Consider the following 45,172-nt stretch of genomic DNA (forward strand, 5'->3'; position numbering starts at 1 on the left):
GGCCGGTTGGGGGCAAGACCACCGCCGATCTCATCGCCCTGGCCGCACGCCTGGGCTGGATGCCGTCCTACCCCACGTTCGATCGCAACCCCCTCGACCTCACCGACGAAGCCGCCGCCGCGGGCACCCCGGTCGCCGAGCATGTCGTGGCCGAGCTGAAAGCCGGGCGACTGCGCTTCGCGTGCGAGGACCCGGATTCTCCGGACAACTTTCCCAGGGTGCTCAGTGTGTGGCGGGCCAACCTGCTCGGCTCCTCGGCCAAGGGCAACGAGTACTTCCTGAAACATCTGCTCGGCACCGATTCCTCGTTGCGCGCCGAGGAGGCGCCGCCGCATGCTCGGCCCGAGGATGTCGTGTGGCACGAGCAGGCGCCGGTCGGGAAGCTGGATCTGCTGCTGTCACTGGACTTCCGGATGACCAGCACGACGATGTTCTCCGATGTCGTGCTGCCTGCCGCGACGTGGTACGAGAAGCACGATCTCAGCACCACCGACATGCACCCGTTCATCCACTCCTTCAACCCGGCGATCGCCCCACCCTGGCAGACCCGCACCGACTGGGCCGCCTTCCAGACCATCGCCGAAGCGTTCAGCGCGCTGGCCGCGGACCATCTCGGCGTGCGCCAGGACGTGGTCGCCACACCGCTGCTGCACGACACTCCGGACGAACTGGCGACCCCGCATGGGCGGGTGCGGGATTGGAAGGCCGGTGAGTGCGAACCGGTCCCGGGTGCCACCATGCCCCGGCTGACCGTGGTGGAGCGCGACTACACCGCGATCGCGGCGAAACTGGCGGCGTTGGGTCCTCTGGCCGAGAAGTTGGGCGCCACCACGAAAGGCATCACCTATCGCCTCGACCGCGAAGTGGAGTATCTGCGCCACAAAAACGGCGCCGTACGCGGTGGTCCCGCAGACGGTCGCCCCTCGCTGGCCAAGGATCTGCATGCCTGCGAGGCGATTCTCGCGTTGTCCGGCACCACCAACGGGCATCTGGCCACCCAGGGGTTCCGCACCCTCGAGCAGCGCACGGGCACGGCACTGGCGGACTTGGCCGCCGAACACGAAGGCAAGCAGATCACCTTCGCCGACACCCAGGCCGCGCCGGTGCCGGTCATCACGTCCCCGGAGTGGTCCGGCAGCGAGACCGGCGGCCGCCGATACTCCCCGTTCACGATCAACGTCGAGCGCCTGAAACCCTGGCATACCCTCACCGGCCGCCAGCACTTCTTCCTCGACCACGACTGGATGATCGAACTCGGCGAGCAGTTGCCGGTCTTCCGGCCGCCGCTGAACATGACCGCCCTTTTCGATGAGCCGCATATCGGGGACCGCGGTGAACTCGGCATCACCGTGCGCTATCTGACGCCGCACAGCAAGTGGTCGATCCATTCGGAATACCAGGACAACCTCTTCATGCTCAGCTTGTCCCGCGGTGGTCCGACGATCTGGATGTCGGACCGGGACGCGGCGAAAATCGGTGTGGCCGACAACGATTGGATCGAGGCGGTCAACCGCAACGGCGTTCGTGGTGGCGCCCGCCTGTTCACCGCGGGAGATCCCCGGCCGGTCGAGGCGGTGCTGCGGCGGCTGGCCGCGATGCGCAGCTACATGCGCGATATCAACCTCGGCCGCGAACCCCGGGAAGCGATCGCGGCGAAGGCCGGGATGACCGGAGAACAGATCTATGACATGTACCGGCTGCTGGCGCTGGCGAAATACGACGAGCGCTACGTGATCCCACCCGCCCACGCCGAACAAGCCCACGGGCTCGAGGAGTTGGCCACCGAATGCAGCCTCGACTACGAGGGCGGTCCCGGCATGGGCGGTTCCGGCCCGTTCGGGGAGAGCTCCGGTGGCCCCTCCCCCGTCGCGGTGGAGAACTTCCGTATGCTGCGCGACCGGCAGACCACCGACACCATCGCCGCACCAGTCGACAAGGGCAACCGCGTGAACCTGCTCAACTGGGACGGAAAAGGCCATCCGCCCGGTCTTTTCGGGCCACCGACCACACCGGAGCGCACCCCTCGTGGCCAGGAACCGGAGTCGAAACCATGACGATCACCGATACCCACCGAGTCCTCGCCTGGCAGGCCCAGTCACTGCTGATGAGTTATCCCGACCAGCAGCTCACCGGTCGGCTGCCGCTGCTGCGCGAAGTCAGCGCCACCTTGCCGAGTGCGCTCGGCACTCCGATCCGAGCCTTCCTCGACCACGCCGAAACCACCGATCCGGTCGACCTGGCCGCCGACTACGTCGCCACTTTCGACCACCACAAAAGGTTCAGCCCGTATCTGACCTACTTCAGCCACGGCGACACACGCAAACGCGGCGTGGCGCTGCTGCGGTTCAAACACATTTACCGTGCCGCCGGACTGGTCATGCGCGACGACGAACTGCCCGACCATCTGGCGGTGGTCCTGGAATTCGCGGCGACCGCCGACGCCGAGGCAGGCGCGCGACTGCTCATCGAGCACCGCGCGGGAGTGGAACTGCTGCGCCTCGGTCTGCGGGAAGCCGGATCGGCGTGGGCGCCGGTGCTGGACTCGGTGTCGGCGACGCTCCCGGCGCTCGGACGGAACGAACGTGACGCGGTCGCGCAGTTGGCCGCGCAAGGCCCGCCGGAGGAAGAAGTGGGCCTCGCGCCCTTCGCCCCCTCCGACTACATGCCGCAGGGAGCAGCACGATGACCGACCAGCCCGCCGGCGCCCTCGATATCCTCCTGTGGGCCGCGATTCCCTACGCCTCGATCGCCTGCTTCGTCGTCGGCCACGTGTGGCGTTACCGCTACGACAAATTCGGCTGGACCACCCGCTCCAGCCAGCTCTATGAGAACCGGCTGCTCCGCTTGGGCAGCCCCCTGTTCCATTACGGCATCCTGCTGGTCATCCTCGGCCACGTCGGCGGACTGCTGATCCCGAAATCCTGGACCGAGGCCGTCGGGATCGGCCAGCACGCCTACCACCTCGTCGCGGTCGGCCTCGGCGCTATCGCCGGCGCCGCCACCCTCATCGGCGCGGCCATCCTGATCTACCGGCGCCGCACCGTCGGACCGGTCTTCTCCGCGACCACCCGTAACGACAAGATCATGTACGTGCTGCTGCTCGGCACCATCCTGCTCGGACTGGGCACCACGGTGCTGGGCAACCTCACCGACCACCCACACGACTACCGCGACACCGTTTCCCCATGGTTCCGTTCGATCTTCGCGCTGCGACCCGAACCGGAACTCATGGCCGTCGCTCCACTCGGCTTCCAACTGCACGCGCTCGCCGCGTGGGCGCTGTTCGCGTTCTGGCCCTTCAGTCGGCTCGTCCACGTCTTCTCGATGCCGCTGGGCTACCTCACCCGGCCCTACATCGTCTACCGCAGCCGTGATCCCCGCCTCGGTTCCCGGGCACCGCGACGCGGCTGGGAACAAGTCCGATAACTCTCCTGCCACCGCCGCGCCCGAGTTCGGGCTCCAGCAGGCGGCGGTGACATCCACCGATACTCGCCCTGCTCCCTCCTGTGCGGAGGGGCAGGGCGAGCCCGCGTCGTCGGTGATGGTCGAAAGTCCTCGCCGAACCGAGTCCTCGGATCGCCCGGGCGCGCGCGAGGTCCCCGCCACGGCGGCGTCGGAAGTCCGCTCATCAGGGGTCCTCATGCTCTGCCCAGCCACCCGGCGGCCGAGGGATCGTGGAGGGAACCACTCGACCACGAAGGGCAACGAAATCCATGGACCGCGCACTGCCGGACGACAGCATCGTCGAAACCGCGTTGGCTCTGGCCCTCCGCGCGCCCTCCAGACACAACGTTCAGCCGTGGCGCTGGCAGATCGACCGGGGCAGTGTGCACCTCTATCTGGATCGGACGCGAGCGCTGCCCGTGACCGAGGTCCATCAGCGGGATCTGCTGCTCAGCTGTGGGGCTGCGTTGCACCATCTGTCGGTGGCCTTCGCCGCACTGGGGTGGGCGACGATCGTACGCCGGATGCCTGATCCGGATGACCCGGACCATCTGGCCGCGGTGACGACAGTCGCACATCGCCCCACCGAGCAGGACCTCGCCATGAGCGCCGCGATCACGCAGCGGCGCAGCGATCGCAGAAACTATCGCAGCTGGACCATCCCGCCCGGCTACCTCGGGCTGCTCAGCGAGCGCGCCGCGGCCATGGGCGCGCTGCTTCGCCCGGTTCGCGAACTCGCCGATGACCGGCTGTCCGTCGCGACGCAGTCCGCAGTCCGCGCGGGCGATCCGGCAACCGGCATCCGGCGCTACAGCGGCATCGAGGACGCGACAGCATGCCACATCAGGGCGGCCTGGATCGGTGACGACATTCCCGAGGCCACGATGGCCACCGCGATCCTCGCCGACGCGGCAACGGAACCCGACCACTCCGATCTCCTTCTCCTGGCCACCATCACCGATGACCGGCTCGCGCGGCTTCGCGCGGGAGAGGCGATGAGCGCGGTCCTGCTGACCGCGACCAATGTCGGACTGGCCACCTGTCCGCTGTCCGGCCCGCTCGAGAACACCGAACTGCGCGCCCGGGTGCGACACGACGTCCTCGACGACACCGCCCACCCCCAGGTCATCCTGAGGGTCGGTCAGCCCCCCAGCAGCGCGGACCCGCCGCCGATGACGCCCCGCCGCTCACTCGCCGAAGTGCTCGCCTCGGTCGAGACCTGAGGTCATCCCCGCGCGCGGAATCCACCCGGATCCGCACCAACGGTGATTGCGCTGGACTCAGCGGATCGGTACTCGCGGCGGTGACGGGCCCGTCGTAGGCGGGGCAAGTGGCTGGTCCAGCCACAGCGACGCGGGAGCTGTGGCGCGGTCGAGGGCTTCCGATCAGTGCTCTCGAGAGGAGAACGAATCGGTGCGGATGGTCAGGATTTCGCCGACCGGGCGCCGTGGCGTCGGCGGGCTCGGCTCCGGCTCGGCCGGTGCGACACCGACCCGGATGATGACCTGCGGCACACCGGCGCGGGTGAGCACGCTGTCGATCGCCTTGCGGGCGGTGGGCAGCTCGGTGATGTGGGTCAGCGCGCAGGTCGCCAACCCTTCGGCGGTGCATTCCAGCAGTAGCGCCGAGAGCGCTTCACCGGTGTGCAGCCAGTCCGCGACAGTGTTGCCGGTGGAACTGAGCACCAGCAGCCGCGCCTGGTCCTCGAGCTCGCCGCGCCGCTGCGAGTGCGGGGCGGAAGGGAAGCTGCGGGCGATCGGTACCCGGGCCGCCTCGGCGTCCGATACCAGCGCGGTGCGGGGCACTCCTTCTGTGGTGAAGGAATGTCCTGTCCACCAATGCAATTCGGTTTGATAGTCCATGTCGTAGTGGCGAGCGGCGGCGGCCCGCTCGGAGGCAGCGGCGAGTAGGGGGCGGGCGCTGTCGTCGAGGACGTCGACCTCGACATCGTGCGGACTGGTCAACATCCGTACGGTGTGCACGAGCTCGCCGAACCGGTGTGGCGGGTTCATCGGGAGCCGATCGGTGCGGCGGCGTTCGATGGCCGCCGCACGGGTCAGCACACCTGGAGGGGGGTCGGGCCACGCCCGGAACCTGACGCCGGCCAGCAGCCCGGGGCGTCCGGCCGAGCCGGGGAGCCGCTGGGTGTCGGTGTGCCAGCCGCGGGCGGCCAGCACGGTGCGCAGGTGATGCAGCACCGCTCCGCAGCTGATGACCAGTTGCCTGCCTTGCGGGTCAGCGGAGACCAGCAGCCGGTCGTCGTCGCGGTACAGGCGAAGCTCGGCGCCGTCGAACTCCCAGCGCCATGGCTGGCTGTTGTGCACCGAAGGGGCGCGGCAGGCCGATTCGATCGCCGCCACCACAGTGGACTGATCCGGCGCGGTCGGCGCGGAATTCGCGTTGCTGTCGGTCATGATTCCAGTGTCATGCCGCCGATCACCTGCCGAGGATGGGCATTGTGTCGCATCTCGAGGGCCGATCGTCACCTGTGCACTGGCCCCGCGGGTTTATGCTCAGGGTCTGTCGCCGCCCGGACGCGCCGTGCTCATACCTGCCGTCCTTCTTCCCGACCGTCATCGAGCAGCCGCTGACGCGCCAACCGCTCGCTCAACTCCGGCAAGCCGCCCACCGGGCTTCCGGCCAGGTCGCGCACACATCGCCGCACCACCCTACCGACCCATGGCCGGGAGACCTGGTGGCCGAACTCGAGGCAGAGCCGGTCGACGGTCACCTCGATCCACCGGTGATCGGCGGCGTCTCGGTGGGCTGGGATGGTGGCTACGTCGGTCACCGGCTCAGCATGCGCGACCGTCGCGACGCGGTACCAGGGTCCAAGGACCCCGCTTCTCGGTTTCTCCCGGGAGCGGGGTCGAGTTTCGGCCCTCCAAGCCGTCGCCCGATGGTCGACCGGGCGTCAGCCGCCTGCGGCGCGCCGCCCCGGCCGGGGCCGATCTGCATCAGCCACGGCCAGATCTGTTCGCGCGCGGCGGCAATGGTGATCGCGCGGGTCGCCACGATATCGGGTGCGGGCAGCAATTCGTCACCGGGCATGCCACGATGGACCTCCGCGGCGTCGGCGCGGCCAGGCAGCCCCTTTCGCCCGTCGAACTTGTTGCCATTACTCCCCCCGCCGAGGGCCGATCGACTCTCCTGTGCGATTCGGCCTACGCCGGACACTGGAGCGGCTCGGACTACGACAATCACCCGGACCGTCCCAGGAGGAAGCACAATGAAGATCGATGAGGTTCTCGCGTCGGCGAAGGATGCCATGACGGTGCACCGTGTGTACGCCGAACCGGTCGAACGAGATGGTGCCGTGCTGATCGCGGCCGCCGCCGTTTCGGGCGGCGGAGGCGGCGGTGGGGGCACCGACGAGGGCGGACAGGAAGGATCGGGCGTCGGCTTCGGCGTCGGCGCCAAGCCGGTGGGCGTCTACGTGCTGCGGGACGGCCGTGTGAGCTGGCGACCGGCGATCGACGTCAATCGCCTGATCACCGTCGTCGGCGTCGTCGCCGTAACCGCGCTGCTCGTCGGTGCGCGAATCGCCGTGCGGACCGCGGGATGAGCACTCCGCCGCCGTCCCTCGGTCGCCTCCGATCCGGCCCGATGACTCCCTAGGTGTTGTCGACAACTCGGTTTCCGAATCGCTCACCGCACCGCTGGTTGCACCTTCCGAAAGACCCTCGCGCTCAGCGCACTCGGGTCTGCGGTGGGTCGCCTGCTCGCCGAAAGCGGCCATCTTAGGCTGCAAGTGGTTGTCGACCTGAGATGGAAGGTGCAGGCCGGGTCACACACCCGAGTAGGGCGTTGGCATCGATGCGCCCGTGAACATATTCGCCGATTGCCGGGCTACCGTAGACAGGTGGCGGCGCCCCCCGCGCTCGCAGCCCGGGATCACCGCCACCCGATACCCCGACACGGCCTATACCGCTTTCGGCCCGCCCATCGCATTCGGCTATGGCACCGAGAACACGCCGAATCCCGGGGACACGGTGACCGGCGCCAGCGGTCCACCTGCGGTCACGACCGCGACAACCTGGCCTGGCCCCGTCACCGCCGGCACGGGTGCGGGCGCGCAATCACACGGCTGCCGTGCGGTATACCGATCCGGGACCTCCACACTGCCGGAAGCACCCGTCGCCAGGTTGAACCACTGCACTCGCGTACGCGACGCGAGACTGTCGCTTCCGCCGAATTCCACCGGCTGGGCCACCGAGAACACCGTTGTGCCCGGCGCGTCGCCGACCGTCGCGGTCACCGCGACGCTCACGGTGCTCGGCACGCCCCAGGATTGGGTCAGTACCCGGGCGGGAACCTGGAAAACCGTGGTGGTCCCGGCCGAGGCAGTGGCCTGCTGGCCCAGCGTCGCGGTCAGAACGACACCGCCCACGACGACTACTCGCACACCGCCGCGGCTCGCACGGCGCAACATATTCTGCATTCGCGAAAATCCTTCCGTATTCGATCAGAACAACCAAGGACAGCTCGGGAGCACGGCGTCGTGCGGCCGCTCAGCCGACACGAGCCAGGAATGTGGCGGCATCGGCCGCGATGCGTTCGGGAAACTCGCCGTTCACCGCGTGGGACGCGTCCTCGTAGACCAGCACGGTGCCGTCGCGAAGCATCCGCCTGGCGCGCTCGGCGGCCCGCGCGCTGTCGTGCATGACCGACCGTCCCGCCATGATCACCAGGAAAGGCACTGCGGTACTTCGCAATTCGGTTTCGCCGAAGAGGGCGGGGGCAGGTGAGGCCGAAGCGTAGTGCCGCATTCCGGCCTCGATCATGTCGGCTACCGGCACTTGTTCGACCGGTGCGCCGCCAGCGGTCCAACTGTTGAAGTCGTCGCGCCAGCGCTTCGGGAACCAGCGCACCGAGGCGGGGATCGAGCGGAGCACCGCCCGCATCGACATCGAGGTGAAGGTCATTACCGGATCGAGCGCGATCACTCCGGCGATCTTCCTCGGTTCCCGGATGGCGAGGTTGGTCGCTGTCCAGCCGCCGATCGACGCTCCGACCACGACCACACGCGGCTCGGGCAGCCGATCGATCGTCTGGTGCAGCCATCGGGCTTGGTCGGCGTGGCAGGCGATCGGCTTGCTCTGCACGCTCGCTCCTGGCTCACCCAGCAGATCCACCAGGTACACCGTCCGCAATCGCAGCAGCGAAGGCAGATTGTCCGCCCACATCGGCGCCGCGGCGGAGCGGCCCGGCAGCAGAAGCAGTGGCGCGGCGTGCGGGTTCGCTCCGTCGAAACGGTATACCCGGACCACGCCGTAGTCGGTGCGCACGTCCGAAGTCGCGCTGGGCGGCGGAAGTTCGGCGAGCGCGCGCTGATACGCGGCGAAGTACTCGTCGTATCCGCGACCGGAGGTGAAGTGACCGACCGGGGAGGTGTTCCGCAGCGCGAGCCAGACGGTGCCCGCGGCTACCAGGAGCGCGACGAGCACAACCGCCGCAACGCGACGCCGTCTGCCCCGTTGTCCCGCCGTGGCGGTTCCGGCGGCCGCCGGACCGGCTGTGGGCATCGAGGTGCGAAGGCCGCGGCGCGATCGGCCACTGGATGCTGTTTCGCTCATGCTCTCCCCTCCCTATGGAACATGTTGTATCGAAAATGATACATCACTGTCCCATTTCGGGGTGCCGTAATTTTTTGTGCGCGAGTGTTACCGTCCGGACATGGCAAGGCAGGATCGTGCGCTCGACATCAAGGCAAGCTCGAGCGGTGTCCGCGCCAGGACCCGGGCCGCGATCCTGGAGGCGGCGCTGACGGTATGGGCCCGCGAGTTCTCCGCGCCGCTGGCCGATATCGCCGAGCGCGCCGAGGTCAGCCGCAGCACCCTCCACCGCTACTTCCCGGAACGCCGAGACCTGCTCGACGCGGTCCTCGTCGAGTCGCTCGAAGTCCTCGACGCCGTCGTCGCCAAGGCGGCGAGCAGCGCGCCGAGAGCTTTCGACCAGCTGCTCCTGATGCTGCGCTCCTTCGTCGAGGTCGGCGACCGCCTGATCTTCCTGTACGCCGACCCGGATCGGTTCACCGGGAATCCGCACTGGCGACCGGTCGGCGACCGATCCTTACGCACACTCATCGCCGCGGCCCAAGCCGAAGGCGACCTGGACCCGGCGCTACCCGCCGCGTGGATCGAGGGAGTGTTCAACGCGCACATCTACGTGGCCGCCGAAGCCGCGCAAGCCGGCGGCGAGTCGACGCACGTCATCGCCGATCGCGCGGTCCGCACTCTGCTCGGCGGTGTCGGCGTACCGTGAGCCCGAGCCGCCCGGCTGATTCCGGGCCGCTCCGGTCCCGGCGGGTCTGCGGCGACGAGGGCACTCGACCAGTCGCGCGGCGGTGCGGGTCGAACTCAGCCTTCGCGAATCCTTCGAACGCGGCTGGTCGTTCCCATACGGAGCTACCGGTGACGCGGAACGGCCGTAGCGGTCTCAGGGCTGCGTGGAGCGCGCCGTCGCGGCCTCGGCGAGACGTTCACCCCAGGTTCGAGCCCGGCCCACCTCGCCTTCCAGCAGGGGCCCGGGAGTTCCGTGGACGAGAAAGTCCGTGGGGTCATCGATCAGCTGGTAACCCAACGCGCGCAGTCGTTTGCCGATTCCGCGCGCCGCGGAGCCGGGCAGCCACGGCGGAGTGCCCACCTTGGTCCCGAATGCCGCGGCCCGGGCCCTGCCGGGAACTGCCGAAGCGGCCTCGAGCCACTCACGGATGCCGCGCTCGGTCTCGACCGGTTCATCGGCCTGTCGGGCCGCGTCGAGGCGGGTGCGCGGACGACTGAGCCCGAACGCGTGGGTGGGCCCGCCGACGACCAGGACATCGACCGGGGAGCCGGGCAGTTCGGCCGCGGCCGCCACGTTCAGCACCTCGAGCTCGGCCCGGTCGCCGAACCCCTGGGCAATGGCCGCCGCCACCCGCGCGGTGTTGCCGAACATCGATTCGTAGACGATCCGCACACGCATTCACGCACTCCTTGTCGGTCACCGGGCCGGTGCCTCCAGAGTGCGCCGGGTCCACGGCGCGCGCAAAGTCCCAGGCGCGTGAGGTCGGTGAGGGAACCCGGCCGCGACCGCTCGGGTCCGGTCGAAGGACCGTCGGGACGGGGGCTTTGGGACCTGTACACCCGACCGCGCGTGGGCGGATGATCGAAGACATGACGCACAGCACCGATGCTGGGGATCGAACGGCCCGCCAGGACCATCACCCCTCGCCTGGAGACACGGCGGCGGGCGACCTCGTGCCGGGTGTGTCGAGGGACTGGCAGTGGCGCAGGTGGTTCGGCTTGGTGACCGTCGGCGAACTACTCGGCTTCTCGGTGCCCGCCGTGGTGGGCGCGCTCGTCGCCGATCGCGCCGGAGTACCCGCGGCGGGCGCGCTGCTCGTGGCGGGCGCGGTGGAGGGCGCGACGCTGGGGTGGTTCCAGGCGTGCGCGATGCGACCGGTGCTGCCGGGACTGCCGAGCCGTCACTGGATCGCCGCGACGGCCCTCGGCGCGGTCGTCGCATGGTCGGTGGGCGCGTTGTTCGTCGTCACCGAAGGGCTGTCGGGATGGCCACGACCGGCGCAGGTGGCCACGTTCGTGGCAGGGGGTTCGGTGATTCTGCTGTCCATCGGCGTCGCGCAGTGGGTTGTCCTGCGCGCGCACGTGCGGGGCGCGGCGCGCTGGATCGCGGCGACCGCCGCCGCCTGGCTGGCCGGGTTGACCGTCTTCACCGCGTTCACCAGTCCACTCTGGCAGCCGGGGCAGTCGGCCACGCTGATTGCGCTGATCGGCTTGGTCGGCGGATTGCTCATGGCGGCCGCGATGGCCGCGGTTTCCGGTCTCTTCCTGGTCCGGCTACTGGAGAAGGGCCTGCGATGAGCGAACTCGGCCGCCTCGACGCGGGGTTCCTGGAACTCGAGGACACCGACCAGCACGTGAGCGCCGGCATCGGCGCGGTGGCGATCCTCGCGGGCGAACCGGGCGATCGCGCGGAATTGGTGCGCCGGCTCGCGGACCGCATCGAGTCGAAGACCCGGATGCGGCAGAAGGTGCGGCGCGGCCCCTGGGATGTCACCGCGCCGACCTGGGTGATCGATGACGATTTCGATTTGGGGCACCACCTCGTGTGGGCGGCGCTGCCCCGACCGCGGGACGAAGCGGCCTTGTGGGAGCTGGTGGGCGCGACGCTGGAACGTCGGCTGGACCGCGATCACCCGCTGTGGCACCTCACCATCGTCGAGCAGCTCCAGGGCGACCGATGGGCGGTGATCCTGTCCGCCCACCACAGCATGGTCGACGGCGTCTCCGGGATCTCCCTGCTGCGCCGCCTCTGCGACCCAACCACCGAGGACGCCGACGCCACGCCCGGCGAGCGGGGCGCCGGCGACGTGCTCTCCAGCGAAGGCGAAGGCGAAGGCGCGGCGGCGGACTGGCAGCGTCTGCTGCGCGGCGGACTGGAGTTGCCGTTGCGGGCCCCCGCGCTGCTGGTGCGGGCTCCCCGCGCGCTGGTCCGCACGGCGCGCGGCATGGCGCCGTTGATCTGGAACGTGCTCGACCCGCGCCGAGGCTCCTCGCTGAACGGCCCGATCGGCCGGCAACGCCGCTACGCGGTCGCCCGCGTCCGGCTCGACGAGATCAACCGTGTACGCGAGGTGTTCGGCGGCACCATCAACGATGTCGCGCTCGCGGCGGTCACCACGGCGTTACGCGCCGTCCTCCTGACGCGCGGCGAGCAACCCGGGCCGGACACGGTGCGGGTGCTCACTCCTGTCTCCACGCGGTCGGCGCGGGCCTCCGGACGGTTGGACAACCGCGTCTCGCTGATGTTGCCGGTCCTGCCGGTCGATCTCGATGATCCGGTGGACCAGTTGAACGTGGTGCGCGAGCAGATGGGCAAGCTCAAGCACGGTGGAGAGTCCGGCGCGGGCCAGACGCTCGTCACCCTCGCCGGGCTCGTGCCGTTCGCGCCGGTGGCGTGGGCAGTGCGAACGGCACTGCGCTACCCGCAGCACGGTATCGCCGCACTGGTCACCAATGTGCCGGGACCGACACGGACGCAACGCATGTTCGGCGCCGATGTGCTCGAGGTGTTCCCGTTCGCCCCGATCGCGATGCGCCTGCGCATCGGCATCGCCATGCTCAGCTATCACGGCACACTGAGTTTCGGCATCACCGGCGATTACGACGGCGCGCCCGACATCGCCCTCCTCGCCCAGACGATCCCGACCGCTGTGCGGCGGATGCTCGAGCGCGCCGAGGGGTAACCGCCGGTCCTCCTGATCCCCCGACAACTGTCGCGCCTGCGCTCATTCCCGGCGATGGGCGAGGTATCTGCGTGCGGTGGTGACGATTCCGGCGGCACAGACGAGCATCACCGCGATGGCGCTGATCCCGATGCCGATCTCGAGAGCCCTGCCCAGATCACCGTCGTTGCCTTCCTCCAGGCCGGAGACGAACTCCGTCGTGAAGTAGGGCCGATGGACCAGGACCGCGGCGGCCGTGGCGACGGCGAGCAGATCGGCGGCGATCGACAGCGCGGCGACCGGCACCGTCCAGGCACGCGCGAGAAGTTGTGCGATGGCGACGATCACCCACAGCACAGCGACGACGACCACCATGGGCAACAGCCGCTCGGCCACGCCGGGATCCAGACCGGCGGTGGTCTCGGCGAGGAAGGACGGCGCCAGCGCCGGGAAGAAGCACAGCGATCCGACCAGCACGGCCACCGCGAACACCAGATCGGCGATCGCGTCGCCGAGCGGGATCTCGTGCGCCCGGGGGATCGGCGGAAGGTCCTCGGGACGCCATTCGTGCAGCACCGCGCCCGGCGCGGTGCGCTCGATGACAGCGAAGACCACCGTCACCCAGACCGCGGCGTAGACCGCGCCGGTGAAGGCCGAGGTGAGACCCTCCTCGATGACTCCGCCGATCGTGGGCGGCGCGTCGTCGTCGAGGGCGGCCAGCAGGCTCACACCACCTACCACGATCGCCACCACGCGAACCGCGGGCCACAGCACCCGCAGATAGGTGTCGTACAGCCGCGGTCCGATGAGCTGACGCGGCGCTCCCCGGAAGCGACGCGCCTGATCCTCGGGCGGGCCGAACTCGGTGAGAACCTCGCGGATGGAACGCCCGGCCGACTCGTCCGCGACCCTGGCTCGCAAACGCGCTTCCGCCGCGCCGCGACGGGATCGGGGCAGGTGCACGAGCACACTGTGCACGTAGCGGTTGATCAGCTCATCGTCGGACAATGTCTCGGCCATCATCACTCCCATCCTGTCGAGCGGTTCGCTCGTTCCCGCGCTTGCCCGTGCCCGTGTCACCGAGAGGGCGATGGCCGTGCGCGCCGCCAGGCTATCGCGAATCAACGACCGTCACCGGGCCGCTCGCGTGCCGCACCAGGTCGTCGCCGACCGAGCCGACAGTCCATCGCCTCGGCCGTCACCACACCGGACATCCAGTGCCACTCCTTGATCGGAATTACACCGTTGTATTGCAGTCCCTCGCGTCGGCACTCGCTCGTGGCCGCCGGATTCACTGATCGTGTCGATGTCTCCAGTTCATGCGCGCGTGGGCATGCGGCGCACCGTGGCGTCCTCCGGTATCGGCGGGGCGACGCCGAGCGTACGGGTGTCACGGGTCGACCAAGCCGAAGCGCACTCGCTCCCTTCACTTCCCAGTCGCCGTTGTGCCGGGACGCGCGCTGTGCGGCGTCCGGCACCGGCGGTGGCCTTGGTCACCGCGTGAGGGTGAATCCGTCGTAGTCGTCAGCGGCGACCTGATCGCACTTTTCGCGATATGCTCCGACGCCGCCGATATACGCGTACATCACTCTCGGCTTGCCCGGGACATTCGAACCTACGTACCAGGAGTCCGCTTTCGGATAGAGCGTCATATCGCCGACTTCGTCGACGTGCCGAGTCCATTCCTGCTCCGCGTCGATCGCGGCCTCCATGGTCGTGACGCCCTTGGACCGCATCCTGTCGATCGCGTCCGCCACCCAGTCGACGTGCTGCTCGATGGACACCAGCATGTTCGACAGGACCGCTGGGCTGCCGGGGCCCGTGATCGTGAAGAGGTTCGGAAAGCCCGCTACGGCGAGACCGAGGTAGGTGACGGGCCGGCCGGCCCACTTCTCTCGCAGCGACACACCACCCCGGCCGCGGATATCGATCGCGTCCAGCGCACCGGTCATCGCGTCGTATCCGGTGGCGTAGATGATGTCGTCGAACTCGAAACTCTCCTGTGTCGTCGCCAGTCCGGACTCGGTGACCTCGGTGAGCGGTGTCGCGCGCAGATCCACGAGCCGGACATTGGGACGATTGAAGGTCTCGTAATAGTCGGTCCCCAGACACGGGCGCTTGACGCCGAAGGGGTAACCGGTCGGCTGAAGTATCCGGGCGACAGCCGGGTCCGTGACGATCTCCGCGATCCGGTCGCGGACGAACTGGGCCGCGGTCTCATTGGCGGCTTCGTCGGCGAGAATGTCGGTGAAGCCGACCAACATGCTGACCAGTTCGCTGTCCTTGTCCTCCCACACCCTGCGATAGAAAGCATTCCGCTCTTCTTCGCTCACCTCGAGCGCCCCCTTGGTGGCTTCGGGTTGCGCGATGCCGAACGACGATTCCCGGTTGGCCTTGCGCACATCGCGGTAGCGAGACTTGATCGCGCGCTGGAATTCGGGATCGATCGTGTGATTGTGCGCGGGGAGAACATAGTTCGCGGTCCGCTGGAACACGATGAGCGACTCGGCAACTTCGGCGACGAGCGGAACAACCTGCACCCCAGAGGCGCCGGTGCCGATCACCGCGACCCGTCGACCGGTGAAGTCCACATCCCGCTCGGGCCAGCTGCCGGTGTGGAAGCTGCGGCCCCGGAAAGTCTCGATGCCTGGAGATTCGACCATCTTCGCCACCGACAGACAGCCGGTCGCCATGATCGCGAACCGCGCCGTCACGACCTCGCCCCGGTCGGTCGTTATCCGCCACCGCGCGGCCGACTCGTCGTAGACCGCAGCGGTGACCCGGGTCCGCAACCGCACGTCCTTACGCAGATCGAAACGATCCGCGACGTGATTGATGTAGCGGAGCAACTCCGGCTGCGGAGGATACTTCTCCGTCCACTCCCACTCCTGTTCGAGCTCCGGGTCGAAGGAGTAGTTGTAGTACATACTCTTCACGTCGACGCGTGCACCCGGATAGCGGTTCCAGTACCACGTGCCGCCGAGCCCGCCACCCGCTTCGTACACCCGCGCCGAGAACCCGAGTTCGCGCAACTTGTACAGCATGTGAAGGCCGGCGAATCCGGCTCCGACGACGACCGCGTCGATCTCGCGAGCTTCCTGCCGGTTCGAGGATATGGACTGTTCCGAAGTCATTGTCATCGTGGGACCTGCCTTTCGATGAGTCGCCGTGAGACGCCCGGACAGCGGATCGACTGCATGCCGAGCCGGTAGAAACTCAGTCGGGGAAGAGCTGGGCGTGATGTCGGCGACCGGACGTTGTAGCCGATGTCACCGCCGAGCATCTGCCCCCTCTCTCATGTTGCTGCAACTCGGTTGATGTCACCGAGCTCGATCAGTGCGCGGATGATCTCGCCGAGCCTCGGTTTCTTCCCAACCGGCACGAGCTGCAGATTAGCGGAAACCCCTCGCGCGCAGTCGGTTTCGCGCAACGTCATGGATCTGCCTGCCGCAGATCTGTCGACACGAGCGAGTCGGTTGCAAGTCGTCGCGGGGCAGGGCCTGCCGACGCCGTCACCACGACTGCCTTCGCGCGACAGGCGGATCCGCCAACCGCACCTGAAGCCGCATCCACCTTGGACCGAATCCAACTTTTCTGGTCGGACTCTCGCAGCCCAATACGTCCTGGCACCGAAGCGGCTGTAGCCTCGCCCCTCAGGCGAAACGCATCGGGGGGCACGCCGGAAATCGAACCGGTAGCGTCGCCAATGCGCGATGGAACTGCCCGGGCCTCCAATCCAGTTGCTGCGCAGAAGTTTGCGGACGGATATCCGGCAGGGCATCGAGCAGCAGGTCGATGCCCTGCGAGGCGATCGTCAGGGCAAGGGACTGAGCCGGACAAGCGTGCGGACCGGCCCCCCACGCCAGGTGCGACCGGTTGCCTCTGCGGTCACCGCCCACGACGGGATCGTTATTGCACGCTGCCAAGCTGATGACCACCGGTTGATCAGCCGGCAGCCACACATCGCCGACGAGTTGCGGCTGTATGGGGTAACTCACGCACCAGTTCGCCAACGGCGGGTCCTCGAACAGCACGGCATCGATAGCGTCGCGGGTAGCCATGGCGCCGCTGAGAACCTCGCCGCCGTAGTGCTCGTCGGTCATCAACAGCAGCAACGCGTTGAGAATGAGGTTGCAGGTCGGCTCCGTGCCCATCGAGAACAGCAGCGCCGCCTGATTGACCATCTCCATGAGATCGAGCCGGTCCGGATGCCTCAGCAGCTCCGAGGTCAGATCGTCGCCTGGCTCGGCCTGCTTCTGCTGGACGACTCCGATCAGAGCTTGGACGAAACGCTGCTGCCCTTCCTCGGCGCCTACCCCCTCCAGCATCGCGGCCATCCCCTGGTAAGCCGCGGCCGCGGCGTTCTCGGGGAAGCCCATCAGTTCACTCAGGACCCGGAAGGTCAGCGGAAACGCGTAGTCCATACGCAGGTCGGCGGTGCCACGGTCGCAGAAGCTGTTGATCAGCGCTTCGGCGGCCCGCGCGACCGCGTCGTGCACCTGGTGCAGGTCGACGGTTTCCAACGCCGCGATGATGGTGCGCCGGTACCGCTCGTGTTCCGCACCTGCGGTTCGCAGCGCATTCTTGCGATAGCCCAGCATCGGCAGCAGCGGACAACCCGGCGAGGCGTTCTTCTCCCACCGGCGGGAATCGGCGGGAAAGTGCGCCTCGTCGTTGAGGATTTGCACGGCCACCTGGTAGCCGATCACGAGCGTCGCCGGCACACCCGCAGAAAGCTCGATCGGTACCAACGGTCCGTGACGTCGCATATCCCCGTAGACGCGGTGCGGATCGGCCGCGAACGAGGGGTCATCCAGCCGAACATGCGACTCGGCGGATACCGGGGACCCGAACGCGATCGGGGATTCGCCACGCAGACCCGGCTCTGTACTGCTCAACGCGCGACCCTCGCGCGCGGTGCCGCGTCGTGTCCTTTTCCGCCTGCTGCGGGACGGCTCGGCGTCAGTTGTGTGCGCACGCGAGGAAACCCTACCGAAAGCGTTGCAGTCCAGCATCTTCAACGAACACAGCGCGGTAGCCTTCTTCTTGTACAGAGCTGTCGACAGGTTGACGGAGGACCTCCGGAACTGCCTCCGTCAGCGCTGAGCCCCCTGACCCACGCGTCCAAAGGGTCGGTATTGCAGCTGCGGTGGAGTTCGCGGAGGTTGTTCGCTTCGACCCAGTCGCGGTGGCTGAGCACCATGGCGCGCAGCCGCGCCGCATCGAGACTCCCGTCGTCCGCGCTGAGCGCCGCGGCGCGGGTCTGCCGCTGTTCGCTCACGTCGACGGAATCGCCCGGGCGACGTTCGACCGCATCATCCGCCGACGAGTCACAGACGGTTCGGCACGCGCGACCGAACGGCGCGCGGCCTGTTCGGAACACTGGCGCTTCCCGGCGGATCGGACTACCTTGCGGCCGTGGAACCGACTGTGCGAAGCGTGGAGCTGTTCGAAACGGCGGCGGCTCATGCCACCCGTGACGTGCCGATCGCCCATCCCGGGGAAACGGCCGACGATGTCCTGGCCCGTATGCGCGGCGGCCGATTCGCCAGCGCGGCGGTGATAGCGGTGTGTGACGGCACTCGGCTGGCCGGTCTGATCACGATCGAGAATCTGCTCGCGGCACCCGCCGGGACGGCCGTCGGTGCCGTGATGGACCCCGATCCGCCGACGATCGCCGGGCACAAGGACCAGGAGGCGGCGGTGTGGGAGGCGTTGCGGCATGAGGAACCGGGGCTCGCGGTCGTCGACGCCGATGGCCGATGGCTCGGGCTCATTCCACCGCAGCGGCTGTTGACGGTGCTGCTGCAGGAACACGACGAGGATGTCGCCCGGCTCTCCGGATATCTGAAATCCGCGACCGGCGCCCGGACAGCGACCGTCGAACCGATCGCCCGCCGACTGTGGCACCGCTTACCGTGGCTGCTGGTGGGACTCGTCGGCGCGATGCTTGCCGCGGGTGTGATGGATATCTTCCACGCCGAACTGGAGCGCGAGCTCCTTGTCGCATTCTTCATCCCCGGCGTGGTCTACCTGGCCGACGCGGTCGGCACCCAGACCGAGGCGCTGGTGATCCGCGGCCTTGCGGTCGGTGTCGGCATCCGTCGCATCGTCCACCGTGAATCCGTCACCGGCCTGCTCATCGGGCTGCTGATCGCCGTCGTCTCCTACCCGCTCACGTTGACGTTCTGGGGCGCACCGGACGTGTCGCTGGCGGTCGCGATCTCCCTACTGGCCGCATGCTCGGTCGCCGCGGTCGTGGCGATGGGTCTGCCGTGGACGATGTCGAAACTGAAGATCGATCCGGCCTTCGGCTCCGGACCATTGGCAACCGTGGTCCAAGACCTCCTTTCGATCCTCATATACCTGGGAGTGACCGCACTCGTCGTGACCTGATGGCGGACGTCACCCGGAGGCGCTTGCAGGAGGAGGATGCTCTTCGTCGCGGTGGCGCGCTACCGCGGGCGCGAACAGCAGTGTGCCGACAGCGCCCGCCGTAGCAGCGGTGCCGGCGATGAGCAGGCCGACGGGGCCTACCGGTCGGCATCCGAACAACTGACTCGGTCCTGGCGTCTCGACGATGCCGAGCAGCGCTGCCGCTGATACGACGGCCGCGCCGACGACGACCGGGTCGGTCGGCCGCAGCACCGCGGTCTCGCCCAACTGGGCGCCGACGATGCTCAGCAGGGTGACCGTGCGAGCTCGCTCGGCGGTACCGGTGAGGCGGGCAGCCAGGTAGCCGCCCGCGCCTGCCAGACCGGTCGCGACACCGTTCACGGTGATCCGTTCGGTGAGCAGTGGGCCGATCGAGCGGTCCGGGCCCTCCGCGAGCAGATGCTCCGGATCGAGGTGGGGCACCGGGCGCATGGCGATGGCCAGCGCCGGGATCGTGTCGGTGAACAAGTTGCACAGCAGCAGCTGGCGGGCGGTGAGCGGGGTCCTGCCGGTCAGCAGACTCACGCCGCCGATCACCGCGATCTCGCCGTAGTTGTGACCGAGCAGGTTGGCGACCGCGTCGCGGACCGCCACCCACAGGGCACGGCCCTCGATGAGCGCGTCGACGATGCTGCCGATGTGGTCCTCGACGAGCACCACGTCGGCGGCGTGGCGGGCCGCTTCGGTACTGCGGCCGCTGCCGAGGGCGATACCGACGTCGGCGAGCCGGATCGCGGCCGCGTCGTTCACACCATCACCGGTCATGGCGACACAGTGCCCAGCCCTGCGGTAGGCAGCCACCAGCCGGACTTTGTGGGCCGGCGTGACCCGGGCACAGACGGACACCCCGGGCAGCAGTGCGTCGAGCGCGTCGTCATCGAGGCGGTCGAGCTCTGGGCCGGTGACGACATCGGTGCTGCCGTCGGACGCGGACGGCAGCCCGACCTCGGTGGCCAGCCAGCGGGCCGTCGCAGGATGGTCGCCGCTGATCAGCACAGGCCGCACACCCGCGCGGGTGATTCGATCCAGGGCGTCCGCGGCGTGGCCGCGTGGCGGGTCGGAGAGGACCAAGAACCCGGCCAGGGTGAGTCCCATGACGTCGTCTTCGGTCAGCTCGGCCACCGATGGCGCGCCGAGCCGGCGGGTGGCGACGGCGAGCACTCGGCCGCCGTCTCCCGCCAGTTCCTCGACCAGTTCGTAGAGCTGGCTGCGGCGATCACTGTCCACCTCGACGTGGCCCGCGGTGGGGTGTTCGTGGTGGGCGCAGCGGCTCAGGATCGTCTCGGGAGCCCCGACGACGCTCAGTCGTACACCGTCCTCGTCCGGGACGACGACCGCGTGGTAAGCCCGGCCCGACTCGTAGGTCAGCTCGGCCAGTGCGGCCGCGGGCTCTGTGAGCCCCGCGGCCGTCGCGGCGGTGACGATGGCGTCGTCGGTGCTGCCCGGGCGACGTCGTCGCGGCAGGGTGGTCGCTGCCACAGCATGGGCGGTGGCGAGGATCCGCCGGTGCCTGCCGGGGAGCTGATCGGCAGCGGCACCTAGCTGTCCGTCGTGCACGGCGGTGACGCGCAGGATTCCATGGGTGAGGGTGCCGGTCTTGTCCACGCACAGCACATCGACCCGGCCGAGCGCCTCCACCGCTCGCTTGTGGCGGACCAGCACACCCCGTTCGGCAAGGCGTCTTGCCCCGGCCAGCTGGGCGGCGGTGGCGAGGATCGGCAGGCCCTCGGGGACGGCCGCCACCGTGAGGCTCACCCCGGCGGCCAGCGTCTCGGCCAGTGGGGCGCCCCGGGCGAGGTTGGCGAGCATGGTGACGACCCCCGCCCCGAGTGCGACCGGTGTGGCGCGCGCCGCCAACGCCTCGAGGCGGATCTCCACCCCGGTGCGCGGTGAGGTGACGCCGCGGGCAGCCCGTCCGGCGGCGGTGTCGGCCCCGACCGCTACCACTACGGCACTGGCTCGCCCGGTCGCGACGGCGGTGCCGGCGAACAACATGCAGGTCTGGTCGGCCAGTGCCTCCGCTTCGATCGCCGCGGGAACCTTGGCCACCGGCAGTGACTCGCCGGTCAGCGCGGATTCATCGATCTCCAGGCCCTCGGCCTCGAGCAGGCGGCAGTCGGCGGGCACCCCTTCGCCAGGACCGAGCCGAATGATGTCGCCGACGACCAGTTCGTCAGCGAAGACGCCACGTTCGGTCCCGTCGCGGCGGACCCGGACCCGCTGGGCGGCTACCCGGTCGAGCGCGGCAAGGGCCCGGTCGGCCCCGAGCTGTTGCAGAGCGCCGATTCCGGCGTCGGCGAAGACGACGGCGCCCACCATGGCCGCGTCGAGCATGGACCCGACCGCCACCGAAAGTGCGGCGCCCGCCGCGAGCACCGGTGTGAGCGGGTTGCGCAACTCGTTGGCGATATGAACCAGCAACTGCCGAGGCGCGCTCGGTACGGCAACCGGCGGCGGGCGGCGGGCACCCGCCTCGGCGGCGGTCAACCCTTCCGGGCTACTCCCCAAACGAGCGAGCACCTCGGCGGGCGGGACGCGATGCCAGTCGTCCTCCGCCTGCGCCTTCGGGGCCGGGGGGACCAGCCGCAACGCGCTCAGGCGCCCGTGTGCCAGAGCGACCAGGGCCGCCGCGTCGACACCCAGCGAGACGGGCCATGCCCGCCGATGCCGCCACGGCACCGGGACGCCGAGCAGGACGAGCGCGCTCGCCGCCGACCCGGCCAGCGCCAGCAGCACGCTGTGCCGGCTGATGTCCCGGGCGAGCCGGCAGGCGTCGAGCACGGCCGCGACGCCGACCGGCCCGTCGACGGCGATGAGGTCGGCATGCCACGGCACCGGATGCTCCGGATAGGGCGCGACCGCGACGCCGCAGTCCGCGGCGGCGAGCGCGGCCTCGTCGGCGCCCGCGACAACCGCGACGACGTGGCCTTCGCGTTGCAGCCGCGCGACGACTTCGGTGAGATCCGTCGGATCTTCCTCGGGTCCGGATTTGGGCTCGTACCGGACGATCTCGATGTCGTGGCCGGTCACCGGCTCCGGCGGTGGCGTGTCACCGAGCAGGTCCATGTCGATCACCAGACGGTCGACATGGTCGAGTATTCGCAGCGGTTCCGGCCGCACCACGAGCACGTCGCAGCGACCCAGGTACTCCGTCACTCCGGCGGCGAATGCCTCGCGCCCGAGCCTGGCGGCCTTGGCAACCCCCGCGCTGACCACGTCGACGGCACCCTGCGCCTGATGAGAAAGCGGGATGGTGGTCAATGCGGCGGCTATGGTCGCCATCAAGTCGCCCTCGTCATAGCGTTCGATCGGGCCCGGGGGCAGCGGGATCGGCCGCGGCGCGCGGTGCTCCGGTAGCGGCTGGGCCGGCGGGGCGGTCGCGTACAGCACCGGCTCCAGCTGCGCGAAGGTCTGCGCGCGGGAACGCTCCTGCCGCAACAGCAGCACCCGGTGGACGAGGTCGACGACCGGACTGAGCAGCTGTCGCTCCAGGGCACCGGCGGTGGCGGCCGCGATGCCCAGGGCCAGCTCCACTTCGGTCACCCCGAATCGCCGCTGCAGCGGGGCGCGCAGCCGCTCCTGGTTCTGCACGAACGCGATGACGGGTGCGAGTTCGATCGGCGTCGAGCGCCCGGGCAGGCGCAGCAGTGTGCCCAGGGCGGCGACGCCGACCGCGGCCACGTCGGCGACCGCCGCGATGGCGTACCAGGCCGCTGCGGTCCGATCGGTGGGATGTGTGGCCACCGCTGCGGTGAAGGGCCCCTCGACGTCGGCGGCGGTCTCCGCTTCCTCCACAGCGGCGACGATGACGGCCGAGTCGAACGCCTCTGAGGACCTCCTGGCGACCACGAGACGTCCGCACCCGGCGTCGAGGCGTGCCCAGGCCACCCCGGGCAGGCGGCCGACCCGCGCGGTCAGGTCCGTAGCGAACGCCTCCAGCAGTTCCGGCGCCGGTCCGTGCACCGCGACATGTACGCGGTCGTCGCCGGACCATACGACGCGGGCGTGACCCAGGGCTTCCGACAGCACGGTGTTCAACGCGTTCGCAGCAGATGCCGGGGCGCGCAGTGCACCGGCCGCGGCCGTCGGGACCCGCAACGAATTCACCGCGAGCACCGGAACACGCAACAATCTCTCGAGATAGCCGCCTAACACCATGGACTCCGCGATCGGTCGGCCGGTCGGAGCCCTCTGCTCGGCCGGTAGCGGCTGCCGAGTGCGGGGGCGTCGAACGCGCGGCAAATCTCGCGGGAACGCGCCGCGCTCGAGGACCGCTCACCCACAGTCATCCTCCCTCGACGTTCGCAGGACTCGGTAACCTCAGCAAACCCGGCGGGTGACCAAGCGGGATAGGGCACAACGGGGCCGACCGGCGGTGACCTTCGTCTTGCGTGAGAGTGTCGGGGAAGCGGAGTGACGGTCAGCGATCGACTTCAGCGATAGAGGGCGTCGATGCTGGCGGCGAGGTTGTCGACGACTATCTTGCGGCGCAGTTTCATACTCGGTGTCAGATCGCCTGCCTCGACGGACAGCTCGTGATCGATGATGTCGAATTTCTTGATCTGTTCCCAGCGATTGAGTTGGGTGTTCAAGTGGTCGACGTAGCCGGCGATCACGTCGTGGGTCTTCGCGTCCCGCGCGATGTCGGCCAGCGGTTTGTCCGCCAGGCCGTGCTTGCCGGCCCATTCGGTGATGCTCTGGGCGTCCAGGCCGACCAGCGCGACGCAATAGGGCCGGGTCTCTCCGTAGACGATGAATTCCGCCGCGTACGGGCATATTCCCTTGAATGTGGCGGCAATCGCGGAGGGCGCGACGTACTTGCCCTGCGAGGTTTTGAACAAGTCCTTCTTGCGGTCGGTGATGTGCAGGAAGCCGTCTGCGTCGATCTCGCCGATGTCGCCGGTGCGGAACCAGCCGTACGCGTCGAAAGTCTCGGCGGTGGCGTCGGGGCGGTCATGATAACCGCTCATCACACCTGGGCTTCTGAGCAGGATCTCGCCGTCCTCGGCGATCTTCACCTCGGTGCCGGGGAACGGCTTGCCCACCGTTCCGAACCGGTATGCCTCCGGGCGGTTGATGAACGAGGCCGCCGCGGTCTCGGTCAGGCCGTAACCTTCGAGCACGATGATGCCGATCGCGTCGAACCATTGCGCGACATCGCGGTCCAAGGGGGCCGCTGCCGAAACGAAGTACCGTATCCGACCGCCGAAGCGTGCACGGACTTTGGAGAGCACCAGCTTGTCGGCGACTTTGTGCTGCAATGAAACCAGCAACGACGGATCCTTGCCGGCCTGTCTCGCACGCGAGACTTTCAGGCCGACGCCGACGGCCCAGTCGAAGAGTTTCTTCTTGATCCCGCCTTCTTCGGCCACTATGCCCTCGATACGGGCATGCGCCTTCTCGAAGATGCGCGGGGCGGCCGCCACGATGGTGGGGTGCAGGATCGTGAGGTTGTCCACTATCTTCTCCACCCGGCCGTCGATTGCCGTGGGATAGCCGATCAGTGGTGACAGCGCGAGCATCACCTTGCCGAACGCGTGGGACAGCGGCAGCCACAAGAAGTTCAGATCGTCGGGGCCCAGCACATGCAACGCGTCGATTGCCGCGGCGCTGTAGGTCCATGCCGAATGCGGCAGCCTCACCCCCTTCGGGGTGCCGGTCGTCCCAGAGGTGTACATGATGCTGCCCAGGTGCTCGGGCCGGATGCCGCGGATGCGGTCGGCCACCACGTCGGGCGATTCGGCGAGCAGTGCGCGTCCGCGCTCTTCGAGGTCGTCGAGAGTGATCACCCAGTTTCCGTCGCCCTCGCCGTCGAGGATCACCACCTGCCGCACGTCGGGCAACTCGGCGCGGTGCTCGATCAGTTTGCCCACTTGGGCCTGATCCTCGGCGACGACGACACGGCTGCCCGAGTTGGCGACGATGAACGCGACGCCGGGGGCGTTGGTGGTGGGGTACACGGTGGTGGTGGCCGCACCGGCGCACATCACGGCGAAATCGGCGAGCACCCATTCGTACCGCGTGGACGACACCAGGGCGACCCGGTCCTCGGCTTGGATTCCCAGTGCGATCAGCCCGGCGGCGAGGATGTCGACGCGGTCACCGAACTGTCTCCAGGACACGCTGGTCCAGCGCTCGCCGTCGGGAAATCGGAATGCCTCCGCGTCCGGAGTCGCGGTGATGCGGTCGACGAGCATCTGGGCGACCGAGGATGCCCGGTGCTCGATCTTGCTGAGATCGGGAAGTTCCTCGGATTCCCGCAGGAACGTCATCACTCCATTCTACGAAGCCTTCGGCCGATCGATGGGGTGCTCGGACGAGAAAAGTATGCGTCCGGAAAGTACGGCATGATTCTCGAAATCGGTCCGGACGCGGAGATCGTCCCCTACCGACCTTTCCGGATTGCTCGACCGGCATTTTCCTTACGTGGGAGTACAGGCGTATCCAGATCTCCCTGTTCGTGGGCCTCGTCTTCGAGATCGAGATCGAAGTGCACGGTGGTGCCCTCGTATCGGAGCGCGTCATGCCAACCCTGTTCGGTGATGATCGCGAGCATGAGAGTGTTCTCCGCGAGTATTTCGGCCGTCAGATGTGCTACCCCCTCCAGGTAAGCGGCCGTGCCCAGTCGCCGCACGAGCAATGTGCCGATACCGTGTTGCTGGTCATGCGCGTTGACCGCTAGTGCCATCTCCGCAGTGACGTGTCCCGCGGTGGTGTCGGTGATGACGTAATTGGCGACCCCCACCAGGTCGTCACCTTCGAAAGCGCCGAGCGCGAAGTGGTTGGAGTCGTGCCGGCACAATTGTTCCGCGAACTCGTCGATGTGCTTCGGAACGGCACTGAAGAACCGCAGATAGGCATCGTGGGCCGACATCTGCTCGTGCAGCGACGCGACCGCGTCCCGGTCCTCCGGCGTCAGCGTGCGGACGGTTATCCCGGAGATCAGCGGGGCAGACGGTGCCGGCGCGGTGCGGGCGGTTGGTGCGATGGGATCCGCGCCGAGGCCAACCGGGGCCATGCGCGACGGACAGATCATGACCGGGCACCGGCTGTGGCGGAACAAGTACGAACCGAAACCGGATACTTCCCGGACAGACACGCGACCGTCGGTTCCGGCGACCACCAGTTGCGCACCGGTGGCACGTTCGCTCAACGACCGATGTGGGATGTCGGCAAGGGCGGACACGGTGACGTCAGGGAAGGCGTCGCGTGCCACGGCCAGGCGGGCGTCGAGGGAGTTCCGGTTCCTCGAAGTGACCGGAGCGGTCGTTTCGAGTTGCTCCGACCGGACCATCACGGCGATGACCGATGCACCGAACAGGTGGGCATAGCCGAACGCGGCGAGCGCGGCGTCGGCGCCGTCGTCGTTCACGGCGAGAAGCACCGGGCGCTGGTCTGGAAGCTGGCCCGGCTCTCCCCGCCAGACGGTCACCGGGCAAGTGGCGTGATCGGTAACCATCGTTATGGCGGTCGGCACGTCGAACTCCCCCACGTCGGGATGACCGAGGACGACCAGCCGGGCGTCCTCTCCTACTGTGGCCCACGCCTGCGCGGCCGGTCCGTCGATCGACTCACCGATGATCTCGAGGTCGGGGTGATCGCGGCGCACGACCGCGACGGCGTCGTCGATGACGGCTGCCGCGCTGGTTTCCGTCCGAGCCGCCGCCAGGGGGCCGGTCGCTGGGATGTCCGCCGAGCCGTCAGGAGTGGCGGTGGCGATGTGGACGACCCGCAGGGCGCAGTGCAGCCGTTCGGCGAGGCGGGCGGACCATAGGGCGGCGTCGCGCCCGATCGGCGGTCGGTCGACGGTCACCACGATCGGGGGATGCCCGTGTGTGGTCATGCGGTTTCTCCCGTCATGAGAGCTGACCATCTTCCGCGAATCCGCCGACTGGCGGCCGATCGGTCAATGGCCGAGTAGGGCCGTCCGAGCGCGGATCACATCGCCGTGGCAAGGGCGGGACCCGGGGGTTCCCGATGGTCGTCGTGGCCGTGTGCCGTCGACCGGCGATGCATCGCCGCCCTGGAGAAGGCGTGCATCACCAGCTCAGGCGCCCGACGCCGACCAAGGCGGCGATGGCGGAGGCGCCCTCCGCAGGCCTCGAATGACGCTGCCCCCAGCAGCAGTCGGTGGGGTGCCGCGTCGGCCGGTCCGTCTGCCTGGGCCATCCCGGGTTCCGCAGCGATCAGCTGTGTCCGTTTCCGGTCTTCTTGATTTCGATGTGCCTCTCCGGGGTTTCCGACTCGGACACCGGCACGGTCACCGTCAAGATCCCGTCGGTGTAGGACGCATCGATGTCGTCTTCCTTCGCGCCGACCGGTAGCGGAATCGACCGGTAGAAACTGCCGTAGTGAAATTCCGAGCGGGTGCCTTCTTCCTTCCGTTCCGTGCGTTCGGCCTTGATCGTCAACCGTCCTTCCCGGACGCTGATGTCGACGTCTTTGGCCGGGTCCACCCCGGGCAACTCGGCCCGCAAGGTGTAGCGGCCCTTCTCGAGATTCTCCTCGACTCGGATCATGTGGCCCTCGAGCGAGGTCCAGGGAGGCCGTGACTCCAACCGGGCCATCAGATCGGACCAATCGGGCAGAGCGGGCCAGGTCGGTAGCAATGCCTGGCGAGAGGAAAGGATGCTCATAGCGCGACTCCAGCGAAGAGAGTGGTTGATGACTCTTCGATTCCACGCGGCGCCCGCGCCGAGCAGTAGGGCCTACGGTCCTTCCTCCGAGGACTCCGGTCCCTGAACAGAATCCAGCGTCGAAGATGACCCGGACTGCCGATGGCCCGGTCGCGACCGCTATGGCCGCGAGCCACAGCATCGGCGACCGCCTCGCTGAACGGACGTGCGATCAGCCCGGCCGCACCGCACCGCACCGCACCGCACCGCACCGATCAGAGCCCTGAGGATTGCCTCACGAAATCGTCGCCGCACCGCTGCCTTTGTTCATGGAGCCTCCTCGATCTCGAATCGCTAGGCCGGAGCACCGACCCGGGCACCGCCCGGCCGCGAGAAGTGTTTCTGTAGAGCGTCGGCCGCCAGAACAGCGGGTACAGCGGCCAGCGCGGCCAGTGCGCCGGTTACGGTCGGGCCGGACTGGTCGAGCAGGTGGGCGAGCGGTGGGATGTACAGGAATGCGGCCAGCATGCCGATCTCGGCGAGGACGGCCGACAGCAGCAGCCGATTGGCGCTCAGCGGTATCCGCCACACCGGCCGGATCGTGCTGCGGCAGGCGAAAGCGTTCGCCACCTGCCCGAAGACGATCGCGGTGAAGACAGCGCCGGAACTCGCCGCCAACACGGGCCCGGTCGGGAAGGGCTCGCCCGGTCGCCAGCCGACGGCCAGGAACGAGACGACGAACACCGCCAGACCGATCGCCGCCTCCACCGGACCCAGAACGCCGAACGCCCGTGCGAACAGCTTGCGGTCGAGCAGATGCCCGCGCGCCGGGGGCCGCTCGAGCACGTGCGGTGCCGGCGGTTCGGCGCCGAGCGCCAGCGCGGGCAGCACATCGGTGCCGATGTCGAGGGCCAGCACCTGCAGCACGCCGATGGCGAGCGGGAATGTCCCACCGGACAATGCCCAGACCACGAACGGGGCCAGTTCGGCGACGTTGTCGGTGAGATGGTAGGTGAGGAACCGGCGGATGTTGGCGAACGTGGCCCTTCCCTGTTCGACGGCGGCCACGATGGTGCCGAAATCGTCGTCGAGCAGCACCAGATCCGACGCCTCACGCGCCACGTCGGTTCCCGACTTGCCCATGGCGACGCCGATCGCGGCCTCGCGCAGCGCGGGAGCGTCGTTGACGCCGTCACCGGTCATCGCGACGACGTGTCCACGCGCTTGCAGGGCTCGAGCGATGCGGAGTTTGTCCTCCGGGGTCACCCGTGCGACAACGGCGGCGTCCCGGTCCAGCAACTCCCCTAAAGCCTCCGGCGTACCGGGCAGTTCGTGACCGGTGTACACCGGGGTTCCAGGGCCGCCCAGACCTACCTCACGGGCGATCGCGCGGGCGGTCTCCGGATGGTCGCCGGTGATCATGACGACCTGGATACCGGCGCGGCGGCATGCGGCCAGCGCGGCGGCCGCTCCCCGGCGCGGCGGATCCTCCAGTGCGACCAGCCCCAGCAGAGTCAGTTCGGCTTCCGCCTCGTCCGCCGTCGTGGGCAGGGGGCCGGTGAGCTGCCGGGCGGCCACCGCGATCACCCGCAACCCCCGCCCGGCCAGCCGGTGCAGCGCGTCGGTCGCCCGCGGTTGCGGCAGGCAGCGGGAGAAGATCGCATCAGGTGCGCCTTTGACGAGTACACGGTCGTCGACGACGACCGACATTCGGCGCCGCCGCGCGTCGAAGGGGAATCGGGCGCGTTCGGGATGCGTACCGGCGTCCTCATCGACACCGGCTCGACGGGCGAGGACGTCCAATGCCGCCTCCATCGGATCGCCCTGCGCGATCCACTCCCCATCTCGGTGCGCCGCTCGCCCCGAGGAGCAGCGGCGGGCCGCCCGAGCCAGCTCCCGCAGCGAAGCCAGCCCATCCGTCGGCGTGCAGGCCACCTCGCCGGTCGGTTGGTAGCCGTCGCCGGAGATCGTCGCCGCCCCGCCCGGCATCCAGACCTCGACCACCGACATCTCGTTCTGGGTGAGGGTTCCGGTCTTGTCGGTGCAGATCAGCGTGGTGGAGCCGAGCGTCTCCACGGCCTCGAGATGGCGAACCAGCGCATGTCGTTCGGCCATCCGCTGCGCGCCCATGGCCAGCGACAGCGTGACGGTCGGCAGCAGCCCGCAGGGCACGACGGCCACGGTGACGCCGACGGCGAACAGGAACCCGTCGGAGGCGGGGGTACCGACCAGCAGCGCCAGCGAGAAGAACACGACACCCACGACGATCGCGACGGCGGCGATGATCCGCGAGATCCGATCGAGTTCCCGCCGCAGTGGAGTGAGCGCCGGTCGCTGCGCCTGGGTCAGTTTCGCGATGCCGGCCAGCCGGGTCCGCTCCCCGATCGCCACCACAGTTGCCTGGGCTTCGCCTTCGACGATGAAACAGCCCGCGTACACCCCGTCGCCCGTGCTGGGATGTTCAGGCACGCTTTCGCCGGTGAGCGCCGAGGTGTCCACTGCCAGCGCATGCACCCGATCCAGGCGCAGGTCCGCCGAGACGCGGTCGCCCTCGGCGAGCAAGACCACGTCGTCGGTGACGAGTTGATCGGCGGGCACCTGAACGACGGCCGCGTCGCGCACCACGGTGACTTTGCGAGGCAGCAGGTTGCGCAACCGCTCGGCGGCATGCTCGGCCCGCTGCTCCTGCACGAATGCGAAAACCCCGTTCAGCACCACCACGACGAACACCGCGACGCCCAACTGCGGCATCCCGGCTACGAACGCCAGCGCGCCGGCCACCCAGAACAGCAGGGCGAAGAAATGCACCATCTCACCCGCGAACCGCCGCCAAGCCGGAGTCGCGCGCCGCACGGGTAGCGCGTTGCGACCCTCCAGCTCCTGTCGGCGGGCCACTTCGGCGGCGGTCAGGCCGCGCCGTCCGGTAACCAGATCGACGGCGTTCATGCCCGTGCCTTGCCGGCGCGCGGCTCCGACAAGGCCGCGATCGCGGCCTTGTCCATCGTTCGCTCGCTCATGAGCACATCCACTGGGCGATCATCTACGCACCGATCCTGCGATGGGTCTTCCGGTGACGGTGATCGGGATGGCGGCGCGTCCACCAGACCGCGGTCAGGAGCGCGACCATACACAACGCCGCGGCGACCACGACGCCGACGACTACGACCGCGATAACTTCACCAGCAGCCATACCTGTTGCATCTTTCGTGCCGCGACAGCGTCGACCACCAGCGCGTGTGGCGGTCCTCCGATCCGAGTCTGCCTCGCCTCGCACGCCGTCGCGCGGGGCGAAAGCAGGAGAACACCAGGACCTTCGCCCCTTTCCGCGTTCGGCGGAAACAGCGTCTCGGCAGCGTCGACAGGAAAACCCAGGTCACAAGGTTCGCGGGGTTGTTGGGCAAGGTCGGCTTCGAACCGGCTGCCGGGGCGACCGGGTCGCGCTTGCGGCCACGACTGGTGACAGATGACTCTCGTCCCGCCGGATAGTGCTGTTCGGCCGTATCCCGGTTGGTGTGCGGCGCGCACAGTGAAGGAACCGAACACCCGAAGTGAAGGAGAGACTGCGGTGATGTTCTGGTACGGCAACGGAATGACCGGATGGGGATATGGCCTGATGGCCATCGGCATGGTGATCTTCTGGGTGCTGGTCATCGCCGGCATCGTGGCACTGGTCCGCTACACCGCGGCCCCCTCGCAGGGGCGGCCCACGGTGCCACATGGGCCCACTCCGCAGCAGGTGCTCGCCGATCGTTACGCCCGTGGCGAGATCGATGACGAGGAATACACCCGGCGATTGAAAACCCTCGACAGCGCCACATCCACCTGAGGCGTACCGGCATGGTTCGAAGGCAGCAGGCGATGGCCACTCGCGAATCCCACATGTCTCAATCGGACCTGTTCTCCTGGAACATGGAACGTGATCCGGCGCTGCGCTCGACGATCGTCTCGGTCATGATTCTCGACACCGATCCGGACTGGGAACGTTTGGTCGAGACGATCGATCGCGGCACTCGCATCGTGCCGAGGTTGCGGCATCGGCTGGTCACCGTGCCGTTCGGTCTCGCCCCGCCGCGGTGGGTGCTCGATTCGGATTTCGACCTGTCCTGGCACCTGCGCCGTTCCGCGCTGCCGGCACCGGCGGACCTCTCCGCGGTACTCGAATTCGCCCGAACCGAGGCGATGACCGCGTTCGATCCGGCCCGGCCACTCTGGCGCTCGACCTTGCTCAGCGGCTTGGACGGCGCGGGATGCGCGCTGGTGATGACGGTGCATCACAGCCTCACCGATGGCATCGGCGGTATTCAGATCGCCACGGCGCTGCTGGATTTCGATCGGGCGGGCACCGATCGCGGCCATCCGGCCGAGCCGCCGCAGGACCACGATGGCGCGTTCCGCGACATCGTGGCGTGGAACTGGTCGGTCGGCTCGCATCTTGTTCGCGGCGGTGTGCGGGTCACGCCGCGGACCGCGTGGCGGGCTGTCACTCATCCCGCGCGGGCGGCGCGCGATGGTGCCGCGCTGGCGACCTCGTTGTTCCGCTTGGCCCAACCCGTCACCACGACGCTGTCGCCGGTGATGACAGAGCGCAGTCTCGGTCGCCGGCTGGCAGTACTGGACGCTCCCGTCGAGCAGCTGCGCCGTGCCGCGCGGGTGGTCGGCTGCACGATGAACGACGCGTTCCTGACCGCGTTGGTCATCGGGCTGCGCAGGTACCACGATCGACACGGGGCGAGCGTCGACCAGTTGCGGGTAACCATGCCGATCAGCCTTCGCACAGCCGATGATCCGCTCGGCGGCAATCGGATCACTCTCGCTCGTTTCGCGTTGCCGGCCGACATCCCGGACACCGCGGACTCGATGCGCGCCGTGGCCGCCGCGGTCGCCGGTTGGCGGCGCGAGCCGGCGATACCGTTGTCCGGCGCCGTCGCCGCGGCGTTCAACCGGCTGCCTGCCGGACTGCTCACCGAGATGCTCAAACATATCGACTTCCTCGCGTCCAACGTCCCGGGTTCCCCGGTGCCGCTCTATATCGCCGGGGCGCGGATCGACCGGATGTACGCTTTCGGTCCCACCATCGGCACGGCCGTCAACGTCACCCTGACCTCGCATGCCGGAACCTGCTACGTCGCGATCAACGCCGATACCGCCGCGATTCCCGACATCGCGATCTTGACCGACTGCCTCGCCGATGGTTTCGCCACCGTGCTTCGTCTCGGCGCCGAGGGCGCATCAGAGGGGGGCGCCGACCTGGACGCCGAAGCACCCCGCTCGACAACCGTGTGATCGGTTGTCACCGGATCGCGGCGGTAGCACTCTTCGGCCTGGCCGTTCCGACCAGTGTGACAGGGGTGCGGACCGGAGCGATTCGGTTCGAGATCTGGCGGCCCCGCCGTATCCGCCGAGGTGAGTGCTCCGACGCGGTCACAAGGAAGCCGGTGTATGCCCGGGCACAAGGATGCGCACGAGGAACATCCCGGTCGTCGCCGCCACTACCGCGGCCATCACAATGCCTCCCAACGCCCCGATCACGGCCGTGACCATCGCCGACTGCCCTGCCCGCCACAACGGGGTCGTGACCGTGGTGAAGGCGGCCAGCCCCGCGATCCAGCCGACCGCGTTGCCCCAGATCCACAGCACCGCACGATCCGACCAGCGCCGTAACACATACCACTGAGCGACGCCGATCGCGAACACCATCACAAGCGCCCCCGCGGCGACCACCGGCACCTGGACCGCGGCCGGCCAATTGCCCAATCGGTCTCCGTAGAGAACCGGCACCAGGCCGACGGTCCACGCGGCGAGCGCACCGGCCGCCGTGGCCATGATCCAGTCGCGGGTCGGGAATCCGTGCAACAACCAGCGCAGTACGCGACTCTGGGAAAAGGCGAGCACGCCGCCTTCGATCGTGGCCGCGATCAGCAGTGCGGCCGCGATCACGCCAGGCGCCGAGTCGACGGTCAGCGCACCCGCCGCAGCCGGTGCGGCGAAGCCGAGAGTCTCACCAGCGGTGACCGCGACGAACCAGCGACGGCTCAGCTCCCGGCGCGACGGCGTCGTCTTCTCCGCACCTAGGACGATCACCACGTACGGATCATCCACGTCGATCCGGTGCCGTGGATGCGCCTTCTGATACAGCGCCTCCATCTGTTCGTGTTCCAGCGATCCGGGCGCCACGACGTGCCCGATACCTGTCGACCAGAACCCGTCGATCCTGATCGACGCCGGATGCGGTGACCGGAAGTTCCGCCACCACGCCTTCGTGGCGGCGTTCGCCACTCGGACGACTACGCTGTCGCCCACCCGCACATACGACACCGGCAGGGCGATATGTCGCCCGGACGATCGCCCTCGGTACCGCAACTCCCCGATCGTCTGCTGTAATCCGACCGGCAGTCGCAATGCCATCAACAGCGCCGATGCGGCCAGTCCTGGTCTCTCGTACCTGGTGATCGTCACGCGTACCTCCCCGGCGCACCGGATTCGATTTCTTCCTCTCGATCTTTCGCGGCGTACACGCGCTCCCACAGAAGCGAAAGTCACCATCCGGCGGCCGTTTGTGATCTCCGCGAAACCCGGAATCGGACCTCGCCACTGAGGACGTTGGTCCCGCGTGCCGAAGGCAGGACGCCTCTCCCGAACCCGCCCGCGCCCCGTCACGCTGGGCATATGCCCTCGGAAGGGTCAGCATCGCCGTCCCGCACCCCCGCATCCGTGAGGTGATACCGATGTACGCACGTGACGTCCTCAGCAGGCCCGTGGTGACAGTGCGGCCGGAGACACCGCTGCGCGAGGCGACCGCGCTGCTGACCGCACATGGTTTCGCCGCGCTGCCGGTCGTCGACGAGCAGGGTCGGGTGATCGGCATGCTCGCCGAATCCGACGCGCTGGGGGCCGGCCCCGGCATGGCGAGCGCCACCGTCGGAGCGGTGATGTCGGTCCCGGTGGAGGTGATCACGCCCGGCACCGATACCTCGACGATCGCCTCTCGCCTGCTCGCCGGACATCTGCGGTCTCTGCCGGTCGTCGAGGCCGGACTGCTCGTCGGGATCGTGTCCCGTCGCGACCTGCTGCGCGCTCTGATCAGTGACGACGCCACCCTCGAGGCGAAAATTCGAGTGCTGCTGGACGAATACGCCGGCAGCCGTCGGCAGTGGTCCATCGACGTGGCCGAGGGAGCGGTCACCATTCGGGGCATCTTCGCCGACCCGAGCGAACAACACGTTATCGCCGCCCTCGCCGGCACCGTGGACGGTGTACACGACGTCGAGGTGATAGACGACGCCAGGATCGCGCCCGACCGCTGAACGGCCGCCAACGGCCAGGTCTTCCGGAAGGCGCGGCCCCGCCTCCGCTCATCCCCGCGGCAAGGTGGCCGACTGACCCGGCGCTGCCCACCTTCACCTTGCCCGGCGCCAGGGCCGCGGACAGACTTCGGCCAGCTGCTTGCTGAGGCGCTCAGCGCGAATCGATGAGGAAATCGACGCAAGACCGGATTGTGGCGAGCCTAGGGTATTCGCTCTCCTCGATCCGGCGGCTTGCGGTCGAGAGGCGCTCGACAAATGTCTGGAAATCGATCGAGTCGAGCTCCAGCGTGCTGCGCAGCGACTCGTCTCGGCCGATGGCCGCGATCTCGGCGTCGGTGGCGAAGCCGCGCAGTGATTCTCGTACGACGTCCTCGGCGGTCTCACGGGAAAGGGTTCCGGGCATCGGGTATCACAACTCCTCTGGATGCTGAAGAAGGTCGGAGATCGTATTGAGGAAGCGGGCGCCGACCGCGCCGTCGCTGGCGCGATGATCCGCCGACAGGGTCGCGGTCACTTGGGGACGCACGCCCAGAAGTCCGTCCACCGCGCAGGGGCGTTCGGTGATGGCGCCGAATCCGACGATCGCGACCTGTGGCGCGGCGATCACACCGTAGACCGAATCAACCCCCAGCTCACCGAGGTTCGTCACCGTAATGGTCGCCGGAACGGCGTCAGCGGAACGCAGCCGGGCCGTGCGAGCTCTGCCGACCACGCCGCGCAGTGCCTCCATTATCGCCGACGGAGCGAGCGTGTCGGCATCGGGAATGGTGGGCACCATGATGCCGCCGCCGCGCAGCGACACCACGACCCCGAGATGGACAGCGGACGCCGGTCGGAACTCCTCGTCGAGCCAGTGCCCGTTCAGCTGGGGCACCTTCTTCGCAGCTCGCACCGTCGCGCACAGCAGCAGGGCAGGCGCCAGGATCCGGGCTGGAACCGGGATCTGCCGGTTCGTCTCCTCCAGCCAGCGTGATGTGGTGTCCATATCGATGGTGGCGGACAAGTAGTAATGCGGCACGGTCTGCTTCGACCTGGTCATGGCAGCCGCGATCAGCTTCCGGACCGCGATCGGATCATGTTGCCGCGCCTCGCGCAAGACGTCGGACGTCGGGCGGGAGGGCTGCCCCGGCACAGATTCCCGGGCGGAAGCACCGTCGGCATCAGTGGCATGCACATCGCGCGCACGCACCGCACCAGCCGGACCGGTACCCGAGACGCTCGCCAGATCGATTCCCGATTCGGCGGCCAACCGACGCGCGTACCCCGAGGCGCGCGCCACATCCGTTCGTCCCGGAAGGTATTCGACGCCCTCCCGCGGCACGGCTCGTTCCCTGAGCGCGGCCGCCGATCCCACGGCAGGCGCTCCGTCGGCCGGGCTCGTGGGGGCACGATCACCACGCGGTTGCGCCCGCCCGCCGGAAGAACTCGCGCCCTCGATGTCGGCGCGCACAATGCGACCACCGGGCCCCGACCCGTGAACGGTCGCGAGGTCGATACCGGCTTCGTCCGCCAGCCGCCGAATCAGCGGCGTCGCACGAGAACCATTGTCTCTGGAAACTCCCGCACCCGAAATGAGCTCGGGTTTCGCGGGCCCTATCGTACCCGCTGTGTGGGCCGGTGCCGTTTCCTTGCCTTCGCTGGGAGGGCGAGGAGGTGAAGCGGCGTTTTGCGTCTCGGTGGCGGTTTCGATCGTCGCCAGCGTGGTGCCGACCGGTACCTTGCTACCTTCCGGGACCAGGATGGACGCGATGACGCCGTCATCGAAGCATTCGACCTCGATCGCCGCCTTGGTGGTGTCCACCTCCGCGACAACGTCCCCCTTGTGCACGACATCGCCAGGGTGCACGAGCCAGTGCAGTAGTGTGCCCTCGACCATGTCGGCGCCGAGTGACGGCATCCGGAACTCGGCCATGTCAGCTCACCGCCTTGCGGACGGCGTCGACGACGGCATCCGGCCGCGGTAGCGCCGCCTCCTCCAACTGGCGTGCGTACGGAATCGGCACCTCGGCGGTACAGACCCGGACGACCGGGGCGTCGAGGTCGTAGTAGGCGTGTTCGGCCGCGCGGGCGGCGATTTCGGCCGCGATGCCGACGCTGCGCCACCCTTCGTCGACAATCACCAGACGATGCGTGCGCGCTACCGACTCGAGCACTGTCCTGTCGTCCAGCGGCCGCAGGCTGCGCAGATCGATGACTTCCGCGGCGATTCCCTCGTCGGCGAGCAGCCCCGCGGCCGCCTCGGCGATCGGCAGCGTGCCTCCATAGGCGACGACGGTGACATCGGTTCCGGCCCGCCGGAGCACTGCTCGGTCGATGTCGACCGCGCCCGCGTCCGGGGGCAATTCGCTCTCGCTGTTGTACAGCGCGATCGGCTCGAAGATCACAACCGGGTCCGGATCCTGCAGCGCGGTCCACAGCATCCCGCGGGCGTCAGCCACTGTGGCCGGTGAAACTACCCGCAGTCCGGGAATATGCGCGTAAAAGGCCTCGAGGCTGTGCGAATGCTGGGCGGCGAGCTGGCGGCCCGCGCCGGTCGCCATCCGGATCACCAGTGGCACCCCGAGCTGCCCGCCCGACATGTGCCGCAACGTCGCGGCGTTGTTGAGGATCTGGTCCAGCGCGAGCAGGCTGAAGTTGCCGGTCATGACCTCGACGATCGGCCGCATACCGCCCAGCGCCGCACCGATTCCCGCGCCGACGAACGCCGATTCGCTCAGTGGGGTGTCCCGGATCCGGCGTGGACCGTATTCCTCGAGCAGGCCGCGGCTCACGCCGAAGCAGCCGCCGTACGCACCGACATCCTCACCCATCAGGAAGACGCGGTCATCGCGATCCAACGCTTCCCGCAGCGCTTCGCGCATCGCATCCCGGTAGGTGATCATGATCGCTCCGCGTACACGTGACGGGTCAGATCGGCCACGGGTTCCAGCGGTCCTGACTCGGCCGCGGCGATCGCATCGTCGAGTTCGGCGTCGACGGCGGCCTCGAGGGCCGACAAGCCCTGCTCACTCAGGTCTCCCGACGCCCGCAGTTCGGCGGACAGTCGGGGAATCGGATCACGCGCCTTCCACCGCTCGATCTCGGCTTTGTCCCGGTAGCGGTCGGCGTCGTAGAGCGAATGCGCGCGGAACCGGTAGGTCCGCAATTCAAGGAAGCAGGGTCCGCCGCCACCGCGAATGGATTCCACCGCCCGCCGGGTGGCCGCCGCTACAGCCTCCGCGTCCATGCCGTCGACGGGCCAGGACATCAATCCGTAGGTCGCCGCGCGCAGTGCCAGATCGGTGACCGCGTGCTCCCGATGCAGCGCGGTACCCATCGCGAATCGGTTGTTCTCACACGCGAACAAGATGGGAAGCCGCCACAACGCGGCGAGATTCAAGCATTCGTGGAACTCGCCCTCGGCGGCGGCACCGTCACCGAACAGGCACACCGTCACCACCGGGCGGTCCCGCAAGGCGTCGGCCAGAGCGAGCCCGACCGCCAACGGCAGCCCACCGCCGACGATCGCGTTGCCGCCGAAGAAGCGGCGGCCGGCATCGAACAGATGCATGGAACCGCCCCGGCCCCCACTGCAACCGGACGCACGCCCGAACATCTCGGCCATCAAAGCCGCCATCGGAATGCCGCGCGCCAGCGCGTGCCCGTGTTCGCGATAGGTCGACACCACGGCGTCCTCGGGCCCGATTTCCCGCAGCAGCCCGGCCGCGACAGCTTCCTCGCCCACGTACAGGTGCAGGAAGCCGCGGATCTTCTCGGCGCTGTAGAGACGCACGCAGCGTTCCTCGAATCGCCGGATACGAATCATCTGCCGCAGCAACTCGAGTCGCTCCGCGGTAGCCAGGGGGCGCCGATCACCGACATGGTCGGGCAGTCCGGTGGCGGTCACTGCGGGCCCTCCAGGGTCGACACGTCACCCTCGGGCAAGCCGAGCTCGCGGGCTTTCAGCAGCCGTCGCATCACTTTGCCGCTGCGGGTGTGCGGCAGACTCTCGGCGAACGCGATCTCCTTGGGCGCCACCGCGCCCAACGCCCGGCGGCCGAACGCCAGCAAATCGGCCCGAAGCCGCTCCGACGGAGCGTATTGCGGCCGTAATAGCACGAACGCCTTCACCAGCTCACCGGCCACCGGATCCGGTGTGCCGATCACGCCGACCTCCGCCACCGCCGGATGCGCCATCAGCGCGCTTTCCACTTCGAACGGCCCGACCAGGTGACCAGCCGACTTGATCACGTCGTCGGCGCGGCCGACGAACCAGTAATAGCCGTCGGCATCGCGGCGGGCCAAGTCGCCGGACAGATACCACCCGGCGGCGAATGCCCGCGCATACCTGTCGGGATCACCCCAGTAGCCGCGGAACATCGACGGCCAGTCCGCCCGTAGTGCCAGCTCACCGATTTCGTCGGTGTCAGCGACCCGAACGCCGCCGTCGACGACCGCCGCTCGGCCGTCCGGTCCGCGGCGCAGGATCGTGGCCTCGATGCCGGGCAACGGCCGTCCCATCGAGCCCGGCCGCACCTGCTCGGCGGCGAGATTGGCGATCATGATCGCGCCGGTCTCGGTCTGCCACCAGTTGTCGTGCACCGGCCGACCCAGCACTCGTTGTCCCCACACGACCACTTCGGGATTCAACGGTTCGCCCACGCTCGCGACGAATCGCAGCCGCGACAGGTCGGTGCCGTCGGGCAATGCGTCGCCTCGGCGCATCAGCATGCGCAGTGCGGTCGGCGCCGTGTACCACACCGAGACCTGTTCCGTGGTGAGGATGTGGTACCACCGTCGAGCGTCGAATTCCGCCTCGTCGCTGATCAGCGTGGCACCGAGGCTCAGCGGTGCGATCACCCCGTAGGACATTCCGGTTACCCAGCCCGGATCCGCGGTACACCAGAACACGTCGCCGGGCCGTAGATCAAGGGCGTAGCGGGCGGTGATCCGGTGTGCGAGAACCGCCCCATGCACGTGGACCGCGCCCTTCGGCTTTCCGGTGGTCCCACTGGTGAAATGCAGCAGTGCCGGGTCCTCGGGCCCGGTGCGCACGATCGGGAATTCGGCCTCGGCGGCCACCATGGCGAGAGACAAGTCGATGGTGTCGTCCACCGGCTCGGCGTCCGGGTCGGCGTCGGTGACGAGCACATGCCGCAGCGACGGCAACCCGTCGCGGATCGGGGCGACCTTACGCCGATAGAGGTCCGTCGTGGTGATCAGGGTGGTGGCCTCGGCAATGGCGAGTCGCTGCCGCACCGGCTCCGGCCCGAAGGCCGAGAACAGGGGCAGGACCACGCAGCCGGCCTTCCACGTGCCGAGCGCGGCGATATACAGTTCGGACGTCCGGCCCAGCAGAACGCACACTCGTTCGCCCGGGCGCACACCCAGCCCGTGCAGTACCCCTGCGAATCGGTTGCTCAGGGTGGCGAGATCGGCGTAGGTCAGGATGGAGCGCTCGCCCGAAGCGCTCAGCGCTCGCAGGGCGGTGGCATCGGCCAGCGGGGTGGTGAGGTGACGATCGACCGCCTCGTAGGCGATGTTCACTCCCCCGCCGGGCAGCCCCGACAAGTCGAAACGCGCCGCTGTCCAGTCGAATGCCTGGCACGACGTCCGATAGTCGCTCAGATTCGCACCGGCACGCTCGGACGGGGACTTCTCGATCGGTTCCCAGCGCGTCGGCACACCGTGGCTCACAGTTCTCATTTCTGCCTCCGCAGTCCAGTCAACGACGGAGACCCCACCAGCCGGGAGGGCGCAAAGACCATCCCCAATAGTGACCTCCGTCGTCTCCCTGGCGATGACGGTCGGTACCCACCATGACGGACCTTCGCCCTGTGCAGCGCCAACCCGCCCCACAAGACGGCCTACGGCGGAGCCGAGCAGCGGAACCGGCGGTGACCATGGTCCCGCCAGCCCGGGCATGAGGCCTCTCACCGAGCGGGACGCGCGCGAGGAGGCTTCTCGATATGAATCAGGAAAAGCCCCGCATCGCGATCGTCTACGCGACCGCACAGGGATCGACCCGCGATATCGCCGAGTTCATCAGCGACGAACTGGCGGGCCGCGACGCGACAGTCGAACTCGCCGATATCGACCATGCCCCCGACTTGTCCCGCTTCGACACACTCGTCCTGGGTAGCGCCGTGCACAATATGGACTTTCTGCCCGCTGCCACCGACTACATGCGCACCCACCGTGACGAGCTCTCCCGCCGCGACGTCTGGCTGTTCAGTGTGGGACTCGGCCCGGCCCTGCGCGGGCCGATCGGCCGCCGCGTCGGCCGCATCGTACCGAAGAAGATCGCTACCCTGCGCGATTCCATCGCGGCACACGACTACCGCGCGTTCGCAGGACGTTACGAACGCACGGGCATCTCCCTGCGCGCCCGTATCCTCTACCGGCTTATGGGCGGCGGCCACTACGGGGACCTGCGCGACTGGGCGGCGGTCCGCGCGTGGACGGACACCATCGCCCAGAGTCTGCGGCTGCCGCAGCCCCGCTCCACAACGATCCACCCGTGAAGGCTCACCCATGGGCTACCACCGCGACCCCCTCGCACCCGCGGTCCGCACAGCACAGAATCGACCCGCTCACCGGAAAAGTGTCTCGTGATCATTCGAGACCGGACTACCACTACGACGCGGGACGGAATGGCGTGATGGGTCGAACACTTCCGCTCGGCCGGATCTCCGGCATCCGGCTCGGCGCACACTGGTCGGCTCTGGTCACGGTCGGACTGTTCACTTGGATCCTGGGCTCTTACCTGACCGGCACGGCCACGACGGCCGTAGTGTGGGCGACAGCGGTCATCGGTGCCGTCATGCTGTGTGCGGCGCTACTGGCACATGAGCTCGCACATTCGCTCATCGCCCGACGCAACGGGGTTCGGGTCGAACGGATCGTGCTGTGGCTGCTCGGTGGTGTTTCCGAATTGACCGACGAGCCGCGGGAGGCGCGGGCCGATCTGCGCATCGCATTGGCCGGACCGGTCACCAGCCTCGCGATCGCGCTCGTCGCGTTCGCCGGTGCCGCTGCCAGTGCGGCGGCGGACCCGGACGGGCCGATCACCGCTGTCCTGGTATGGCTGGCTGTCATGAATGCGGTGCTGGGGTTGTTCAACCTGCTCCCCGGCGCCCCTCTCGATGGTGGCCGCGTGTTGCGCGCCGCGATCTGGTGGCGCACCGGCGACCGGTTGCGGGCGGCGACCTGGGCCGCGCGGAGCGGACAGGTCCTCGGCACCGTTCTGCTCATGCTCGGTCTCGCCGAGTTGATCCTGTTCGGACATCTCGGCGGTGTGTGGCTGATGTTGCTCGGCTGGTTCCTGCAGTCCGCGGCATTCGCCGAACTCACTGTTGCCGGACTACGACATCGGCTGGGCGACAGCAAGGTCCGGGACGTGATGACCGCCCGTCCGGTGGCGATTCCGGCAGCATGGTCGATCTCCGAGCTGCTGCACTCGAACGCGGTGGCCACCGGCCATCGGGTCTTCCCGGTCGTCGACGACGCCGGTCATCCGACCGCTGTCGTGGCCTGGTCCGATCTGGCCGCGGTCGCCGAACCCGCACGCGCCACCACCACGGTGGGCCGCGCTGCCCGCGCGCTACCCACCGGTGCGATCGCCCGGGAAGACGAGCCGCTCAGCGATGTCGCGTCCCGGGCGGTGCTACGGCCCAACTTGGACGCCGTCGCCGTCATCGACGCCGACGGCAGGCTCACCGGGCTGATCACCTCGACCGATCTGGTCCTCGCCTGTGATCGCTCCGCCCTCGGCCTGCCGCTGCGAATCGGTGAGCGCCCGCGTCTTCCGTCGGCCATCTACGAAGGAAGGACGCCATGACATCCGCACCGGTCATCCGGGACGAACCGCGGCCGATCTTCCGCGACCGTCGCGTGCCGGCGGGGCTGCTCGAGCACTACCGAGGCGATCCGGACGCGATCGTGCTCGGCCTCGCTCGCGGCGGCGTGTCCGTCGCCTGGGAAATCGCCGCCGCACTCGGCGCACTGCTGGACACACTCATCGTGCGGAAGCTCGGCGTTCCCGGGAGTCCGGAGTTCGCACTTGGGGAGTCGTCGGCCGGGCCGCGAATCGACCGCCGTCGCGCACGCCCGCCGCGGATGCCATTTCCGGAAACTTCATCGGTGCGGTTCAACCGCATCCTCGATTCATGGTTCCCGACCGCGTTCTCCCACCTTCGGCAGATACTTCAGCCAGTCGATTCGGGCGAACAGGACGACGGCGGCGAGAAGCGCGATCTGGATCGCTATTCCGAAAGGTGAAGTGAGCGAATCGAGGAATGTGTCGCCGAGTTCTCGCTCTGCGACGGTGGTCGCCGCGACATAGAACGAATAACTGACGAGTCTGCCCGCGATGTGCGCGAGGGTTATCGGGAGCAATCGCACGCCCATCAGCCCGGCCGCTTCGAACATCTGCGCGGACGGCAACGGTGACACCACGAATACGGCGAGTCCGGCGAGAGAACGCCCGGTGTGGCCGGTGACATACCGGTTGGCGGCCTCGAGAGAGGCCTTGCGGTGGTCGCCGAGATGGTCGCGCACACGGTTGGTGACGACCGCCAGCAGGTAGCGACCGGCTCCTGAGGAGAAGGCACCGAGGATGACCACGGCGACCGGCTCCAGGTGCCAATTCAACCCGAGGAGCGCCACAACCAGCGCGCCGGGCGGACCGAACGCGGGCATGAGGTTCACCGCGAAAACCGTCGCGATGAACGCCAGGTAGTACAGCGCCGGATTCATGGTGCTCCGGTTCCGTCCGGCGCCTGCGAATCAGCCTTCATCGCACCTTCTCTGCCCTGTGTGCCCGCGCTTGTCGAGTACATCAGGCGTATGCGGACCCGGCCAGAGAAAAAGGTCACCCGACGTCGCTACCGTTCGACTCCGCCGAGCGTGAATCGGCCGAGCTAGCGTGGCCGTGGCCTGCCCGAATCCCGCGCAGCCAGCCACGTTGTCATCGCATCGCGCGAGTCGGAATCCGTTGAGTTGGGCACGATCGAGGTATCCGTGCCAGGAATGCGGCACAACCGTGTACGACACCGGCACACCGGCGGCGAGTTCGGCGGCGAAGCGCTCTCCCGAGGCGCGAAGAGTGTCATGGTCGGCGTCGAGCATCAGAGCGGGCGGCAAGCCGCTCACGTCCCGGCCGCCGGGGAACGCGCCACTGTTCAGAAGGTCCTCGTCGCCGACGTAGTTGCGGTTCATCCGGTGGACGGCGGGCGGGGACAACTGCCGGTACCCGGCCAGCCCGCGCACGGCCACGCGCACCGACTCCGGCAGCGGCGGCGTGGAAGATGCCGTAGCAGAGCAGCAGTCCGGCCACACCGGGTAGCCGCTGTGCGGCCGTGACGGCGAGGCAGGCGCCCGCGCTGGCGCCGCCGACCACGATCGCGCCGCATTCGGCCGCCAGCGCGCATCCCGCGTCGACCACGTCGTCCAGCCCGGCGGGATAGTGGTTGACCGTGGAGGAGCGGCTCCAGGGAAAGCGGGGCGCGAGCCGGTAGTCGACTGTGCGCACCCTGCGCCCGGATTCCGCCAATCGCAGTGCGACGAGGTGGGATTCGGCCTGATCCAGGTTCCCCCACACGAATCCGCCGCCGTGCAACCACAGCACGGCTGAGGCACCCGCACGCGACTGTTCCGGGAAGTAGTCTCGGGCGGGTATCTCCCCTTGCTTGCCTCGAAGTGTCAGATCGTGGGTACGGACCCGCGTTGCATCTCTGTCGCCCCGCGTGGACGACGAATCGTGACGTTCCATGATGGCGGCCCTGCCTGGCGAGAACACTGCAGCCGGCAGCTTACTCACTCCCGATCCGCCGACCCAGTTCTCGCCCGGCCCGGTGCGTCGTCAGTGGCGTTGGTCGCCGGTTTCCGCGACCGAATGCTCTTTTCGACCATCGCGTTCCGCGAATAGTAATGTGGGCATGGACTCGTTCAATCCCACCACCAAGACCCAGGCGGCTCTGACGGCTGCTCTGCAGGCGGCGTCCGCGGCGGGTAATCCGGAGATTCGTCCGGGGCACTTGCTGGTGGCGTTGCTGGATCAGACCGATGGTATCGCCGCGCCTTTGCTCAAGGCCGTCGGAACGGACCCGGCGGTCGTGCGGCGCGAGGCCCAGGACATCGTGGACCGGTTGCCCCGGGCGACCGGCGCG

39 protein-coding genes and 1 pseudogene are annotated in these 45,172 nt (G+C 68.5%); 16 read left to right on the forward strand and 24 right to left on the reverse strand.

Translation table 11 applies throughout. The features are described 5' to 3' along the window. The 4 genes from ON27_RS21070 to ON27_RS21085 all read left to right on the forward strand — a co-directional run. Positions 1 to 2,054 (forward strand): molybdopterin-dependent oxidoreductase (locus tag ON27_RS21070; protein WP_157227265.1); only part of this gene is annotated, 2,054 nt, incomplete at its 5' end. Then, positions 2,051 to 2,686: a nitrate reductase molybdenum cofactor assembly chaperone gene (gene narJ / locus ON27_RS21075; protein ID WP_043730387.1), complete on the forward strand. Its 636-nt coding sequence runs from the start codon at positions 2,051 to 2,053 to the stop codon at positions 2,684 to 2,686. The genes ON27_RS21070 and narJ, both read left to right, overlap by 4 nt. Then, positions 2,683 to 3,426 carry a respiratory nitrate reductase subunit gamma gene (gene narI, locus ON27_RS21080; RefSeq protein ID WP_043730389.1) on the forward strand — a complete coding sequence of 248 codons (744 nt, stop codon included), beginning with the start codon at positions 2,683 to 2,685 and terminating at the stop codon, positions 3,424 to 3,426. Before narJ ends, narI begins: the two co-directional genes overlap by 4 nt. Before the next feature lie 287 nt (positions 3,427 to 3,713). Next, a complete protein-coding gene (locus ON27_RS21085; RefSeq protein ID WP_043730391.1) occupies positions 3,714 to 4,667 on the forward strand; it encodes an Acg family FMN-binding oxidoreductase in 954 nt (317 codons plus the stop codon). A 162-nt stretch (positions 4,668 to 4,829) separates the two neighbouring features. Here ON27_RS21085 and ON27_RS21090 read toward each other — a convergent pair whose 3' ends face one another. The 3 genes from ON27_RS21090 to ON27_RS45600 all read right to left on the reverse strand — a co-directional run bounded on the left by ON27_RS21090 (position 4,830) and on the right by ON27_RS45600 (position 6,495). Then, on the reverse strand, positions 4,830 to 5,858 hold the full coding sequence (locus ON27_RS21090) for an Acg family FMN-binding oxidoreductase (RefSeq protein WP_051046839.1): 1,029 nt from the start codon (positions 5,856 to 5,858) through the stop codon (positions 4,830 to 4,832). Positions 5,859 to 5,989: 131 nt separating this feature from the next. Beyond that, complete coding sequence (locus ON27_RS21095; RefSeq protein ID WP_043730396.1) at positions 5,990 to 6,235, reverse strand: hypothetical protein; 246 nt, start codon at positions 6,233 to 6,235, stop codon at positions 5,990 to 5,992. Next, positions 6,232 to 6,495 (reverse strand): hypothetical protein, encoded by a 264-nt coding sequence (locus tag ON27_RS45600; RefSeq protein WP_043730401.1) that lies wholly within the window; start codon positions 6,493 to 6,495, stop codon positions 6,232 to 6,234. The genes ON27_RS21095 and ON27_RS45600 overlap by 4 nt, the downstream gene beginning before the upstream one ends. 178 nt (positions 6,496 to 6,673) lie before the next feature. Between ON27_RS45600 and ON27_RS21105 the strand changes: the two genes are divergently transcribed. Beyond that, positions 6,674 to 7,009, forward strand: a complete 336-nt coding sequence (locus ON27_RS21105; RefSeq protein ID WP_043730405.1) for a sporulation protein — start codon at positions 6,674 to 6,676, stop codon at positions 7,007 to 7,009. Positions 7,010 to 7,399: 390 nt separating this feature from the next. Here the strand turns inward: ON27_RS21105 and ON27_RS39975 are convergent, their stop codons facing one another. Both ON27_RS39975 and ON27_RS21115 read right to left on the reverse strand, forming a co-directional pair. Next, a complete protein-coding gene (locus ON27_RS39975) occupies positions 7,400 to 7,885 on the reverse strand; it encodes a hypothetical protein (RefSeq protein WP_051046840.1) in 486 nt (161 codons plus the stop codon). A gap of 70 nt (positions 7,886 to 7,955) precedes the next feature. Beyond that, positions 7,956 to 9,020, reverse strand: a complete 1,065-nt coding sequence (locus ON27_RS21115) for an alpha/beta fold hydrolase (RefSeq protein WP_245560034.1) — start codon at positions 9,018 to 9,020, stop codon at positions 7,956 to 7,958. Positions 9,021 to 9,120: 100 nt separating this feature from the next. On the opposite strand from ON27_RS21115, the gene ON27_RS21120 reads away from it, so the two are divergent. After that, a complete protein-coding gene (locus ON27_RS21120; RefSeq protein ID WP_051046842.1) occupies positions 9,121 to 9,708 on the forward strand; it encodes a TetR/AcrR family transcriptional regulator in 588 nt (195 codons plus the stop codon). Positions 9,709 to 9,882: 174 nt separating this feature from the next. Here ON27_RS21120 and ON27_RS21125 read toward each other — a convergent pair whose 3' ends face one another. Continuing rightward, positions 9,883 to 10,407 (reverse strand): flavodoxin family protein, encoded by a 525-nt coding sequence (locus ON27_RS21125; protein WP_043730409.1) that lies wholly within the window; start codon positions 10,405 to 10,407, stop codon positions 9,883 to 9,885. 191 nt (positions 10,408 to 10,598) lie between these two features. Between ON27_RS21125 and ON27_RS21130 the strand changes: the two genes are divergently transcribed. Beyond that, on the forward strand, positions 10,599 to 11,306 hold the full coding sequence (locus ON27_RS21130) for a hypothetical protein (RefSeq protein WP_245560035.1): 708 nt from the start codon (positions 10,599 to 10,601) through the stop codon (positions 11,304 to 11,306). After that, positions 11,303 to 12,691, forward strand: a complete 1,389-nt coding sequence (locus ON27_RS21135) for a wax ester/triacylglycerol synthase family O-acyltransferase (RefSeq protein ID WP_043730411.1) — start codon at positions 11,303 to 11,305, stop codon at positions 12,689 to 12,691. Before ON27_RS21130 ends, ON27_RS21135 begins: the two co-directional genes overlap by 4 nt. A 42-nt stretch (positions 12,692 to 12,733) precedes the next feature. On the opposite strand, the gene ON27_RS21140 is transcribed toward ON27_RS21135, so the two are convergent. From ON27_RS21140 to ON27_RS21150, 4 genes are all read right to left on the reverse strand, one after another. Continuing rightward, a complete protein-coding gene (locus ON27_RS21140; RefSeq protein ID WP_043730487.1) occupies positions 12,734 to 13,690 on the reverse strand; it encodes a hypothetical protein in 957 nt (318 codons plus the stop codon). A gap of 473 nt (positions 13,691 to 14,163) precedes the next feature. Beyond that, on the reverse strand, positions 14,164 to 15,804 hold the full coding sequence (locus ON27_RS21145) for a flavin-containing monooxygenase (protein ID WP_051046843.1): 1,641 nt from the start codon (positions 15,802 to 15,804) through the stop codon (positions 14,164 to 14,166). Between the two features lie 161 nt (positions 15,805 to 15,965). Next, entirely contained in the window at positions 15,966 to 16,106 is a 141-nt protein-coding gene (locus tag ON27_RS43015; RefSeq protein ID WP_157227266.1) for a hypothetical protein, read from the reverse strand. Between the two features lie 217 nt (positions 16,107 to 16,323). Beyond that, positions 16,324 to 17,394: a cytochrome P450 family protein gene (locus tag ON27_RS21150; protein WP_245560036.1), complete on the reverse strand. Its 1,071-nt coding sequence runs from the start codon at positions 17,392 to 17,394 to the stop codon at positions 16,324 to 16,326. A 715-nt stretch (positions 17,395 to 18,109) separates the two neighbouring features. On the opposite strand from ON27_RS21150, the gene ON27_RS21155 reads away from it, so the two are divergent. Further along, complete coding sequence (locus ON27_RS21155; protein WP_245560037.1) at positions 18,110 to 19,066, forward strand: magnesium transporter; 957 nt, start codon at positions 18,110 to 18,112, stop codon at positions 19,064 to 19,066. Positions 19,067 to 19,075: 9 nt separating this feature from the next. Here the strand turns inward: ON27_RS21155 and ON27_RS21160 are convergent, their stop codons facing one another. The 5 genes from ON27_RS21160 to ON27_RS21180 all read right to left on the reverse strand — a co-directional run bounded on the left by ON27_RS21160 (position 19,076) and on the right by ON27_RS21180 (position 30,666). Continuing rightward, a complete protein-coding gene (locus ON27_RS21160; protein ID WP_051046844.1) occupies positions 19,076 to 23,263 on the reverse strand; it encodes a cation-translocating P-type ATPase in 4,188 nt (1,395 codons plus the stop codon). Between the two features lie 275 nt (positions 23,264 to 23,538). Further along, on the reverse strand, positions 23,539 to 25,377 hold the full coding sequence (locus ON27_RS21165; RefSeq protein WP_043730425.1) for an AMP-dependent synthetase/ligase: 1,839 nt from the start codon (positions 25,375 to 25,377) through the stop codon (positions 23,539 to 23,541). A gap of 113 nt (positions 25,378 to 25,490) precedes the next feature. Further along, positions 25,491 to 26,978, reverse strand: a complete 1,488-nt coding sequence (locus tag ON27_RS21170; RefSeq protein WP_306306955.1) for a GNAT family N-acetyltransferase — start codon at positions 26,976 to 26,978, stop codon at positions 25,491 to 25,493. A 313-nt stretch (positions 26,979 to 27,291) separates the two neighbouring features. Then, positions 27,292 to 27,741 carry an Hsp20/alpha crystallin family protein gene (locus ON27_RS21175; RefSeq protein ID WP_043730434.1) on the reverse strand — a complete coding sequence of 150 codons (450 nt, stop codon included), beginning with the start codon at positions 27,739 to 27,741 and terminating at the stop codon, positions 27,292 to 27,294. Between the two features lie 333 nt (positions 27,742 to 28,074). Continuing rightward, on the reverse strand, positions 28,075 to 30,666 hold the full coding sequence (locus tag ON27_RS21180) for a cation-translocating P-type ATPase (RefSeq protein WP_043730440.1): 2,592 nt from the start codon (positions 30,664 to 30,666) through the stop codon (positions 28,075 to 28,077). A gap of 622 nt (positions 30,667 to 31,288) precedes the next feature. On the opposite strand from ON27_RS21180, the gene ON27_RS21185 reads away from it, so the two are divergent. Next, positions 31,289 to 31,546, forward strand: coding sequence for an SHOCT domain-containing protein (locus tag ON27_RS21185; RefSeq protein WP_373282774.1), 258 nt, complete (start codon positions 31,289 to 31,291; stop codon positions 31,544 to 31,546). Positions 31,547 to 31,599: 53 nt separating this feature from the next. After that, positions 31,600 to 33,003 carry a wax ester/triacylglycerol synthase domain-containing protein gene (locus ON27_RS21190; RefSeq protein WP_083887713.1) on the forward strand — a complete coding sequence of 468 codons (1,404 nt, stop codon included), beginning with the start codon at positions 31,600 to 31,602 and terminating at the stop codon, positions 33,001 to 33,003. A 138-nt stretch (positions 33,004 to 33,141) separates the two neighbouring features. On the opposite strand, the gene ON27_RS41410 is transcribed toward ON27_RS21190, so the two are convergent. Further along, positions 33,142 to 34,176 (reverse strand): hypothetical protein, encoded by a 1,035-nt coding sequence (locus ON27_RS41410; RefSeq protein WP_083887710.1) that lies wholly within the window; start codon positions 34,174 to 34,176, stop codon positions 33,142 to 33,144. A gap of 269 nt (positions 34,177 to 34,445) precedes the next feature. On the opposite strand from ON27_RS41410, the gene ON27_RS21200 reads away from it, so the two are divergent. Then, positions 34,446 to 35,024 (forward strand): CBS domain-containing protein, encoded by a 579-nt coding sequence (locus ON27_RS21200; RefSeq protein ID WP_043730448.1) that lies wholly within the window; start codon positions 34,446 to 34,448, stop codon positions 35,022 to 35,024. Between the two features lie 151 nt (positions 35,025 to 35,175). Here ON27_RS21200 and ON27_RS21205 read toward each other — a convergent pair whose 3' ends face one another. The 5 genes from ON27_RS21205 to acsA form a co-directional block, all read right to left on the reverse strand. Then, on the reverse strand, positions 35,176 to 35,427 hold the full coding sequence (locus ON27_RS21205; protein ID WP_043730451.1) for a hypothetical protein: 252 nt from the start codon (positions 35,425 to 35,427) through the stop codon (positions 35,176 to 35,178). A 6-nt stretch (positions 35,428 to 35,433) separates the two neighbouring features. Continuing rightward, positions 35,434 to 36,936 (reverse strand): dihydrolipoamide acetyltransferase family protein, encoded by a 1,503-nt coding sequence (locus ON27_RS21210; protein WP_043730453.1) that lies wholly within the window; start codon positions 36,934 to 36,936, stop codon positions 35,434 to 35,436. Between the two features lies 1 nt (position 36,937). After that, positions 36,938 to 37,909 carry an alpha-ketoacid dehydrogenase subunit beta gene (locus tag ON27_RS21215; RefSeq protein WP_218003028.1) on the reverse strand — a complete coding sequence of 324 codons (972 nt, stop codon included), beginning with the start codon at positions 37,907 to 37,909 and terminating at the stop codon, positions 36,938 to 36,940. After that, the gene (gene pdhA / locus ON27_RS21220) at positions 37,903 to 38,829 is read right to left on the reverse strand and encodes a pyruvate dehydrogenase (acetyl-transferring) E1 component subunit alpha (RefSeq protein WP_218003027.1); all 927 of its coding nucleotides are present in this window, start codon (positions 38,827 to 38,829) and stop codon (positions 37,903 to 37,905) included. Before pdhA ends, ON27_RS21215 begins: the two co-directional genes overlap by 7 nt. A gap of 77 nt (positions 38,830 to 38,906) precedes the next feature. Then, positions 38,907 to 40,709 (reverse strand): acetate--CoA ligase, encoded by a 1,803-nt coding sequence (gene acsA / locus ON27_RS21225; RefSeq protein WP_043730458.1) that lies wholly within the window; start codon positions 40,707 to 40,709, stop codon positions 38,907 to 38,909. 263 nt (positions 40,710 to 40,972) lie between these two features. Here acsA and ON27_RS21230 point away from each other — a divergent pair, with 263 nt between their 5' ends. The 3 genes and pseudogenes from ON27_RS21230 to ON27_RS44840 all read left to right on the forward strand — a co-directional run. Then, on the forward strand, positions 40,973 to 41,527 hold the full coding sequence (locus ON27_RS21230) for a flavodoxin domain-containing protein (RefSeq protein ID WP_043730460.1): 555 nt from the start codon (positions 40,973 to 40,975) through the stop codon (positions 41,525 to 41,527). A gap of 137 nt (positions 41,528 to 41,664) precedes the next feature. Then, the gene (locus tag ON27_RS21235; protein WP_043730505.1) at positions 41,665 to 42,843 is read left to right on the forward strand and encodes a site-2 protease family protein; all 1,179 of its coding nucleotides are present in this window, start codon (positions 41,665 to 41,667) and stop codon (positions 42,841 to 42,843) included. Then, positions 42,840 to 43,094, forward strand: a pseudogene (locus ON27_RS44840) (erythromycin esterase family protein); the annotation flags it as partial. The gene ON27_RS21235 and the pseudogene ON27_RS44840, both read left to right, overlap by 4 nt. Before the next feature lie 75 nt (positions 43,095 to 43,169). Here ON27_RS44840 and ON27_RS21240 read toward each other — a convergent pair. From ON27_RS21240 to ON27_RS45405, 3 genes are read right to left on the reverse strand one after another with little or no spacing between them, the layout of a single operon-like run. After that, positions 43,170 to 43,760: a hypothetical protein gene (locus ON27_RS21240; RefSeq protein ID WP_043730463.1), complete on the reverse strand. Its 591-nt coding sequence runs from the start codon at positions 43,758 to 43,760 to the stop codon at positions 43,170 to 43,172. Positions 43,761 to 43,790: 30 nt separating this feature from the next. After that, entirely contained in the window at positions 43,791 to 44,222 is a 432-nt protein-coding gene (locus ON27_RS45400) for an alpha/beta hydrolase fold domain-containing protein (protein ID WP_083887711.1), read from the reverse strand. Beyond that, the gene (locus tag ON27_RS45405; protein WP_308418023.1) at positions 44,113 to 44,775 is read right to left on the reverse strand and encodes an alpha/beta hydrolase; all 663 of its coding nucleotides are present in this window, start codon (positions 44,773 to 44,775) and stop codon (positions 44,113 to 44,115) included. The genes ON27_RS45400 and ON27_RS45405 overlap by 110 nt, the downstream gene beginning before the upstream one ends. 166 nt (positions 44,776 to 44,941) lie before the next feature. Between ON27_RS45405 and ON27_RS21250 the strand changes: the two genes are divergently transcribed. Then, on the forward strand, positions 44,942 to 45,172 hold a 231-nt coding region (locus tag ON27_RS21250), incomplete at its 3' end, for a Clp protease N-terminal domain-containing protein (protein WP_043730465.1).

The organism is Nocardia asiatica NBRC 100129 (genome assembly GCF_000308415.1).
Lineage (GTDB): Bacteria > Actinomycetota > Actinomycetes > Mycobacteriales > Mycobacteriaceae > Nocardia > Nocardia asiatica.

Coding starts and splice junctions, on each gene's coding strand:
- ON27_RS21125 (WP_043730409.1), bottom strand. CDS start 10,407: ATGCGTGTGCGGATCGTCTACGAATCGATGTTCGGCAACACCGCGCGG.
- ON27_RS21105 (WP_043730405.1), top strand. CDS start 6,674: ATGAAGATCGATGAGGTTCTCGCGTCGGCGAAGGATGCCATGACGGTG.
- ON27_RS21235 (WP_043730505.1), top strand. CDS start 41,665: ATGGGTCGAACACTTCCGCTCGGCCGGATCTCCGGCATCCGGCTCGGC.
- ON27_RS21115 (WP_245560034.1), bottom strand. CDS start 9,020: ATGAGCGAAACAGCATCCAGTGGCCGATCGCGCCGCGGCCTTCGCACC.
- ON27_RS21090 (WP_051046839.1), bottom strand. CDS start 5,858: ATGACCGACAGCAACGCGAATTCCGCGCCGACCGCGCCGGATCAGTCC.
- ON27_RS21240 (WP_043730463.1), bottom strand. CDS start 43,760: ATGAATCCGGCGCTGTACTACCTGGCGTTCATCGCGACGGTTTTCGCG.
- ON27_RS21120 (WP_051046842.1), top strand. CDS start 9,121: ATGGCAAGGCAGGATCGTGCGCTCGACATCAAGGCAAGCTCGAGCGGT.
- ON27_RS21230 (WP_043730460.1), top strand. CDS start 40,973: ATGAATCAGGAAAAGCCCCGCATCGCGATCGTCTACGCGACCGCACAG.
- ON27_RS21130 (WP_245560035.1), top strand. CDS start 10,599: ATGACGCACAGCACCGATGCTGGGGATCGAACGGCCCGCCAGGACCAT.
- ON27_RS21175 (WP_043730434.1), bottom strand. CDS start 27,741: ATGAGCATCCTTTCCTCTCGCCAGGCATTGCTACCGACCTGGCCCGCT.
- ON27_RS21145 (WP_051046843.1), bottom strand. CDS start 15,804: ATGACTTCGGAACAGTCCATATCCTCGAACCGGCAGGAAGCTCGCGAG.
- ON27_RS45405 (WP_308418023.1), bottom strand. CDS start 44,775: ATGGAACGTCACGATTCGTCGTCCACGCGGGGCGACAGAGATGCAACG.
- ON27_RS21205 (WP_043730451.1), bottom strand. CDS start 35,427: ATGCCCGGAACCCTTTCCCGTGAGACCGCCGAGGACGTCGTACGAGAA.
- narI (WP_043730389.1), top strand. CDS start 2,683: ATGACCGACCAGCCCGCCGGCGCCCTCGATATCCTCCTGTGGGCCGCG.
- ON27_RS21200 (WP_043730448.1), top strand. CDS start 34,446: ATGTACGCACGTGACGTCCTCAGCAGGCCCGTGGTGACAGTGCGGCCG.
- ON27_RS21160 (WP_051046844.1), bottom strand. CDS start 23,263: ATGGTGTTAGGCGGCTATCTCGAGAGATTGTTGCGTGTTCCGGTGCTC.
- ON27_RS21140 (WP_043730487.1), bottom strand. CDS start 13,690: ATGGCCGAGACATTGTCCGACGATGAGCTGATCAACCGCTACGTGCAC.
- ON27_RS21165 (WP_043730425.1), bottom strand. CDS start 25,377: ATGACGTTCCTGCGGGAATCCGAGGAACTTCCCGATCTCAGCAAGATC.
- ON27_RS21085 (WP_043730391.1), top strand. CDS start 3,714: ATGGACCGCGCACTGCCGGACGACAGCATCGTCGAAACCGCGTTGGCT.
- ON27_RS21170 (WP_306306955.1), bottom strand. CDS start 26,978: ATGGTCAGCTCTCATGACGGGAGAAACCGCATGACCACACACGGGCAT.
- ON27_RS45400 (WP_083887711.1), bottom strand. CDS start 44,222: ATGAACCGCAACTACGTCGGCGACGAGGACCTTCTGAACAGTGGCGCG.
- acsA (WP_043730458.1), bottom strand. CDS start 40,709: ATGAGAACTGTGAGCCACGGTGTGCCGACGCGCTGGGAACCGATCGAG.
- ON27_RS43015 (WP_157227266.1), bottom strand. CDS start 16,106: ATGACGTTGCGCGAAACCGACTGCGCGCGAGGGGTTTCCGCTAATCTG.
- ON27_RS21185 (WP_373282774.1), top strand. CDS start 31,289: ATGTTCTGGTACGGCAACGGAATGACCGGATGGGGATATGGCCTGATG.
- ON27_RS21210 (WP_043730453.1), bottom strand. CDS start 36,936: ATGGCCGAGTTCCGGATGCCGTCACTCGGCGCCGACATGGTCGAGGGC.
- narJ (WP_043730387.1), top strand. CDS start 2,051: ATGACGATCACCGATACCCACCGAGTCCTCGCCTGGCAGGCCCAGTCA.
- ON27_RS21180 (WP_043730440.1), bottom strand. CDS start 30,666: ATGAACGCCGTCGATCTGGTTACCGGACGGCGCGGCCTGACCGCCGCC.
- ON27_RS21190 (WP_083887713.1), top strand. CDS start 31,600: ATGTCTCAATCGGACCTGTTCTCCTGGAACATGGAACGTGATCCGGCG.
- ON27_RS39975 (WP_051046840.1), bottom strand. CDS start 7,885: ATGCAGAATATGTTGCGCCGTGCGAGCCGCGGCGGTGTGCGAGTAGTC.
- pdhA (WP_218003027.1), bottom strand. CDS start 38,829: ATGATTCGTATCCGGCGATTCGAGGAACGCTGCGTGCGTCTCTACAGC.
- ON27_RS45600 (WP_043730401.1), bottom strand. CDS start 6,495: ATGCCCGGTGACGAATTGCTGCCCGCACCCGATATCGTGGCGACCCGC.
- ON27_RS21135 (WP_043730411.1), top strand. CDS start 11,303: ATGAGCGAACTCGGCCGCCTCGACGCGGGGTTCCTGGAACTCGAGGAC.